The sequence below is a fragment of the Acidovorax sp. genome (genome assembly GCF_046314175.1).
Classification (GTDB): domain Bacteria; phylum Pseudomonadota; class Gammaproteobacteria; order Burkholderiales; family Burkholderiaceae_C; genus Acidovorax.
In genome coordinates this window covers 1-42,742 of the sequence record NZ_JBKBXG010000046.1, presented here as the reverse complement: position 1 = coordinate 42,742, position 42,742 = coordinate 1, and the positions used below count along the sequence as shown (strand labels likewise).

General features: G+C 63.3%; 41 protein-coding genes. 16 read left to right on the top strand and 25 right to left on the bottom strand.

Going from position 1 to position 42,742, the window contains the following annotated elements:
• The 3 genes from ACK4OE_RS14515 to kdpF form a co-directional block, all read right to left on the bottom strand.
• Positions 1-920, bottom strand: a 920-nt coding sequence (locus ACK4OE_RS14515) for an HAD-IC family P-type ATPase (RefSeq protein WP_409885516.1), incomplete at its 3' end; no start/stop codon positions are given.
• 21 nt (positions 921-941) lie between these two features.
• Positions 942-2,735: a potassium-transporting ATPase subunit KdpA gene (gene kdpA, locus ACK4OE_RS14510; RefSeq protein WP_409885515.1), complete on the bottom strand. Its 1,794-nt coding sequence runs from the start codon at positions 2,733-2,735 to the stop codon at positions 942-944.
• Positions 2,732-2,812 carry a K(+)-transporting ATPase subunit F gene (kdpF, locus tag ACK4OE_RS14505; protein WP_409885518.1) on the bottom strand — a complete coding sequence of 27 codons (81 nt, stop codon included), beginning with the start codon at positions 2,810-2,812 and terminating at the stop codon, positions 2,732-2,734. Before kdpF ends, kdpA begins: the two co-directional genes overlap by 4 nt.
• Before the next feature lie 521 nt (positions 2,813-3,333).
• On the opposite strand from kdpF, the gene ACK4OE_RS14500 reads away from it, so the two are divergent.
• Positions 3,334-4,236, top strand: a complete 903-nt coding sequence (locus ACK4OE_RS14500; protein WP_409885514.1) for a DMT family transporter — start codon at positions 3,334-3,336, stop codon at positions 4,234-4,236.
• A 21-nt stretch (positions 4,237-4,257) separates the two neighbouring features.
• Here the strand turns inward: ACK4OE_RS14500 and ACK4OE_RS14495 are convergent, their stop codons facing one another.
• The 5 genes from ACK4OE_RS14495 to lptF form a co-directional block, all read right to left on the bottom strand.
• Positions 4,258-5,430: a pyridoxal phosphate-dependent aminotransferase gene (locus ACK4OE_RS14495; RefSeq protein WP_409885513.1), complete on the bottom strand. Its 1,173-nt coding sequence runs from the start codon at positions 5,428-5,430 to the stop codon at positions 4,258-4,260.
• A 55-nt stretch (positions 5,431-5,485) separates the two neighbouring features.
• Positions 5,486-6,427: a CysB family HTH-type transcriptional regulator gene (locus ACK4OE_RS14490; RefSeq protein WP_010458783.1), complete on the bottom strand. Its 942-nt coding sequence runs from the start codon at positions 6,425-6,427 to the stop codon at positions 5,486-5,488.
• Positions 6,428-6,480: 53 nt separating this feature from the next.
• Positions 6,481-6,861 carry a sirohydrochlorin chelatase gene (locus ACK4OE_RS14485; protein ID WP_409885512.1) on the bottom strand — a complete coding sequence of 127 codons (381 nt, stop codon included), beginning with the start codon at positions 6,859-6,861 and terminating at the stop codon, positions 6,481-6,483.
• A 117-nt stretch (positions 6,862-6,978) separates the two neighbouring features.
• Entirely contained in the window at positions 6,979-8,085 is a 1,107-nt protein-coding gene (gene lptG / locus ACK4OE_RS14480; RefSeq protein ID WP_409885511.1) for an LPS export ABC transporter permease LptG, read from the bottom strand.
• Positions 8,082-9,194, bottom strand: coding sequence for an LPS export ABC transporter permease LptF (gene lptF, locus ACK4OE_RS14475; protein WP_409885510.1), 1,113 nt, complete (start codon positions 9,192-9,194; stop codon positions 8,082-8,084). The genes lptG and lptF overlap by 4 nt, the downstream gene beginning before the upstream one ends.
• A gap of 73 nt (positions 9,195-9,267) precedes the next feature.
• Here lptF and ACK4OE_RS14470 point away from each other — a divergent pair, with 73 nt between their 5' ends.
• The 4 genes from ACK4OE_RS14470 (at position 9,268) to ACK4OE_RS14455 (ending at position 13,267) form a co-directional block, all read left to right on the top strand.
• The gene (locus ACK4OE_RS14470) at positions 9,268-10,782 is read left to right on the top strand and encodes a leucyl aminopeptidase (protein WP_409885509.1); all 1,515 of its coding nucleotides are present in this window, start codon (positions 9,268-9,270) and stop codon (positions 10,780-10,782) included.
• Between the two features lie 25 nt (positions 10,783-10,807).
• Positions 10,808-11,242 (top strand): DNA polymerase III subunit chi, encoded by a 435-nt coding sequence (locus ACK4OE_RS14465; RefSeq protein WP_409885508.1) that lies wholly within the window; start codon positions 10,808-10,810, stop codon positions 11,240-11,242.
• A 542-nt stretch (positions 11,243-11,784) separates the two neighbouring features.
• Positions 11,785-12,009 (top strand): hypothetical protein, encoded by a 225-nt coding sequence (locus tag ACK4OE_RS14460; RefSeq protein ID WP_409885507.1) that lies wholly within the window; start codon positions 11,785-11,787, stop codon positions 12,007-12,009.
• A gap of 130 nt (positions 12,010-12,139) precedes the next feature.
• On the top strand, positions 12,140-13,267 hold the full coding sequence (locus ACK4OE_RS14455; RefSeq protein WP_409885506.1) for a branched-chain amino acid ABC transporter substrate-binding protein: 1,128 nt from the start codon (positions 12,140-12,142) through the stop codon (positions 13,265-13,267).
• 126 nt (positions 13,268-13,393) lie between these two features.
• On the opposite strand, the gene ACK4OE_RS14450 is transcribed toward ACK4OE_RS14455, so the two are convergent.
• The 3 genes from ACK4OE_RS14450 to lexA form a co-directional block, all read right to left on the bottom strand.
• Positions 13,394-14,401, bottom strand: a complete 1,008-nt coding sequence (locus ACK4OE_RS14450; RefSeq protein WP_409885505.1) for a D-2-hydroxyacid dehydrogenase family protein — start codon at positions 14,399-14,401, stop codon at positions 13,394-13,396.
• A 236-nt stretch (positions 14,402-14,637) separates the two neighbouring features.
• The gene (locus ACK4OE_RS14445; protein ID WP_409885504.1) at positions 14,638-15,144 is read right to left on the bottom strand and encodes a hypothetical protein; all 507 of its coding nucleotides are present in this window, start codon (positions 15,142-15,144) and stop codon (positions 14,638-14,640) included.
• Positions 15,145-15,298: 154 nt separating this feature from the next.
• Positions 15,299-15,973, bottom strand: a complete 675-nt coding sequence (gene lexA, locus ACK4OE_RS14440) for a transcriptional repressor LexA (RefSeq protein ID WP_409885503.1) — start codon at positions 15,971-15,973, stop codon at positions 15,299-15,301.
• An 89-nt stretch (positions 15,974-16,062) separates the two neighbouring features.
• On the opposite strand from lexA, the gene ACK4OE_RS14435 reads away from it, so the two are divergent.
• From ACK4OE_RS14435 to ACK4OE_RS14425, 3 genes are read left to right on the top strand one after another with little or no spacing between them, the layout of a single operon-like run.
• Positions 16,063-17,022: an asparaginase gene (locus ACK4OE_RS14435; RefSeq protein ID WP_409885502.1), complete on the top strand. Its 960-nt coding sequence runs from the start codon at positions 16,063-16,065 to the stop codon at positions 17,020-17,022.
• A gap of 9 nt (positions 17,023-17,031) precedes the next feature.
• Positions 17,032-17,451, top strand: coding sequence for a hypothetical protein (locus ACK4OE_RS14430; protein ID WP_409885501.1), 420 nt, complete (start codon positions 17,032-17,034; stop codon positions 17,449-17,451).
• 21 nt (positions 17,452-17,472) lie between these two features.
• The gene (locus tag ACK4OE_RS14425; protein WP_409885500.1) at positions 17,473-17,943 is read left to right on the top strand and encodes a DUF6152 family protein; all 471 of its coding nucleotides are present in this window, start codon (positions 17,473-17,475) and stop codon (positions 17,941-17,943) included.
• A 122-nt stretch (positions 17,944-18,065) separates the two neighbouring features.
• Here the strand turns inward: ACK4OE_RS14425 and adk are convergent, their stop codons facing one another.
• From adk to ACK4OE_RS14395, 6 genes are all read right to left on the bottom strand, one after another.
• Positions 18,066-18,722 carry an adenylate kinase gene (adk, locus tag ACK4OE_RS14420; protein WP_409885499.1) on the bottom strand — a complete coding sequence of 219 codons (657 nt, stop codon included), beginning with the start codon at positions 18,720-18,722 and terminating at the stop codon, positions 18,066-18,068.
• Positions 18,723-18,984: 262 nt separating this feature from the next.
• Positions 18,985-19,818, bottom strand: a complete 834-nt coding sequence (gene kdsB / locus ACK4OE_RS14415) for a 3-deoxy-manno-octulosonate cytidylyltransferase (RefSeq protein WP_409885498.1) — start codon at positions 19,816-19,818, stop codon at positions 18,985-18,987.
• A complete protein-coding gene (locus tag ACK4OE_RS14410) occupies positions 19,815-19,997 on the bottom strand; it encodes a Trm112 family protein (RefSeq protein ID WP_409885497.1) in 183 nt (60 codons plus the stop codon). The genes kdsB and ACK4OE_RS14410 overlap by 4 nt, the downstream gene beginning before the upstream one ends.
• Positions 19,998-20,023: 26 nt before the next feature.
• Positions 20,024-21,178: a tetraacyldisaccharide 4'-kinase gene (lpxK, locus tag ACK4OE_RS14405; RefSeq protein ID WP_409885496.1), complete on the bottom strand. Its 1,155-nt coding sequence runs from the start codon at positions 21,176-21,178 to the stop codon at positions 20,024-20,026.
• 5 nt (positions 21,179-21,183) lie between these two features.
• Positions 21,184-21,618: an ExbD/TolR family protein gene (locus ACK4OE_RS14400; RefSeq protein ID WP_409885495.1), complete on the bottom strand. Its 435-nt coding sequence runs from the start codon at positions 21,616-21,618 to the stop codon at positions 21,184-21,186.
• Positions 21,619-21,670: 52 nt separating this feature from the next.
• Complete coding sequence (locus tag ACK4OE_RS14395) at positions 21,671-22,318, bottom strand: MotA/TolQ/ExbB proton channel family protein (RefSeq protein WP_409885494.1); 648 nt, start codon at positions 22,316-22,318, stop codon at positions 21,671-21,673.
• A 352-nt stretch (positions 22,319-22,670) separates the two neighbouring features.
• Between ACK4OE_RS14395 and xseA the strand changes: the two genes are divergently transcribed.
• Both xseA and ACK4OE_RS14385 read left to right on the top strand, forming a co-directional pair.
• On the top strand, positions 22,671-23,996 hold the full coding sequence (gene xseA / locus ACK4OE_RS14390; protein WP_409885493.1) for an exodeoxyribonuclease VII large subunit: 1,326 nt from the start codon (positions 22,671-22,673) through the stop codon (positions 23,994-23,996).
• Between the two features lie 264 nt (positions 23,997-24,260).
• Positions 24,261-24,842: a superoxide dismutase gene (locus ACK4OE_RS14385; protein WP_409885492.1), complete on the top strand. Its 582-nt coding sequence runs from the start codon at positions 24,261-24,263 to the stop codon at positions 24,840-24,842.
• A 147-nt stretch (positions 24,843-24,989) separates the two neighbouring features.
• Here the strand turns inward: ACK4OE_RS14385 and ACK4OE_RS14380 are convergent, their stop codons facing one another.
• The gene (locus ACK4OE_RS14380) at positions 24,990-25,511 is read right to left on the bottom strand and encodes a DUF192 domain-containing protein (RefSeq protein WP_409885491.1); all 522 of its coding nucleotides are present in this window, start codon (positions 25,509-25,511) and stop codon (positions 24,990-24,992) included.
• Between the two features lie 245 nt (positions 25,512-25,756).
• On the opposite strand from ACK4OE_RS14380, the gene icd reads away from it, so the two are divergent.
• From icd to ACK4OE_RS14355, 5 genes are all read left to right on the top strand, one after another.
• On the top strand, positions 25,757-27,016 hold the full coding sequence (gene icd, locus ACK4OE_RS14375) for an NADP-dependent isocitrate dehydrogenase (RefSeq protein ID WP_409885490.1): 1,260 nt from the start codon (positions 25,757-25,759) through the stop codon (positions 27,014-27,016).
• A gap of 426 nt (positions 27,017-27,442) precedes the next feature.
• On the top strand, positions 27,443-29,296 hold the full coding sequence (locus ACK4OE_RS14370) for a PAS domain S-box protein (RefSeq protein WP_409885489.1): 1,854 nt from the start codon (positions 27,443-27,445) through the stop codon (positions 29,294-29,296).
• Complete coding sequence (locus ACK4OE_RS14365) at positions 29,293-29,691, top strand: response regulator (protein WP_409885488.1); 399 nt, start codon at positions 29,293-29,295, stop codon at positions 29,689-29,691. Before ACK4OE_RS14370 ends, ACK4OE_RS14365 begins: the two co-directional genes overlap by 4 nt.
• 37 nt (positions 29,692-29,728) lie before the next feature.
• Positions 29,729-33,376 (top strand): EAL domain-containing protein, encoded by a 3,648-nt coding sequence (locus ACK4OE_RS14360; RefSeq protein ID WP_409885487.1) that lies wholly within the window; start codon positions 29,729-29,731, stop codon positions 33,374-33,376.
• Between the two features lie 96 nt (positions 33,377-33,472).
• Entirely contained in the window at positions 33,473-34,012 is a 540-nt protein-coding gene (locus tag ACK4OE_RS14355; protein ID WP_409885486.1) for a TIGR02281 family clan AA aspartic protease, read from the top strand.
• A 358-nt stretch (positions 34,013-34,370) separates the two neighbouring features.
• On the opposite strand, the gene ACK4OE_RS14350 is transcribed toward ACK4OE_RS14355, so the two are convergent.
• The 5 genes from ACK4OE_RS14350 to ACK4OE_RS14330 all read right to left on the bottom strand — a co-directional run bounded on the left by ACK4OE_RS14350 (position 34,371) and on the right by ACK4OE_RS14330 (position 39,886).
• Positions 34,371-35,810, bottom strand: coding sequence for an ABC transporter ATP-binding protein (locus ACK4OE_RS14350; protein WP_409885485.1), 1,440 nt, complete (start codon positions 35,808-35,810; stop codon positions 34,371-34,373).
• Entirely contained in the window at positions 35,807-36,679 is an 873-nt protein-coding gene (locus tag ACK4OE_RS14345) for an ABC transporter permease (RefSeq protein ID WP_409885484.1), read from the bottom strand. Before ACK4OE_RS14345 ends, ACK4OE_RS14350 begins: the two co-directional genes overlap by 4 nt.
• 11 nt (positions 36,680-36,690) lie before the next feature.
• Positions 36,691-37,659 carry an ABC transporter permease gene (locus ACK4OE_RS14340; RefSeq protein ID WP_409885483.1) on the bottom strand — a complete coding sequence of 323 codons (969 nt, stop codon included), beginning with the start codon at positions 37,657-37,659 and terminating at the stop codon, positions 36,691-36,693.
• Positions 37,656-39,275 carry an ABC transporter substrate-binding protein gene (locus ACK4OE_RS14335; protein ID WP_409885482.1) on the bottom strand — a complete coding sequence of 540 codons (1,620 nt, stop codon included), beginning with the start codon at positions 39,273-39,275 and terminating at the stop codon, positions 37,656-37,658. The genes ACK4OE_RS14340 and ACK4OE_RS14335 overlap by 4 nt, the downstream gene beginning before the upstream one ends.
• 221 nt (positions 39,276-39,496) lie before the next feature.
• Complete coding sequence (locus ACK4OE_RS14330) at positions 39,497-39,886, bottom strand: hypothetical protein (RefSeq protein ID WP_409885481.1); 390 nt, start codon at positions 39,884-39,886, stop codon at positions 39,497-39,499.
• A 156-nt stretch (positions 39,887-40,042) separates the two neighbouring features.
• Here ACK4OE_RS14330 and ACK4OE_RS14325 point away from each other — a divergent pair, with 156 nt between their 5' ends.
• A complete protein-coding gene (locus tag ACK4OE_RS14325) occupies positions 40,043-40,738 on the top strand; it encodes a hypothetical protein (protein WP_409885480.1) in 696 nt (231 codons plus the stop codon).
• A 429-nt stretch (positions 40,739-41,167) separates the two neighbouring features.
• On the opposite strand, the gene mmsB is transcribed toward ACK4OE_RS14325, so the two are convergent.
• Together mmsB and ACK4OE_RS14315 are read right to left on the bottom strand one after the other, a co-directional pair.
• Entirely contained in the window at positions 41,168-42,091 is a 924-nt protein-coding gene (gene mmsB, locus ACK4OE_RS14320) for a 3-hydroxyisobutyrate dehydrogenase (protein ID WP_409885517.1), read from the bottom strand.
• A 114-nt stretch (positions 42,092-42,205) separates the two neighbouring features.
• Complete coding sequence (locus ACK4OE_RS14315; RefSeq protein ID WP_409885479.1) at positions 42,206-42,670, bottom strand: TfoX/Sxy family protein; 465 nt, start codon at positions 42,668-42,670, stop codon at positions 42,206-42,208.
• Between the last annotated feature and the right edge of the window lie 72 nt (positions 42,671-42,742).

Sequence of the window (42,742 nt, the reverse complement as noted above, 5' to 3'; positions counted from 1 at the left end):
TCCACGTCGCCCGCAGCCTCCACGGCGCGGCCTGAGGTAGCTATCACATTGGCCTGCATCATGCGGCTCATACCCGCCACGCCGATGGCGCTGAGCAGGCCCGCGATGGTGGTGGGGATCAGGCACACCAGCAGGGCCACCAGCACCACCAGGCTCACGGGCTCGCCCGCGCCGCTGGCCTGCACGCTGAACATGGAAAATGGCAGCAGCGTGACGACGACGCCCAGAAATACGATGGTCAGCGCCACCAGCAGGATGGTCAGCGCGATCTCGTTGGGCGTCTTTTGGCGCTTGGCGTTCTCGACCATGGCGATCATGCGGTCTACAAAGGTTTCGCCGGGGTTCACGGCCACGCGCACTACGATCCAGTCCGACAACACGCGGGTGCCGCCGGTCACGGCCGAGAAGTCTCCGCCCGATTCGCGGATCACCGGGGCGGATTCGCCGGTGATGGCGCTTTCGTCCACCGAGGCCACGCCGTCGATCACCTCGCCGTCGGCCGGTATGACGTCGCCCGCTTCAATCAGCACCACATCACCCTTGCGCAGGTTACTGGCTTCCAGCGGCAGCCAGGTCATGGCGGTGCGTGGGGTGTTGCGGTCGAATTGGCCGTCCAGCTTCTTGGCCCAGGTCTGCTTTTTCAGGCCACGCAGCGATGCCGCCTGGGCCTTGCTACGGCCTTCGGCCATGGCTTCGGCAAAGTTGGCAAACAGCACCGTGAACCACAGCCACAGGGCCACGGCGGCAGTGAAGGCCTCGGGTTTGCTGGCGGCCAGCGCGGTGGTGAAGGCGCTGCCTACGTACACCACAAACATCACCGGGTTGCGCCACTGCACGCGCGGGTCCAGCTTCTTGAAAGCCTCCAGCAGCGCAGGGCGTACCAGTGCGGGGTCGAACAGGGTCAATGTCTTGCGACTCATCACAATCTCCCAGCTATCTTCTTAACGTGGCCAGAGCATCAAATGCTCGACCACGGGGCCCAGCGCGAGCGCGGGCACATAGTTCAGCAAACCCACCAGCAGCACTACGCCCGCCAGCAGCACCACAAACAGCGGGCCGTGCGTGGGCAGGGTGCCATCGGTGGCGGTGGCGCGCTTCTTGGCGGCCAGGGACCCGGCCATGGCAAGCACCGGAACAATCACGCCAAAGCGCCCCAGCCACATGGCCACAGCCAGCAGCGTGTTGTAGAAAGGGGAGTTGGCCGACAGGCCTGCAAAGGCACTGCCGTTGTTGTTGGCGGCTGATGAAAGGCCGTACAGCACTTCAGAGAAGCCATGCGCTCCGGGGTTGGCCATCCCAGCGCGACCCGGCTCGCTCATCACGGCCACAGCCGTACCCAGCAGCACCAGCAGCGGGGTGACGAGGATGGCGATGGAGACGAGCTTCATCTCATGCACCTCGATCTTCTTGCCCAGGTGTTCAGGCGTGCGGCCAATCATCAGCCCCGCAATGAACACGGCCATGATGGCGAACACCAGCATGCCGTACAGGCCCGAGCCCACGCCGCCGAACACCACTTCGCCCAACTGCATGAGCACGATCGGCACCATGCCGCCCAGCGGGGTAAAGCTGTCGTGCATGGCAATCACCGCGCCGCAGCTGGCGGCCGTGGTGATGACGGCAAACAGCGCCGAGGTGACGATGCCAAAGCGTGTCTCCTTGCCTTCCATGTTGCCGCCGGCCTGCAATGTGCTGACGGCTTGGTCCACGCCCAGCGAGGCCAGCAACGGGTTGCCCTGCTGCTCAAAGGTGGTGGCCGCGACCACCGCCACCACGAACAACAAACTCATGGTGGCCAGAATGGTCCAGCCCTGGCGTTCGTCGCCCACCATGCGGCCAAACACAAGGCACAGCGCGGCGGGGATCAGGAAGATGGCCAGCATCTGCAGCAGGTTGCTGGCAGGTGAAGGGTTCTCGAACGGATGGGCCGAGTTGGCGTTGAAGAAGCCGCCCCCATTCGTGCCCAGCATCTTGATGGCCAGTTGCGACGCTACCGGCCCCATGGCCAGCGACTGCGTGGTTTGGGTGGTGGCCTCGGTCACCGCTGCGCCCTGGGCATCCAGCACCGGCTCGCCTGCGGCATCCAGCTTGGGCGCCTGGTAGCTCACGGGTTCCAGGGTCTGCACCTCGGTATAGGACGACAGGTTCTGAATGACCCCCTGGCCTGCGAACACGGTGGCAAGCACCAACGCCACCGGCAGCAGCACCCACAGGGTGGTGCGGGTCAGGTCTACCCACACATTGCCAATGCTTTGCACGGAATGCCGCGCAAACCCGCGCACCAGCGCCACTACCACCACAATGCCCGTGGCGGCAGACAGGAAGTTCTGCACCGTCAGCCCCAGCATCTGCGTGAGGTAGCTCATGCTGCTTTCGCCGCCGTAGCCCTGCCAGTTGGTGTTGGTAACAAAGCTAATGGCGGTGTTGAGCGCGGAATCCGGGGTGATTGCGGCCATGGCCTGCGGGTTGAGTGGCAACACCGCCTGCCAGCGCTGCAGCGCATACACGGCCAGCACGCCCAGGCCGTTGAACACCAGCAGGCCCAGCGCGTAGCGCAGCCAGCCGGTTTCTTCATCAGGCCGTACACCGGCCAGCTTGAACAACGGCCCTTCCAGCCGCCGCCCCAAGGCAAATCGGCCTGCCATCACGCCGTCGATATAACGCGCCAGCGGCCAGGCCAGCGCCAGCAGCAGTGCCATGAACACTGCCAATTGCAGCCAGGTACCGGTACTCACGAGAAGTCCTCCGGACGCAGCAACACTGCCACCAGGTATACGAAGAGGCCTGCAGCAAGCACGGCCGCCAGAATCATCCAGCCGCTGGTCATGACCGCCCCCCTTGCGCCTGCCGTTGCAGCAGCGCGCAGCCCTTTGCCAATCCATAGATGGTCAGCCAGAGCAGGCCTCCCACCGCCATAAAAACCAAGTCCATATCGTCCTCCTTGAGTCATGAACCGATGCTAGGAACGGCCGCATCAAGATGGGCGCAAGAGTGGGGGGCGGGGTATCAAGAACGCATCAAGAGGTGGATGCAACAGGGCCGGGTCGACCGAAAGGGGGGTTGTGATTTGCTATTAAAGTAATAGCTATAGGCGCTTGATAGTCAAGCGCTAGAGGATGTTTTTATTCATATTTTCTCTGTGGACCACCGAATTGCCGGTCTTGCACTGGCGCCTGGTGTCTTTGCGGCTGCGCGCCTTTGAGGGTGTCGCACGCACTCAGAGACTGATACCTGCCCCTTCTCATCACGGTTCTCGAGAGTGCGTACGTCGGCCTGGAGCACAGAAGCTCGCAAGCTGCGATCATCCCCACCCTGCATTCGCTTCTTTCCTCCATGACCCAGGCCACACCGCCCCGTCCCAGCGCTTCCAGTCCCATCGATTCGCTTGTCCCTCTCCTGTTTGTTGCGCTCTGGAGCACGGGCTTTATCGGCGCCAAGCTGGGGCTGCCGTATGTGGAGCCGCTGACGTTTTTGGCGCTGCGGTTTGCCATCGTCATCGTGCTCATGCTGGCCGTCGTGGCGGTAGCGCGTGCACCCTGGCCGCCGTCGGGCAAGGCCTGGTTGCACATCGGTGTGTCGGGCCTGCTGGTGCACGGCGTGTACCTGGGTGGGGTGTTCATCGCCATTGGGCATGGGCTGCCATCGGGCATCACGGCGCTGGTGGTGGGGTTGCAGCCACTGCTGACAGCCCTGGTGGCCGGGGCTTTGCTGGGCGAGAAGGTGCGGCCTGCCCAGTGGGCGGGCCTGGCCCTGGGCTTTACGGGTGTGGCGCTGGTGGTGGCCGGTAAGGTGGCTACCGTGCCTGGGGGCGCTTTGCTGGGCATGCTGCTGCCCGCTGTGGTCGCGCTGCTGGGCATCACGGCGGGCACGCTGTACCAGAAGCGGTTCTGCCCCTCGTTCGACTTGCGCACCGGCTCGGTCATCCAGTACCTGCCCTGTGCCGTGGCCATGGCCGTGGTCGCCTACGCGACCGAATCCATGGCCATATCGTGGACCGGCGAGTTTGTGTTTGCGCTGGGCTGGCTGGTGCTCGTGCTCTCACTGGGGGCCGTGAGCCTGCTGAACCTGCTCATCCGCCGGGGCGGCGCGGTGAACGTGGCCAGCCTGTTCTACCTGACCCCGCCCACCACGGCGCTGATCGCCTGGGCGATGTTTGGTGAAACGCTCAGCGGTTGGGCGCTGGCGGGGATGGCGCTGGCGGCTGCGGGCGTGTGGCTGGCGCGGCAGACCCGGTAGCGTCTTCAAAGGCCATGCGGATCACAGCTTGCGCAGCCGCTCCAGCGCGGCGCGCAGGGTGTCGTCCTTCTTGGCAAAGCAAAAGCGCACCACGCGCTGGTCAAAGCCGTCGCCGTAGAACGCCGACAACGGAATCGCCGCCACGCCCACTTCACGGGTGAGCCACTGGCAGAAGTCGGCTTCGTTTAGATCGCTGATCGCCGAAATGTCCACGCACTGGAAGTAGCTGCCTGTGCTGGGCAGCAACTTGAAGCGCGAACCCTCCAGGCCCTCGCGGAACAGGTCGCGCTTGGCTTGGTAGAACGCGGGCAGCTGCAGGTAGGGCGTGGGGTCTTGCAGGTAGGCGGCCAGGCCGTGCTGCATGGGCGTGTTGACGGTGAACACGTTGAACTGGTGCACCTTGCGAAACTCGGCCGTCAGCGCTGGGGGGGCCGCCAAGGTGCCGACCTTCCAGCCCGTGACGTGGAAGGTCTTGCCAAAGCTCGACACGATGAAGGCGCGGGCGGCCAGGCCCGCAAAGCGTGCGGCGCTTTGGTGCTCGGCACCGTCGAACACCATGTGCTCGTACACCTCGTCGCTGATGAGCAGGATGTCGGTGGGGGTGAGCAGGTCTTCGAGCTGGCGCATTTCCTCGGCCGTCCAGATGGTGGCGCTGGGGTTGTGCGGGCTGTTGATGACGATGGCGCGGGTGCGGGGCGTGATGGCCGCGCTGATCTTGGCAAAGTCAGGGCGGAAGGTGCCGGGCGTGAGCGGCACGCGCACGGCCTTGCCGCCGGCCAGATCGATGTTGGGTACATAGCTGTCGTAGCACGGGTCGAGCACGATGACCTCGTCGCCCGGGTGCACGACGGCCAGGATGGCGGTGATGATGGCCTGCGTGGCGCCGGCGGTGATGGTGATTTCGGTGTTGGGGTTGTAGGCGCGGCCATGCAGCGCTTCGATCTTGCGGGCCACGGCCTCGCGCAGCACTGGCACGCCGGGCATGGGTGGGTACTGGTTGTGGCCGGCCTGCATGGCGGCGGTGACGGCGTTCACCAGCTCAGGGGCGCATTCAAAGTCGGGGAAGCCCTGGCCCAGGTTGACGGCCTTATGTTCGTTGGCCAGGGCCGACATCACCGTGAAGATGGTGGTGCCGACGTGGGGCAGCTTGCTGGGGAAGGCTGGGGTGCGGGCGGCAGCGTTAGCTTGGGTCATGGCGCAACAACGTAAAAATCAAAGGTGTTTTGAAGACAGGCGAACTACGGCGAAGTCACAGCTCATAGTCGTTGACGTGCCCCGTCATCGCTCGGGCGATGAGGTCACGGCTCAGCCGGTCGCTGAGCAGTTCGGCAAATTTATAGACAAAGTTGCGCAGGTAGGCGCTGCGCTTGAAGGCAACGCGTGCCACGCTCTGCCCGAAAAGGTGGCCCACAGGGCGCACGGCCAGGTCGCCCACCGGGTCGTCGCGCATGGCCATCTCGGCCACGATGCCGATGCCCAGGCCCAGGCGCACGTAGGTTTTGATCACGTCCGAGTCGATGGCTTCGAGCACGATGCGCGGCTGAAGCTTGCGGGCGGCAAAGGCCTGGTCGATCTTGCCCCGGCCGGTGAACGAGGGGTGGTAGGTAATCAGCGCCTCATGCGCCAGGTCGTCCAGGCCGATGCGTTCCTTCTGCGCCAGCGGGTGGTCGTTGGGCACCACCAGCACGTGCTGCCATTCGTAGCAGGGCAGGGTGACGAGTTCGGGGTAGTCGGCCAGCGACTCGGTGGCCATGCCGATCTCGGCCACTTCGTCGATCACCATGCGCGCCACTTCGTGCGGCGTGGCCTGGTGCAGGCTGATGTTGACCTTGGGGTAGGCCTCGCGCAGACGGGCCACGGGCACGGGCAGCACGTAGCGGGCCTGGGTGTGGGTGGTGGCGATGCTGAGGGTGCCGCTGTCTTGTGCGCTGAACTGTTCGCCGATGCGCTTCAAGTTGCCCACCTCGCGCATGATGACTTCGATGCTTTTGAGCACGTGCTGGCCCGGCTCGGTAATGCGCTTGAGCCGTTTGCCGTGGCGGGCAAAGATGTCCACGCCCAGTTCTTCTTCCAGCTCGATGATGGCCTTGGATACGCCGGGCTGGGAGGTGTGCAGGGCCTTTGCGGCTTCGGTCAGGTTGAGGTTACGGCGGGCGGCCTCTTGAACGAAGCGGAACTGGTGCAGGTTCATATCTGATAACGCCTAAAGAGTTGCATCATTATGCTGCAAGCATCTAAAGGGTTTCAGGTACGAGGGGCCTCGCAGGCGATTTCTGCCATCAATGCGGTCATGCGCGGGTCTTCGCCGATGGCGGTCTGCACATGGAATTGAACGCCGGGGTGGGCTGCGCGCAGGTCCTGCACCAGCAGGGGCAGGTCTTCGCGCGCATGTTTACCCGTGCCCAGGAACATGGGCACCACGGTGACCTGCGTGGCCCCCTGTGCGGCGAGTTGCTGCGCGGCATCTGCTAGCGATGGGGTGCACAGCTCCAGGTATGCGCAAAGGACCGGCCTGCCAGGCTGTTGGTCGGCGATGCGGGCCGCAACGGCCTCCATTGGCAGGCGCCAGAGTGGATCACGTGAACCATGTGCAAATAAAATGATAGCTGCTTGCGCTTGCTGCATATGCGTTAGAGTCCAAAAAGGCTTGAAATTTTTTGCCGCCGGGCCGCCCCAAGATACAAAGCGGCGCCCTCGGGTGGCAGCGGCCACACGAAGTGGGCAAGCGTGGGGGCCATTTTCCTACCGGCGAAGCACTAGCCAGCCAAAGGCCGCCAGTGACAGCACGGAATAGATGAGGCCCGGTGCCGCAGCGGTAAGCCACGGTGACCAGTTCTGTAGATTGCCCGCGTAGCCAAACACATTGTTCAGCAGGAAGAAGCTGATGCCCGCCATCACCCCGCCAAACACATAGCCTGCAATGCCGCCCGAGCGGAAATGCAGGTAGGCAAAGGGCAGTGCCAGCACCACCATCACCAGGCAACTGAGGGGGTAAAAAACCTTACGCCAGAACTCGATTTCGTACCGCTGCGCGGCCTGGCCATTGGCGTCGAGGTGGCGAATGTACTGGAAGAGGTCAATGGTAGCCATTCGATCTGGCTTGAGTAGCGAGGCGGCGACCATGTCGGCGCTGATGCGGGTGGGCCATTGCAGGGTGGGGGCGTCCAGGTGCTCCACGCGGGCCTCGTCGCTGCCACGTTGCTCGAACCGGCTGCGCTGCACGGCTTCAAGCTCCCACGCGCCATCAGAGCCAAAGTGGCCCGATGCTGCGCGGGTCTGCGAGGCGAGGCGGCCTCTGGCGTCAAACTCGAAAATTCGCACGTCCAGCATGCCACCCTCGGTGGTCAGTGCGCGCACGTTGACGGCATAGGAGCGATCGTCCTGCCGCTCTTTGAGCCACGCTCCGGTGGCACCGGTGGTCAGGCTGCCCAGGTACCGCACCTTGACCAGTTGTGCCGCCCGGTCCGTCCAGGGGGCAACGTAGTCGCCAATGGCAAAGGTCAGCAAAACAAAGAACCCGCCGAGCGTGAGCAGGGTGCGCAACGCGCGCCAGGGGCCCATGCCGCTGGTGCGCATGATGGTGAACTCCGAGCTTTGCGCCAGCCGAGCCATCACAAAGATGGTGCCAATCAGCACCGTGATGGGGAGAAGCTCATACAAATGGCTGGGAATGCTGAGCACCACAAACAAAAGGGCGTGCGACAGCTGATAGCCGTCGGCGCCCGTGCGGCCCACCCAGCGGAGTTCATCCACCAGGTCAAAAAAGAAGAACAGTGCCAGAAAGCCTGCAGTGACAAAGCTGACGGCGAACAGTGCTTCGCGGTGAATCAGGCGTCGGATAGTTTTCATGCGGGGCTCCGGGGCGAGCGCGGCGCCTTGGTGCGCCACAGGCTGGCCAGCGTCCACTGGTTGTGCCGCGCTGCCAGGACCGCCAGCGACATCAGCAGCATGCCGCCGTGCAGCATGAGCATGAAACTGACGAGTCCCAGACGGCCAGCACCCACCCAGCTTTGCCCCAGGGTCATGAGGTTGTAGTAGACGATGAAGCCGAAAAGCGCAAACACCAACCCGGTGCTGCGTGCGGCGCGCGGGTTGACGCTGGCCACGGCCAGGCCCAGCACCACGAAGTTAAGCGCTGCAAACGCGAGCCCCAGGCGCCAGCCCAGCTCTGCACGGTAGGCGGGCAGGGGCTGCATCAGCAGCTCGTGCGTGGCGCGGGTCTTGACGGAGAGTTCTTCGGCCGAGCCTGTGGGCGCAGAGCCAATGCGCGTTCCGTATTCTTCAAATTCGCTGATCTTGACGCCGGGTTTGTCGCGGGAGGTCTCCAGCCGCTGACCATCGCTCAGCAAAGCCATGCGCTCGCCGTTCTGTGTCTCAAGCCGGGCACTGCGGGCGGAAGTGACGGACTCGCGCACGCCGTCGGTAGCGGCAATGAAGATGTTGTTGCCGGCCTGGTTGTCGGGGCTGTCCTTGTCGATGAAGAACACCCGGCTGCCGTCGGACGACTCCTGAAACTGCCCAGGCGCAATACGGTCGATGTCACTGCGCTGTTCATACTGGGTTTTGAGTTCCTGAATCTGCGAATTGGCCCAGGGCCAGACCAGCAGCGACAACACCGCAATGACCAGCATGACAGGCCATGCAAACCGCACCAGGGGCTTGAGCAGACTGATGAGGCCGCGCCCGCTGGCGAACCAGATCACCATTTCACTGTCACGGTACATGCGCGACAGCGTGGCGACCACGGCGATGAAGAGGCTGAGGCTCAAGATGGTGGGCAACTGCCCCAGGACGGTGAAGCCCATGACCAGCATCACGTCAGACGGGCTGACGCTGCCTTTGGATGCCTGACCCAAGGTGCGGATGAGCATCATGGTCATGACCACGGTCACCAGCACCACAAGCGTCGCGCCAAAGCTGCGGGCCAGCTCTTTGCGGATGGATGAATCGAATAACATTGGCTAAGAGCTTGCTATGCACTTTGACGTGCCTATTAAAGTGCATAGCACGCTCAAAAGGAAAACACCGATTATGAACTTTGATCTCAAGACCCTTGAACTGACTGCGGCAGCCTCCGAGAAATGCGATTTGCTGGTCGTGCTGATTCCAGAGGGCTTCAAGCCAGGGGCGGACGCGCTGTCTGCCCTGGCTGCGCTGGCGCTCAAGAACGGAGATCTGTCTGCGAAGGCAGGCAAACATCTGCAGCTTTACCAGGCGCCTGCCGTGGCGGCACGCCGGCTGGTCCTGGTGGGGGCGGGTGATGGTTCGGCCCGCTCAGTGCGCCAGGCTGTGCTGGCCGTGGGCGGTGCTATTAAGGCGCCGCAGACCAAGCGAGTCGTCGTGTGTTTTGCCGGGGCGGTGAAGGCAGGTGCCGTGTGCGCCGTGGTGCAGGCGGTTGCTGAAGCCAGCTATGTGTACACCACCACCAAGTCCAAGGTAGAGGCCCGCAGCCTGAACCGCTGCGTGGTGGGTGTGCCCAACGCCGCCGAGGCGCGTGAAGGTTTTGACAGCGGTGTGGCCCTGGTCGCAGGCGTCGAATTTGCCCGCGAATGGGGCAATCGCCCGGCCAACCATGCAACTCCTACGCTGTTGGCCAACGCGGCCAAGACGCTCGCGAAGTTGCCACGAATTCAATGCAAGGTGCTCGGTCCGGCCGAAGTGGCCCGGCTGAAGATGGGAGCGTTTTTGGCAGTGGCACGGGGGTCTGAAGAGCCGCTGCGGTTTATCGAACTGCGCTACAACGGTGCTACCAAGGACCAGGCACCGGTGGTGCTGGTCGGAAAGGGCATCACGTTTGATACCGGCGGTATCTCCATCAAGCCTGCGCCCGAGATGGATGAAATGAAGTTTGACATGTGCGGAGCTGCCAGCGTGCTGGGCGTGTTCCGCGCGCTCGGCGAGTTGCAGCCAGCCATCAATGTGGTGGGCTTGATACCGGCCTGCGAAAACATGCCCGACGGCCGCGCCGTGAAGCCAGGCGATGTGGTGACGAGCATGAGCGGCCAGACCATCGAAATCCTCAATACCGACGCCGAAGGGCGCCTGGTTCTGTGCGATGCACTGACGTATGCAACCCGCTTCAAGCCTGCAGCCGTGGTGGACATCGCCACGCTGACCGGTGCCTGTGTGATTGCACTCGGCGGCGTGCGCAGCGGCCTGTTTGCCAATAACGACGCGCTGGCGTCTGCCCTGCAGACTGCGGGTGACGTGGCGCAAGACCTGTGCTGGCGCATGCCGCTGGACGACGACTATGCCGATGGCCTCAAGAGCAATTTTGCGGATATGGGCAACGTGGCCGGGCGTGCGGGCGGCTCCATCACTGCGGCCAAGTTCTTGCAGAAGTTTGTGGGCGACATGCCCTGGGCCCATTTGGACATTGCTGGCACGGCCTGGAAGGGTGGCGCCGCCAAGGGATCGACCGGGCGCCCTGTCGGGCTCCTGGTGCAATACCTGCACGACCAGTCCAAGGCCAAGGCCAAGGCAGCAGCGCCCCGTGTCGCCGCCAAACCTGCGGCAAAGCGCGCGCCACGGGCCAAGGCGGTCTGACCGCTTTCACCAGGTATCGCTGAACATGACCGAGGTCGCCTTTCACTTCAACGCGCCGGACAAGCTGGCCTATGCGTGCCGCTTTGCCCGCAAGGTGCAGCGCGCTGGCGCCCGGCTGGTCATCGCAGCCCCCCCTGAGGCGCTGGCGGCCCTTGACCGGATGCTCTGGGCCATGGCGCCGCAGGATTTTGTTGCGCATTGCCGTGACGATGCCGATGAAGACATCATCCACGCATCGCCTGTTTTACTGGCTGCCGACGCACGATCGGCACCGCACCATGAAGTGCTGCTGAACTTGAACGCCGACGTGCCTGAAGGCTTCGGTCGGTTTGACCGGTTGGTCGAAGTGGTCAGCGCGCACGATGAAACGGATCGTGCCGCAGCACGTGCGCGCTGGAAGCATTACGCATCCCGCGGCTATGCCATCACGCGCCATGATCTGGTGCTGAAAGCTACCTGATGGCGCTGCCACCCCGCACTCCGCCGCGTTTCGTTCCGACACTCACCGAAGTGGTGCAAACACCGGACGCTGCGCCCGCCTTGCCTCCTGCCATGGATCCATCGCGTACGACGGTAATGCCGCCTCCACTGACTACGCGCGCACCTGCAACACCGATGGCTACATCTGCGGCGCCGAGGATGCCCAGCCCGCCGCCTGCAACGCCTGCTCCTGCTGCCAGGGCGGCTCCACCACCCACTCCGCTCGTGCCGCGGCCGAACCTGTCATCGCCTCCGCCTCTGGTCGCACGGCCTGCCATCGCAGCGGCGCCGGTTCCCTCTGCGGCGCCTGCCCCCAAGCCTTTGGCAGCCTCAGCGGCACCGCGACCGGCACCGCAAGTGACATCACCGCTGGCATCCGCAATAGCAACGCAGTCTGCGGTACATGCGGCACCTTTGTCCACGCCCCGGCCCGCACCAGCCCCTGCGGCTCAATCAGCATCAACACCTACAGCAACCGCCGGCGGTAGCGTGGCGACTGCCGCTGCATCGAAGACTCGGCCCATGCCCGAAGGCATGGAGGAGTACATGGTGCACCGCGTGATGCAGCGGGTGGACGTCGTGCTGGACCAGCGCCTGCGTGAAGCGATCGCCACAGTGGTGCAAGAACAAACCCGATCGGTGCTTCCGCGCCTGCGCGAAGAGATCGAATCCGTGGTGCGGCATGCCGTTTATGAAGCCGTAGCTGACGAGTTGGCCAGTGGCGCTCCCTCTGGGTCAAAGGGATGACAGGGTATTCCCCTGTGGTTTCCCCCGCATTTAATCGTGTTCCCTAATGATCTGGCCCGTAAATTGCGATATGTTCGCCTGCGTTGAGACACAAGAATATTCTCAGCGTTTATCTTTACTGGAGATTGATATGCAATTGAAGTTGAAACTGACCGTGGTTGCTGCTATCGCGGCTGCTGCTGGTGTGGCCTCTGCACAAGAGCAGGTGGTCAAGATCGGCCACGTGGCTCCGGTTTCCGGCGCCCAAGCCCACTACGGCAAGGACAACGAAAATGGCGCCCGCATGGCCATTGAAGAGCTGAACGCTCAAGGCATCACCATTGGTGGCAAGAAGATCAAATTTGAACTTCAAGCCGAAGATGACGCTGCCGATCCAAAGCAGGGCACGGCCGCTGCACAAAAGCTGTGCGACTCCAAAGTTGCCGGCGTTGTCGGTCACCTCAACTCCGGTACCACCATCCCCGCTTCCAAGGTCTACAACGACTGCGGTATTCCGATGGTGACGGGCGCTGCTACCAACCCCAACCTGACCAAGCCTGGCTACAAGACCACGTTCCGTATCATCGCCAACGATAACGCCCTGGGCGCTGGATTGGCTTTCTACGCTGTGGATACGCTCAAGCTCAAGACCGTTGCCATCATCGATGACCGTACTGCTTACGGCCAAGGCGTGGCAGACGTGTTCAAGAAGACGGCTATTGCCAAGGGCATGAAGGTGGTGGACGAGCAGTTCACGACCGACAAGGCCACTGACTTCATGGCCATTCTGACTGCCATCAAGTCCAAGAACCCTGACGCCGTGTTCTACGGCGGTATGGATCCACAAGCCGGTCCTATGCTGCGCCAGATGGAACAGCTGGGCATGGGCAACGTCAAGTACTTCGGTGGTGATGGCGTCTGCACATCGGAAATCGCCAAGCTGGCTGCTGGTGCCAAGACCCTGGGCAACGTGATCTGCGCTGAAGGCGGCTCTTCGCTGGCCAAGATGCCTGGCGGTACGGCCTGGAAGGCCAAGTACGATGCCAAGTACCCCAACCAGTTCCAGGTCTACAGCCCTTACACCTACGACGCCACGTTCCTGCTGGTTGACGCCATGAAGCGTGCCAACTCGGTGGACCCGAAGGTGTACGTGAACGAACTGGCCAAGTCGAACTTCAAGGGCGTGACTTCTGCCATCGCGTTTGAACCCAACGGCGAAATGAAGAACCCTTCGATCACTCTGTACGTTTACAAAGACGGTAAGAAGACTCCGCTGTAATTTCAGCGAGTTTTTGATCGTGACGAGGCACTCCGGTGCCTTGTCAAAGCAAAAAGGCTTCCCTTGGGAAGCCTTTTTTTGTATTGGTGCGGTAATGCTTCGATTAACGCCGGAATTTGTAAATCTTCAGCGCCGCACTTGCAATGAACCGGGGTTCACGATGTTCGTTGGCGTGCCCTTGATGAAGTTGATGACATTGTCGAAGGCCGCACCAAAATACAGCTCATAGCTGTCTTGCTCGACATAGCCGATGTGGGGTGTGCAGATGCAGTTCTCTAGCCGCAGAAGCGCATGGCCTTGCAATATGGGTTCACTCTCGAACACGTCCACTGCGGCCATGCCGGGGCGGCCACGGTTGAGCGCGGCAATCAATGCATCGGGTTCGATCAGCTCGGCGCGCGATGTGTTGACCAGCAGCGATGTGGGCTTCATGCACGACAGGTCTTCAAGTGAGATGGTTCCGCGGGTTTCGTCGTTGAGGCGAAGGTGCAGAGAGATCACATCGCACTGTGAAAAGAACTCTTCCCGCGTGGTGGCTGCCTGGTATCCGTCGGTGAGCGCCTGCGCCCGCGAGGCTTCACGTCCCCAGACGCGAACATTCATGCCGAACGATCGCCCATAGCCCGCCACCAGTTGGCCAATGCGGCCGTAGCCCCAGATACCGAGTGTTTTGCCACGCAGAACGCTGCCCACGCCAAAATTGGGCGGCATGGAGGCAGCTTTCAGTCCCGACTGCTGCCAGGCGCCATGTTTGAGGTTGGAAATGTATTGCGGCAATCTGCGCATCGCCGCCATGACCAAGGCCCAGGTCAGTTCAGCAGGCGCTACCGGGGATCCGACCCCTTCTGCCACGGCAATGCCGCGCTCGGTGCATGCTGCAACATCAATGTGGCTGCCGATCTTTCCGGTCTGGGCGATGAGTTTGAGCCTTGGCAACTTCTCGACCAGCTGCCGGGAAATTTGTGTGCGCTCTCTGACTAGTACGATGATGTCGGCATCCTTGAGCCTGACTGACAGCTGGCCCAGCCCCTTGACGGTGTTGGTATAGACCTTGGCGGTGTAGGCGTCGAGCCGAGAGGCGCAGTGCAGCTTGCGCACCGCATCTTGGTAGTCGTCGAGGATCACAATATTCATCCCGACATTGTGCCTTGGCAGGGAAAGCCGCAGCGCCCAGGATGGCTGTGCGGCACATCAAAACGCCAAGCTTTTAGTGACGGAGTGTTGATTGACACAGCGCAAGGCAAAGGCCACCGGAGCATTGTGAATGCGCCAATGATGCGCAGCGACGGTGCAGCGAAGTACTGGCAGGCACGTTGTTTTCAAGCGGGGCAAGCCGCCCGGCTATCCCGGTCATTCAATCAGCAGCTGACTTACCGGGTTTGCAATCCTTCCAGAGCTGCCATCCGGTCCAATTCTGCGCAGACATCAGCCATGCGACCGGCGATGACCAGCTTGCCGGTGCCCGCGTCACACACCCGCCGCAATACCCGCGCAGACTGGTTGGTTCGACTGTTGGAAGAGAGCGATGCAATAAAGGCGTCTCTGCTGCCCATGGACGACGTCGGCAGAAAAGACCGGTTGTTTCCTGTAGATGGCCCAACAGGCGTTTGCGGCGCGGTGACGGGTGGCCTGACGTTGAACGGCCAGTTGCCACGCAGTGGCCGACTGCCAGCAGAGGAGGGCGAAGCGGGGTTAGCTGTTGCGCCTGAACCCAGGGCCGCGCCCCGGTCCCGCATGTCCGCACGACCGCGTACCGGTGCTGACGGCGGTGCCGCTGGCGCATTGCATGCTGGCTCTTCCGTCTCGAGCAAAAGGTTTTGCTGCAGCCAGCGGGAGAGCGCGCGCAACGGTGCGGGCAAGGTGGAAAGGGTGGACATAGCAATTCCCATGTGAAAACTCCGAAGGTCGGGGGTTGGACATAGGCAGGATTGCAAGGCGAAGCGACACCGCAGGGCTGGGATGCTGATGGCAACAAGCCTTCAGTCCCCAAACGCCCGCCACCTGCGGTGCAGCCGAATGAAATGGGCTGACTTACATCAGCATGGTGTTGCGGATCAGCCCCACAGCGAGGCCTTCGATTTCGAAGGGCTCGCCGGGCTGCACCACGATGACGGGGTAGTCGGGGTTTTCGGGTAACAACTCGATGGCAGTGGCAGTGCGGCGCAGGCGTTTGACGGTTACGTCATCCCCCAGACGCGCCACGATGATCTGGCCGTTGCGGGCCTCGCGGGTCGATTGCACTGCGAGCAGGTCGCCATCCATGATGCCGGCATCCCGCATGGACATGCCTCGCACCTTCAGCAGGTAATCTGGCCGATGCTGGAAGAGGCTGTTTTCAACGCTGTAGGTCTGGTCGACATGTTCCTGCGCGAGAATGGGCGAGCCCGCAGCCACGCGCCCTACCAGAGGCAAGACCAACTGGGACAGGCCAGGGATGGGCAGGCTGAACTGGTTGCCGCGCGCTGCATTGATGGAGCGCACGGTCTCGCTGCGCAAGCGGATACCGCGCGATGTGCCACTGACCAGCTCGATAACCCCCTTGCGTGCCAAGGCTTGCAGGTGCTCTTCGGCAGCATTGGCCGACTTGAAACCCAGCTCGGCAGCGATTTCTGCGCGGGTAGGGGGAGCTCCGGTGCGTGCGATGGCGGTCTGAATGAGATCCAGAATCTGTTGCTGACGGGCTGTGAGTTTGGGGTTGTCGAGCATGGTGGTTTCCGGTGGAGGCAGCTACAGTAGCGGACAACTGTTTTTTAATCCAGTAACTGTATTTTTCACCAGTTTTTCGGAGTGCGCAAGTGAGTGGGCAAAAAATTGTGGTTTTGGGCACCGGTGGCACGATAGCGGGGACCTCGGAGCAGGCAGAGGACAACATCGGATACACGGCCGCTCAGGTCGGTGTGGCCCAGTTGCTGGAGGCTGTTCCTGGCCTAGAGGCTTTGGCCATGGTGCTTCATTCCGAGCAAGTGGCCCAGATTGACAGCAAGGACATGGATGGCGAGGTGTGGCTGGCTTTGGCGCGACGCTGCGCGCACCACATCGAAGACCCCGTCGTTCGGGGCATCATCATCACCCATGGCACCGACACGCTGGAAGAGACAGCCTGGTTTCTGCACCAGACATTGAACGCGCACAAGCCGGTGGTGCTGACCTGTGCCATGCGCCCGTCCACCGCATTGACGCCCGATGGACCCCAGAATCTGCTGGATGCCGTCGCTGTCGCGATGACTTCTGGCGCCAGCGGCGTGCTGGCGGTGGCTGCTGGCGAGGTACATGGTGCATTGCATGTGCAGAAGGTGCATCCCTACCGCGTCCATGCCTTCACGTCGGGTGACGTGGGTCCGCTGGGATTTGTGGAGGAGGGAACGCTCCGCTTGACACAAAATTGGCCGCTAGCGCTTGATGGTAAAGCGCGAATAGCTATTGAAAAGATAGCGAACGCTGACGCCTGGCCCCGCGTAGAGATCGTCATCAGCCATGCAGGCGCCACCGGTGCAGTGGTCGATGCCCTGGTGCGCGACGATGTGCAGGGTTTGGTTGTGGCCTGTACCGGCAACGGCACCATGCACCATGCACTGGAAGCCGCGTTGCTGCGGGCCCAGGATGCCGGTGTGAAGGTCGTTCGGTCTACCCGCTGCCCCGAGGGGCAGGTGTTGCCCAAGCGCGGTGACCTGTTTCCTGATTCGCGCGGCCTGTCGCCCGTCAAGGCGCGCATCGCCCTCATGCTTGATCTGCTCAACGCATCAGCAAGAAAGTAGCTGCCTCGCATGTTTACAGCCCTCAGAACCCATGTCTGGGCGTATCCGGCGCTGGAGGTCGTCCACATCGTGGGGATTGCGCTGCTGCTGGGCAATCTGGTGTTGCTGGAGTTGCGCGTGTTCGGCCGCGGCGCTGCGCTGCCGGTCAAGGACCTGGCCCGGCTGAGCCTTTCGGTCGCCTTGTGCGGCTTTGGGCTGGTGGCCGCATCGGGCCTGCTCATGTTTGCCTCGCAGCCTGCGGAACTGCTCAGCAACCGCATATTCACCTTGAAGATGCTGTTGTTAATACTTGCAGGCTGCAACGCTGCGTGGTTCCATGGGCGCGGGTCATTGGCGCGTCTGGACGGGCTGGCCCGTGCGCAGATGCTGGCATCTACCGTGGTCTGGCTGGCCGTGGTGGTGTGTGGCCGCTGGATTGCCTATGTTTAGCTTAGCAAGGAGAGTACCCCTATGACCCTGCAACGTCGTCACCTGCTTGCGGTCGCCGCAGCCCTGCCGCTGGGCGCCCGTGCGCACCATGGCTGGAGCAGTTTTGACCCAGAGCGCCCCATCTATCTGGAAGGCACGGTGCGCAAGGTGCGCTGGCAGAACCCCCATGCCGAGCTGGAATTGGAGCTGCCCGCTGGCCTGAAGCTGCCGCCCGATCTGGCGCAGCGTGCGGTGCCTGCACAGACGTCGCCGGTGGACGGCAAAGCGCTGCTGGCCAAAACCGTTTTGCCCACGCGCAAAGACCGCATGTGGGAGATCGAGCTGGCGCCGCTCACCCGCATGCAGGCCTGGCAGGTGCAAGAGATCAAGCCCGGCACGGTGGTGTCGGTGGTGGGTTTTACCCTGCGTGAGGAAAAAGGCGAGGCCGTGCTGCGCGCCGAATACCTGTTCGTGGATGGCAAGGCCTACGCACTCCGCTCTGGTCCCGCTTGATCTGATACCTCGACGTCGAGGGGCTTGTTCGTGCCCGCCAGACATAAAAAAAGCGACGCACCTCTGCAGGTGCGTCGCTTTTATTGAGGGGGCGGGACTGGCGGCTGGCTGCCGGCTGCAGATCAGCTGGCCAGTGCCTCAAAGGCCCGCGCGGTGATTTCGTCCACGGTGCCCGTGCCGCTGATGGCGCGGTACTTGGGTGCGGTGGCGGGTTCGGCCTTGGCCCAGTTGCTGTAGTAGTCCACCAGGGGGCGCGTCTGGTCGCTGTAGACCTGCAGGCGCTTTTGCACGGTTTCTTCCTTATCGTCTTCGCGCTGGATCAGGTCTTCGCCCGTCACATCGTCCTTGCCGTCCACCTTGGGCGGGTTGAACTTGACGTGGTAGGTGCGGCCGCTGGCGGGGTGCGAGCGGCGGCCGCTCATGCGTTCGATGATGGCGTCAAAAGGCACGTCGATTTCGAGCACGTAGTCGAGCTTGACGCCTGCGGCCTTCATGGCGTCAGCCTGCGGAATGGTGCGGGGGAACCCGTCAAACAGAAAGCCGTGAGCGCAATCTGGTTGTGTAATGCGTTCCTTCACCAGGCCGATGATGATGTCGTCGCTGACCAGAGCACCGGAATCCATCACCGCCTTGGCCTGCAGGCCCAGGGGCGTGCCCGCCTTGACGGCTGCGCGCAGCATGTCGCCGGTGGAGATTTGCGGGATGCCGTATTTCTGGCAGATGAACGTGGCTTGCGTGCCCTTTCCGGCGCCAGGCGCGCCCAACAGAATCAGTCTCATGGATGTCCTCGAAGGTTAGAAATCGGTGGCGCCGCTGACGGGGGCGTTCGAAGGGCACCTGAAGCCGTTCGGTGCGCCCGGGACGCGGTGCTCTCGTTGCGAGCGAGGATAGCATGTGACCACCTTGCGCCGACTTACATGGGCCCTGGTGAACGGGGCGGTGCGTTCGGGGTGCCGACCCTGTCACATTTCGCTAAAAACGGTGTGGCAGACAGACTGCTTCGGGGGCACCCACCCGCGCTGCAGGCAGTCGGTCAGTCCGTCAGGCCAAAAGGTTGCGCACCCGCTCCAGGTCTTGCGGAGTGTCCACGCCTGGGCCCGGTGCTTCTGCAGCGAGGTGCACCGCAATGCGATGACCGTGCCACAGCGCGCGCAGTTGCTCCAACGCTTCAACCGTTTCGGTCGGTGCGGGTGTCAGAGAAGGAAATTGCCGCAAAAAGCCCGCGCGATAGCTGTAGATGCCCACATGGCGCAGCGGCGTGAAGCCGGTCATCGATGCGATGCCGGGCGCTGCAGCCGCGGCCGCACCTTGCCACCAGGCCATGTCCGCAAAGTCGCGCCCAAATGGAATGGGCGCGCGGCTGAAGTAGTGCGCCAGCCCGCGCGCATCCAGCACTACCTTGACCACGTTGGGGTTGGTGTAGTCGGCCAGTGATGCGATGGTGTGTGCGGCGGTGCCCATGCTTGCCTCTGGACGGGCGGGTAGCAGGGTGGCCACGGCGTTGATGAGATGGGGGTCCATCAGGGGCTCGTCGCCTTGCACGTTGACGACGATATCGTCGCCGTCCAGCCCCAGGTCGGTGCACGCCTGCGCCAGGCGGTCACTGCCGCTGGCGTGGTCTGCGCGGGTCAGGATGGCCTCTATGCCGTGGTCGGCGCAGGCTTGCAGAATGCGGGTGTCGTCGGCTGCAACCACCACGCGTACTGCGGCGCTTTGGGCAGCGCGCCGAGCCACGCGGACCACCATGGGTTGGCCGGCAATGTCTGCCAACGGCTTGTTGGGCAGGCGACTGGAGGCCATGCGGGCCGGAATCAGCACGGTGAAACGGGGCGTTGCGGGATCGGCGGCGGCCCCCTCTGGCGTTGGCTCGCTCACTGCTCCAGTTCCTCGTCGGTCAGCGTGCGTGCTTCGTTCTCTAGAAGCACCGGAATCCCGTCGCGCACCGGGTAGGCCAGCCGCGCGCTGCGGGAGACAAGCTCCTGTGCGTCACGGTCAAAAGTCAGCGGGCCTTTGGTGACGGGGCAGACCAGCAATTCAAGCAGTTTGGTATCCATGGCGGCGGGCTTTCGGGAGGGGGCGTTCAGACAGGGGGGGATGATAGCGGCGGGAGCACGGCTACCTGGGTGGCCGCGATGTGAATGCCCATGCGTGCGTCCAGTGCCTCAAAGAACGCCGGGTTCACCTGCAGCTGCAGCGGCACGGCCAAAGCATCCGGATGCTGCCCCCACAGTTTGACGGCGTCTTTTTCGGTGCAAATCAGGGTGTAGCGCCTGTCTAATAAGCGGTTCCAGCTATTAAAATCATAGTGATCTGGCAAAGGCTCAGTGTGCGCCAGTGTCAGCCCTTGGGCCAGCAGCATGGAGAAAAAATCATGAGGACGGGCCACGGCCGCCACCGCATGCAACGGGTGGCCCTGTAAGTTTGCAAGCGGCATCTGGGTTCCGTCAGAGCGCAAAGCAAACGGTGCCAGCGCTCGTTGCATAGCAAACGCGGGGGCTGCGCCTCCGGGCACAGCGTGGCCAGCATGCAGCACAAAATCCACGGCGCGCGGCCAGGGCTCGCGCAGTGGGCCCGCAGGCAGAAGAAAGCCGTTGCCAACGCCCTGGTCGTTGAAGATACAGATCTCCAGATCGCGTTGCAGCGCCAGGTGCTGCAGACCGTCATCGCACACGATCACATCGGTATCCGGGTGGGCGGCCAGCAGGGCCCGGGCCGCCGTGATGCGGCGTCGGGCCACAAACACAGGGACTTGGCCTGCGCCACCGGGCCCGTTGGCAAAGCTGCGCGCCATCAGTAGGGGTTCATCGCCCACCTCGCTGGCCAGACTGTCGGGTGCAACGGCTCTGCAGTCGGTAGTGCTGCGCCCGTACCCCCGGGAAATCACCCCGGGGCGCAGGCCACGGGCCTGCAAATGACGCACGATTGCAATGACCGCAGGGGTTTTACCTGCCCCCCCGGCGATGACGTTGCCCACCACCACCACGGGGCGGCCTGGATGCTGAGCTTTCAGCCATCCGGCCCGGTACAGGCTGCGGCGAATGTGTACCAAGGCGCCGTAGATGAGTGACACTGGCCAAAGCACCCAGGCAGCGATGCCGCGCTTCTGCCATATCCGCTGCAGTCCGCGTTGGTTTGATGGTGCAGGGGCGGGTGAGTGCCCCACCGTGGGCGGGACCGAAGGCGGGGCGGGCAGTGAAGATGTGGAAGAGGGCGGCTGCGGCCCGGAGGCAGCCATGCCGGTCAGCGGCTGGCGGCGCGGCCCGCTGCCGACGACTGGGTGGCAAAGGTGATCTGCGTCAGACCCACGAGGCGCGCGGCTTCCATCACGGTGACCACCGATTGGTGCGGCGACATGGCGTCGGCGCTGATGATCACCACGCTGTCGCGACCCGCGCTGGCGGCCGTGCGCAGAGCCTGGGCGATGGCGTCCACGCTTTTGCCGTCCACACCGGTCTTGTTGACGGCGTAGCGGCCGTCAGCGGCCACCGAAACAATCACTTCCTTGGGGTGGTCGCGCTGCTGCTCGGCGTCGGCCACGGGCAGGGTCAGCTGCAATTCGGTGAACTTGCTGTAAGTGGTGGTCAGCATCAGAAAGATGAGGATCACCAGCAACACGTCGATGAACGGGATCAGGTTGATCTCGGGCTCATCCTTGGGCCGGGGGCTGAAGTTCATGGGCAAAGCTCTTGTAAGGCGGGGGGCCGGATGCGGCAGGCGAAAGACCGCCTTACTTCACCTTGCGCAGGCGCAGGATGTGGCGCACAAACTGCTCGGAGGCCAGCTCCAGCGTGAGCAGGTACGCATCCACGCGTGCGCGGAAGTAGCGCCAGAAGATCAGTGCCGGGATGGCGACGATCAGCCCGAACGCCGTGTTGTACAGCGCAATCGAGATGCCGTGCGCCAATTGGGTGGGGTTACCGCCGCCCAGCGCCTGGCCTACGCCGCCGCCGCCCGCTTGCGAGCCGAAAATCTCGATCATCCCGATCACCGTGCCCAGCAGGCCGAGCAGGGGAGCCGCCGAGGCAATGGTGGCCAGGGCCGCCAGGTATTTCTCAAGCCGGTGGGCCACGCTGCGGCCAGCGCCTTCCATGGCAGAGCGCAGGTCCGCCTCGCTGCATTGGGGGTTGCTGTTGAGGGTGCGCAGGCCGCTGGCCAGCACTTCGCCCAGCGCAGAGTTTTGGGCCAGCTGGTTGACCACGTCTGGCGTGGGCACAGACTTGGACGACACCGTGATGGCCTCGTCCAGCAGTTTGGGGGGGGCAACGCGGGCCGTTTTGAGGGCCACAAAACGTTCAAAAATCAGCGCCAGTCCCAGGATGGAACACGCGATCAGGGGCCAGATCGGCCAACCTGCGGCTTGTATGATGGACAGCAAATCTCTCTCCGCGCAGATGAAAGCAATCGGCGATTATGGCCCAGCTTCATCGCACTACTTCGTCACAAACCGTTACGTTGCTGTGCGCCCCACACGCGGGGCCGCTCACCCACAAAAACTGTGGATAACTTTGTGGGCAACCCTCTCCGACAACCTCGCAAAGTGGCGCCACGCCGTGCTTGCAACAGATTGATGAAAAATTGTGCAGTGAAAAACGTATATAAATCAACAGCTTGCACGTGCTCTGGTGTTTTGCGGCCGGTTTTGTGTGGGGCCGCAGGCCAGCTGGCCGCTCGGTCGTTTCTGTGGAGTACTCCCAATGTGAATGCCGCGCCAGTGCGCGCCGTGCCTCATGATTGACCGCCCAGGCCACGCTGCGACGCCCCGCGTGTGGGAAGTTGGCGCGCTGTGCCGCGCCATTGCTGATGCCCTGGAGGCGAGATTCAATCCTGTCGCGGTGCGCGGCGAGATAACGGGCTTCTCGCGCGCATCCAGCGGGCATTGTTATTTTTCGATCAAAGACACGAACGGGCAGTTGCGTTGCGCCATGTTCCGCCGTGCCGCCACGCTGCTTGACTTTTCGCCGCGCGATGGCGAATTGGTGGAAGTGCGGGGTCGCCTGGGGGTGTACGAGGCACGCGGCGACTTGCAGTTCATTGTCGAAAGCATGCAGCGGGCCGGGCAGGGCGCATTGTTCGAGCAGTTCTTGCGGCTCAAGGCGCAGCTAGAAACCGAAGGCCTGTTTGACACGGCCCGCAAACGCCCTTTGCCATTGCAGCCGCGGGGCATTGGCCTGGTCACGTCTTTGGGCGCAGCCGCCTTGCACGATGTGGTGACCGCACTGCGCCGCCGGGTGCCGCACATCCCCGTGGTGTTGGTGCCGGCCCAGGTACAGGGTGGGGCTGCACCGGCATCCATCATTGCGGCGCTATCAAAACTGTATCTGCTTGCGCAAGCAGGACAAGCGCTAGAGGCTGATTTGACTAAGAATCCCGCCATTGACGTCATCCTGCTCGTGCGTGGCGGTGGTTCCATCGAAGACCTCTGGGCTTTCAATGACGAGCACCTTGCCCGCACCATCGTGCAAAGCCCGGTGCCGCTGATTTGCGGTGTGGGGCATGAAACCGACTTCACCATTGCGGATTTCTGCGCCGATCTGCGCGCGCCCACGCCGACGGCGGCGGCCGAACTGGTGTCCCAACCGCGCGATGTGTGGCTGGGTGCGCTGGACCTGCTGGCCGAGCGCATCGCTGACGGCGTGCAGCGCCAGCTTGACGCCCGCCACCAGCGGCTGGACCAGGCAGCAGCACGTCTGGGTCGGCCGTCCGGGCTGGTGGCGCGCCAGCAAATGCAACTGGCCCGCCTCGCGCAGCGCATGCGCCATGGGGTGCTATTGAAATTGCAGCGGCTTGCGCAGACCCAGCAAGCGCTAGAGGCCGAAGTGCCTCAAAAAATTCAGCGCCGCCTGGTGCAGCAGGCCGACCGGCTGGACCGCGCCGCACTGCGGCTGGACCTGCTGGACCCGCGCCTGGTGCTGCAACGCGGTTATGCGCTGTTGACCGACACTACAGGGCAAGCGGTGACTAGCGTCCGGCAGGCGCAGCCCGGCGACGCCTTGCGCGCCACCCTGGCTGATGGGGCATTGGATGTGACCGTGGGACAGCCGCGCCTGCTGTGATCTCTGCCCGCTGCGCCGGATGTGTGGCTGCTGTTCCCGGAGGTTGCGCCCAGTGAGCGTGGGTTGAGTGAAGGGCCTGTGTAGGACAGCAGCGTGTTCTCGGGCTTTCTGCGGTTTTCCCCGCCCGCATCTGCCCTGATCCTGCACAGGTCACATGATCTTTCTACAATGCCCTCTCGCGCTGTGCCCGACTGCATTGATCAGGAATGCGTTGCAGAGGGGGTCCCAGCCATCCCAGAATTTCAAACCACAAGGAATCACCACATGGAACATACCCTTCCCCCACTGCCTTATGCCATCGACGCCCTGGCGCCGAACTACAGCCAGGAAACACTGGAGTACCACCACGGCAAGCATCACAACGCCTATGTGGTGAACCTCAACAACCTGCAAAAGGGCACCGAATTCGAAGCGATGACACTCGAAGAGATCATCAAGAAGTCGAGCGGCGGCATCTACAACAACGCAGCCCAGATCTGGAACCACACGTTCTTCTGGAACTGCATGGCCCCCCAAGGTGGCGGTGAGCCAACCGGCGCGCTGGCCGACGCCATTAACGCCAAGTGGGGCAGCTACGCGGCCTTCAAGGAAGCGTTTGTGAAGTCCGCCGTGGGCAACTTTGGCTCCGGCTGGACCTGGCTGGTGAAGAAGGCCGACGGCAGCGTCGACATCGTCAACACCGGCGCCGCTGGCACGCCACTGACCACCGCCGACAAGGCACTGCTGACAGTGGACGTGTGGGAACACGCGTACTACATCGACTACCGCAACCAGCGCCCCAAGTTTGTCGAAACCTTCCTGTCAAGCCTGGTGAACTGGAAGTTCGCTGAAGCCAACTTCGCCTGATCGCAGGTCAAAACTGCTGGGCACACCCGCAGAAACAAAAAACGGCCTTCGGGCCGTTTTTTTTATGGTTTTTGAAGCCTTTTAGGCCTCTAGCGCTTGTCATTAAAGCGCTGGCAGCTATTCAAATGATAGTGAACTGGCGCGCGCTCATTGGCGTTTGAACGGCGTACCGCCCAGTTTGGCGCCCGCCTTGATCCCCTTCTTGGCAAACCAGCCCTGGTTCATCTCCAGCACGTAGCGCACCGGTTTGTCTGAGCAGTGCGAATCCAGCGTCTGCGGCTTCATGTCGGCCAGGTTGACGATGGTGCCGTCGTCGTCCACAAAAGCTGCCGTGAGCGGCAGCAGCGTGTTTTTCATCCAGAAGCACTGCTGCGCGGGTTGCTCAAACACAAACAGCATGCCCTCGTGCTGGGGCATTTCCTTGCGGTGCATCAGACCGATCTGGCGCTCCTGGGGCGCCTGCGCAACCTGCGCATCGATGCGGTGCATGCCGGCGGTCAGCTCCACACGCCGCAGGTTCAGCTGCGGGCCGTCCTGCGCGGTAGCGCTGCCTGCAAACAGAAGGCCCAGCAAAGTCAGCAAGGCGGCCACTGACGAAACAGTGCGACGTGCTACGCGGTGGGTGGGCGCCAGTGCGGCAGTGGCGGGGCTGGGTGCGGTCATGGCCATGGTTTTACGGGGTAGGAGGACGAGGAACAAGAACGACTGCCGATTGCGCGACAAGTTTCACGCCGCACGCGGGTCACCGCGATTTTGAGGCATTCCGCCAAGTGTCATCTGAGCGGCCGTCGCGAGTGCGGCGCGCAGCGGTTGACAGGGCCGGAGCCGCCAATCTTTGTCATTAAAATGATCCGGCTTTGGACCGCTTGGCGCCACCTAGACCCGTTTCAGATTCCCCAGGAGACACACCACCCATGACCACCTACCAGCACATCACGGTGCCTTCCGAAGGCCAGAAGATCACCGTCAATGCCGACATGTCCCTGAATGTGCCGGACCAGCCCATCATCCCTTTCATCGAAGGCGACGGCACGGGTCTCGACATCACGCCCGTGATGATCAAGGTAGTGGATGCTGCTGTGGCCAAGGCCTACGGCGGCAAGAAGAAGATCCACTGGATGGAGGTCTACGCAGGCGAAAAATCGACCAAGGTGTATGGGCCCGATGTGTGGCTTCCGGAAGAAACGTTGCAAGTGCTGCGCGATTACGTGGTGTCGATCAAGGGGCCGCTGACCACCCCCGTGGGCGGTGGCATCCGTTCTTTGAACGTGGCCCTTCGCCAGGAACTGGACCTGTACGTTTGCCTGCGCCCGGTGCAGTATTTCAAGGGCGTGCCTTCGCCGCTGAAAGAGCCCGAAAAGACCAACATGGTGATCTTCCGTGAGAACTCGGAAGACATCTACGCAGGCATCGAATTTGAAGCCGAGTCCGACAAGGCCAAGAAGCTCATCAAGTTCCTGCAGGACGAGATGGGCGTCAAGAAGATCCGCTTCCCCAACACGTCCGGCCTGGGCGTCAAGCCGGTTTCCATAGAAGGCACCGAGCGCCTGGTGCGCAAGGCCATCCAGTACGCCATCGACAACGACAAGCCCAGCGTGACCATCGTGCACAAGGGCAACATCATGAAGTACACCGAGGGTGGCTTTCGTGACTGGGCCTACGCCCTGGCGCAAAAGGAGTTCGGTGCGCAGCTGATTGATGGCGGCCCCTGGTGCCGTCTCAAGAACCCCAAGACGGGCAAAGAGATCACCATCAAGGACAGCATCGCCGATGCGTTCCTGCAGCAGATCCTGCTGCGCCCGGCCGAGTATTCGGTGGTGGCCACGCTCAACCTCAATGGCGACTACATCTCGGACGCTCTGGCTGCCCAGGTGGGCGGCATTGGCATTGCGCCCGGCGCCAACATGTCCGATTCGGTGGCCTGCTTTGAAGCCACGCACGGCACCGCTCCCAAGTACGCGGGCAAGGACTACGTGAACCCCGGCTCGGAAATTCTGTCGGCCGAAATGATGCTGCGCCACATGGGCTGGATCGAGGCGGCGAACCTGATCATCAGCTCGCTCGAAAAGTCGATAGCCTCCAAGAAGGTCACGTATGACTTTGCGCGCTTGATGGACGGTGCGACGCAGGTGAGCTGCTCGGGCTTCGGGCAGGTGATGATCGACAACATGTGACCGCCTCGCCTGGCGTTTGCGCGGCACTTGGTGTGCGGCTCTGCAAGGTGACCACTCCATGTTGGTAAGCCCCTGTTTCTTCGGGAATCGGGGCTTTTTTCTTGTGTGCCGGGGCCGGCCGGGCCGAGCCTTGGTTTGCATCCGCAGCGCTTGACCGGACTGGAAACGGGGCGGGGTCAATCGATATGGCCATGGCGCTGGTTGACCGGCGCCATTTGGTGCTTTGTGTTTTCTGCACTTACCGCCTAAGATGGTCCGCACCAGAGCGCCGCAGGGCGCGCTCTGTTTCTCGCGCGCCACTGCTTGCGGTGGTGTTCAAGTCTCGATGCCACTCCATCGCCACCATGGCGTGCGGAGTCGGGCCTGCACAACAAGGTTGCCCCTTCCGGGGTGCGTACCGGGCAGGTCTCACACAGAGAGGGCCGAATGGCGTCTGACTTTTCTGCTGCGTACTGGGACCAAAATCCAGATGCTCTGCTGGTGTTGTCACCGCAAGGTGTCGTGCTGGAATGGAACCCTGCTGCCGAAGTGATCTTTGGCTACGTTCAGGCCGAAGCCAGGGGCCGCTCCATCCTTGACCTTATTGTTCCCCCAGACCGTGCACATGAAGAGGAAGCCATTCGAGCCGATGCGCTGAGATTGGGCACCTCGGTGCACGAGTCCGTACGCCGCCGCAAGGATGGGTCGCTGGTGCATGTCAACGTTTCCACTAAGGCCGTGCGCGATGCCGGCGGGCAGGTGCTGTACTTCCTGTCGAGCAAAAAAGATGTCACCCAGCTCAAGGTGCTGCGCGATGCCAAACTGCTGGAAGCGCGGTTTCGCGACCTGCTCGAATCCACCCCTGACGCCATCGTGCTGGTCAACGTGACCGGCCGCATCGTGATGGTGAACTCGCAGGCCGAGCGGGTATTTGGCTACCAGCGCGCGGATCTGCTGGGGCAGGCGGTCGAGGTGCTGCTACCCATGCGCTACCGCGGCGCACACCTGGGGCACCGCAGCGGTTTTTTTGAGCAGCCACGTGCCCGCACCATGGGTGCAGGGCTGGAGCTTTATGGCCTGCGCCAGGACGGCGGTGAGTTCCCTGTCGAGATCAGCCTGAGCCCCATCCAGACCGAAGAGGGCACCATGGTGATGAGCGCAATCCGCGACATCACCGATCGCAAGAAGGCCGACCAGAAGTTCAAGGACCTGCTGGAGGCCGCCCCGGATGCGATGGTCATTGTCAACCGCGAGGGGCGCATCGTGCTCGTCAATTCGCAGGCGGTGAAACTCTTTGGCTGGAGCCGTGACGAACTGCTGGGTCAGCAGATCGAATTGCTGGTGCCCGCGCGCTTCAGTGGCTCGCACCCTTCGCACCGCAACGGTTTTTTTGCCGAACCCCGCAGCCGGTCCATGGGCGCCGGGCTGGAACTGCATGGCCTGCGCAAGGATGGCAGCGAGTTTCCGGTGGAGATCAGCCTGAGCCCGCTGGAGACCGAAGAGGGGCTGTTTGTCTCCAGCGCCATCCGCGACGTGACGGAGCGCAAACGCATCGAACAAGCCCTGCGCGACAAGAACCTGGAGCTGGAGAACGCTGCCCTCGTCAAAGACCGGTTCCTGGCCAGCATGTCGCACGAACTGCGCACGCCCCTTAACGCGATCATTGGCTTTACCGGCACGTTGCTGATGAAGCTGCCTGGCCCGTTGAACACCGAGCAGGAGAAACAGTTGCGCATCGTGCAGACAGGCGCACGGCACCTCTTGTCGCTCATCAACGATCTGCTGGACGTGGCCAAACTGGGTTCGAGCAAGGTCACTCTCAATCTGGAACAAGTGGACTGTCGCACCGTGGTGGAAGAGGTGGCCGCCACCTTGGGGCCAGAGGCCGCGCGCAAGTTGCTGGCGTTTGACGTGGAGCTGCCCCCAGGCAGTGTGCCCCTCTGCACCGACCGGCGGGCGCTCAGCCAGATACTCATCAATCTGGTGGGCAACGCGATCAAGTTCACCCAGCAAGGAGGGGTGTATGTGACGCTGCTGGACGACGTGCCGCACGCTGATGGGCGCAGGGTGGCCGTGAGGGTGCGTGACACCGGGCCGGGCATACCTGTCGACGAGCAGTCCCGCCTGTTTGAAGCCTTCTCGCGCGTCGAAAGCGCCGACCGGCGTCACCACGAAGGCACGGGCCTGGGCCTGCACCTCAGCCGCAAATTGGCACAAGCGCTGGGTGGGCGGATCTACTTTGAAAGTGCCGAAGGGCAGGGCAGCACGTTCACCCTTGAAATCCCGGAGGCCAACGAATGACGGTTGCCACCATTCTTGTCATCGAAGATGACGAGGCCAGCCGCATGCTGGTCACTTACTTGCTCGAATCCGCTGGGTATTTGGTGCATGCGGCTGAAAACGGCGCGGTCGGGCTGGAGCTGGCGCTGTCCCGCCCGCACGACATCATCGTCTGCGATCTGCAGATGCCCATCCTGAACGGCTACCAGGTGGCGCAGACCCTGCGCTCTCACCCCCATTGGCGTGCAGTACCTTTGGTGGCGGTCACCGCGTTTTCGATGCCCGGCGACCGCGAAAAGGCGCTGGAGATGGGTTTTGATGACCACCTCTCCAAGCCCATCACGCCTGAGACCTTTGTCGAACAAATTGCGGCGTTCCTTCGTAATTTGCCCGCTGGCTCAAAGGGTATTGGCTGATGCGAGCCGCCAGCCTAAGCCGTAAAGTGAAGACAACATGGCGAAGATACTTGTTGTAGACGACATACCCGCCAACCGGGCGCTGGTGGTCACCCTCATCGGGCACGGGGGGCACCAGGCGCTGCAGGCGTCGGACGGCGCTGAGGCGTTGGCCCTTGTCCGTGCCGAGCGGCCGCAATTGGTGATCTCCGACATCCTCATGCCCACGATGGATGGCTATGAGTTTGTGCGCCAGCTGCGTGCCGATGCAGGCATCGCGCAGACCCAGGTCATCTTCTACAGCGCCCATTACCGCGAGAAAGAAGCGCGCAATCTGGCTTTGGCGTGCGGAGTGACGCAGGTGCTGATCAAGCCCTGCGAGCCGCAAGACATTCTGGATGCCATCGACGAGGCGCTGACCCATGGCCCTGAGCCCACCCCCTTGGTGCTCGAACACAGCTTTCAGACGCAGCACTTGCGACTGATGACAGACAAGCTCACGGGCAATGTGGCGCAGCTCGAAGCCATGAACGTGCGCCTGGCTGCGCTGACCGACCTGAACCTGCAGCTGGCTTCTGAGCGCGACCCGCACGTGCTGCTCAACAACGTGTGCCGCGGCGCGCGTGATCTGGTGGGGGCGCAGTATGCGGTGCTGTGTGTGGCCCGCAAGAACACCGCCGACCCTATCGTGTTCACCAGTGGTCTGGACGCCGAACGCCTGGCAGTGCTTGAAGCACCAGTCATGTCACATGGGCTGCTCGGCACGGTGCGCTCCGAGAGGCGCGCCGAGCGGTGGACGGATCCGGCCGGGCGTCCCGACGCCATCGGATTGCCGCATGGCTACCCGCCGCTTTTTACTGCCCTGATCGTGCCGGTCACTTCACTGTCCTTTTCCTACGGCTGGATCTGCCTGGCTAACAAGCTGGGCGCGGACGGCTTCAGTTCAGAGGACGAAAAGATCCTTGCCATTCTGGGCGCGCAGGTGGGCCGCATCTACGAAAACGGCAGCCTCTACCAGGAAGTGCAGCAACATGCCGAGCAACTGCAGGTAGAAGTGCAAGAGAGACAACGCGCGATGGATGCGCTGAGCGCGAGCAAGGCCAGTCTGCGCCGTGCCCAGGCCTTGGCCAAGATTGCCCACATCATCAGCGGCCCAAATGGGGTCTTTGAAAGCTGGCTGGACACCTTACCCACACTGCTGGGACTGTCCGACACCGAGATGCCCCAGTCTGCGCGTGAATGGATGGCAATGGTGCACCCAGATGACCAGGCGATGTTTCGCGGACACGCGCTGGAGGCTGCCCATGAGGGTGCCCGCCTGGACTTCACCTACCGTCTGCTGCGTGCCGATGGGGAACCTTTGCACCTCAGGCAAGTGATGGAGCCCCTGGAAGACGAAGCGGGCCGGGGAGAGCAGGGTCGCTGGTTCAACACCATCCAGGACATCACCAAAGAAAAGCGCGCCGAAGAAGAGCTGCACGAAAGCGACCGCCGCTTCAACGACATGCTTGACAAGGTCGAGATGCTGTCACTGATGCTTGATAACCAAGGCCGTATCACCTATTGCAACGACTACCTGCTGCGCATTACGGGGTGGCAGCGCGAGGAGGTGTTTGGACGCGACTGGTTTGCCCTGTTCGTGCCGCCTGAAGTACCCGACACGCCCAGCGTGCGGGGTATGTTTGCCGACGTGCTGGCCAACCGGCCATCGGCATTGCACTATGACAACGAAATCCTGACCCGATCGGGCGAGCGCCGGCTGGTGCACTGGAACAACACCGTGTTGCGCTCTGTGGGCGGCGAGGTGACCGGCGTGGCCAGCCTGGGCGAAGACGTTACAGAGCGCCGCGAGGCTGACCGCAAGATCAAGCGGCTCAACCGTGTGTACGCCATGCTCAGCGGCATCAATACCCTCATCGTGCGGGTGCGCGGAAGGGACGAGCTGTTTCGCGAGGCCTGCCGGGTGGCGGTGGAGCATGGGCGGTTCAAGATCGCCTGGATTGGCCGCGTGGACCGCATCCACCAGCAGGTGGTGCCTGTGTCGATGGCCGGGGCCGAGGATGACTTTTTGATGGGCATCCGCAGCCGCCTGGGGCTGTTTGCAGAGTCCACACCGGGCGAGAGCCTGAGCTCCGCGGTGGTGCGCACCCAGCGCGCCGTGGTGTGCGACAACATCCTGGATGACCCGCGCATCGTGCTGCCCGAATTAGTGTCGGAGCGTGGGGTTGCCTCCATGGCCGTGTTGCCTCTGGTGGTGGCGCATGAGGTCGTCGGGGTGCTTGCGCTGTTTGCCGACGAGATCGGTTTTTTTGACGACGCCGAGATGCGGTTGCTGACTGAACTGGCGGGCGACATTGGCTTTGCCATGGACCACCTCGACAAGGAGGACCGGCTCAGTTACCTTGCGTATTACGACGACATCACCGGCTTGCCCAATCGCACGCTGTTTGTGGAGCGCAGCAGCCAGCACCTGCGCCCGCGCGAAGGTGCCGTGGCCCTCCTTGGCATTGCACTGGTCGATATCAGCCGGTTTCGCATCGTCAACGACACCCTGGGCCGTCAGATGGGGGACGAGCTGCTGGCCCAGGTTGCGCACCGCCTGCAGCAGGCCGCTGGCGATGCCTACGACGTGGCGCGCATCGGCATCAACAGCTTTGGCATTGCCTTGCCCGACGTGCGTGACGCAGGTCCGATTGCGCTGGCGGTGGACCACCTCATGCGGGCGTGTTTTGATGCGCCCTTTGTACTGGGAGACAACGAGCTGCGCATGGCCGCTAAGGCTGGTGTGGCGCTGTACCCCATGGACGGTGCAGACGCCGAGGCGCTGCTGCGCAACGCAGAGGCCGCCGTCAACAAAGCCAAGGCGTCGGCCGACAGCTTGCTGTTCTACACCTCCGAGATGAACACCCGTGTGGCCGAGACACTGAGCCTGGAGGGCCGTCTGCGGGAGGCGCTGGAGCAAAGCCAGTTTGTGCTGCACTACCAGCCCAAGCGCCACCTGGCCAGCGGTGCGCTGGCAGGGGCCGAAGCGCTTATCCGCTGGAACGACCCCCAGCGCGGGCTGGTGCCACCTGGCCAGTTCATTCCTGTTCTCGAAGAAACCGGGCTGATCTACGACGTGGGCCGCTGGGCGTTGCGGCAGGCATTGGTCGACAACCACCAGTGGCGCAAAGCGGGCCTGGTGCCGCTGCGGGTTGCTGTCAACGTGTCTTTCTTGCAGTTGCGGCACCGGGGGTTCATCGACGAAGTGCGCGACGCCATTGCTTCAGACGCGCGGGCGGCCGCCGGGCTGGAGCTGGAGATCACCGAAAGCATGGTGATGGACGATGTGGAGCACAGCACACGCAGCCTGCACGCCCTGCGCGAAATGGGCATCACCATTGCCATTGATGACTTTGGCACTGGCTTTTCATCGCTGAGCTACCTGGCCCGCTTGCCGGTCGATACGCTCAAGATAGACCGGTCGTTCATCATGAACCTGTCGTCTGGCCCCCAGGGCCTCGCACTGGTGTCCACCATCATCAACCTGGGGCACTCGCTGGGCCTCAAGGTGGTGGCAGAAGGGGTGGAGACCGAGGACCAGTCGCGCATGCTGGCGCTGCTGGGGTGCGACGAGATACAGGGCTATCTGCTCAGTAAACCGGTGGCGGCGTCGGTGTTCGAGGCGCAGTTTCTGCGCAGTCTGGCCGCCACCGAGGGCTGGTGAAGACCACTGTGTGCTGGGGTGTTCTGGCAACGCTCCTATGATTGACGTGCAGGGATTTCGCCCCTTGTGGTTCTACCTTCCTTATTGCATTCGCCCATGGGCACCCAACCCCACCCCATCCCACCTGCCGACAACGACCAGCCCACGCGCCGCCTGATGCGCACCGGCACGCTGGGCATTCTGGCGTTCTGGCTGGTGCTGATGGCTGGTTTGTATTTTGCGATGCAGTACACCATGCAGCCCAAAGGCGTCACCGTGACGGCCGACGGCGCGGTGGTGATACCCCGCCACCACGACGGCCACTTTCGCGTGGAGGGCAGCATCAACGGCGTGCCGGTGATGTTTTTGGTGGACACCGGGGCCAGCTTGGTCGGCATTACCGACGCACTGGCCCGAAAGGCCGGGTTGCAGGGCGGCGACGCCATCACCTTCCAGACCGCCAACGGCCCCCGCGAGGGGCGGGTGATTGCGTCGGATTCAGTCACCGTGCGGTCGCTGGCCGTGTCGGGACTGCGCGTGGGCACCGGCTACACCGGCCGCAGCGACGACGACGCCCTGCTGGGCCAAAACTTTCTGCGCCACTTCGACGTGGAAATGGGCCGCGACCGCATGGTGCTGCGGCCGCGGGGCGGCTGATTTGATATGCTATATTTTTAATAGCTGCTAGCGCTTTGTGGATAAGCGCTAGAGCCACTTTTTTTCATATTTTCAGGGCTGGCCCGCCACCTGCTGCGCAAAGCGTGTGTGCGGGGTGGCAGCTTGCGGCGCGGCCTCCACCCGCTGGCGCAGTGCGTCGGCATGGACGCCTGCGCGTTGCACCGGTGGCGCACCACACAGCACACAGCACACAGCCACGCATCACGGCATCGCCGGACTTGGGGTGAAGCTGCCTGCCCCGCGCGCGGGCCTCAGAGGCTGAGAGTTTTTTAGTCGAGCCGGGGCGTTTTGGCGTACGAGGCGGGCATGGAAAAAAGACTCTCAGCCTCTCAGCCTCTCAGGCCACGGGTGCCTGAATGCCGCCCTCTGCAAAATCGATCGTGCGCGTTCCTATGGCTGCTGCGATGTGCGTGTCGTGGGTCACCAGCATCAGCGCTGCGCCAGTCTCCTGCACCGCGTCCAGCAACACTTTCAGCGCGTCTTGCTGGGTGATCGGGTCCAGCCGGGACGTGGGCTCGTCGGCAAACAACAGCGCCGGTTGCGCCACCAGCACCCGCGCCAGCGCAATGCGCTGCAGCTCGCCGCCGGATATCTGCTCGGGCTTGCGCGCCAGCATGTCCTCGGGCACGCGCAGCTGCGCCAGACGCTGCTGCACCAGCTTCCAGTCGCAGCGGTGCAGGCGGGCGGCATCGCGCAGCGACTGGGCCAAGCTGATGTGGGGGGCGAACGAGCCCACCGGGTCCTGGTACAGCTTTTGGAACGCATGCGGGCGCAGCCGGGCGCTGCGCTCCACGCGGCCCGTGTCGGGCGCCACCAGGCCCAGCAGCACATTGCCCAATGTGCTCTTGCCGGTGCCGCTGGGGCCTTGCACGGCGACGCGTTCGCCGCTGCGCAATTCCAGGTCCAGCGGCGCAAACAGCTTCTGCGCACCATAGGCTTTGGAGATGCCATGCGCCTGTACGACGGGCTCACCCAGGGTAGGCGCGGCAAACGGCAGCCAGCGGGCAGGGTCGGCATCCATCAACTGGCGGGTGAAGGGGTGCGCGGGCTGCGCGGCCACCTCGTCGATGCGGCCTTGCTCTACCGCCTGCCCGTGCCGCAGCACGATGACCTGGCCGCCCAGCGCTTGCGCCACGGCCATGTCGTGCGTAATGGCCAGCAGGCAGCCGCCCGCCTGCAGCACGCCACGGAACAGCGCCACCGTGCGGTCGCGCCAGTGGTTGTCCAGGCCCTTGGTGGGCTCGTCCACCATCAGCACCGGGGCGCCGCCCGCCAGCGTGATAGCAGCCACCGCCCGCTGCGCCATGCCGCCCGACAGTTGCCAGGGGTAGTGCGCTGTGGCCTGGCCCAGGCCAGCGCGGGCCAGCTCTTGCTGCGCGCGCTCTGCCGCATCGCCTGGCGGCTGACCGTGCAGCAGGGCATAGACCTCGGCCAGTTGCGGCGCCACACGCTGAAAGGAGTTGAGGGCCACCGATGGCTCCTGCGGCAGCAGGGCCAGCTTGCGGCCCCACAGGGCGCGGCGGCTGGCGGCGTCTTCAGCGCGGGTGGTCACGCCGTCGATGGTGATGGCGCCCGATGCCCGCAGCGCAGGCGGCAGGTTGCCCATGATGGCCTGGGCCAGCAGCGACTTGCCCGCGCCGCTTTCGCCCACCAGGCTCAGCGCCTCGCCTGCATGCAGCCTGAAAGAAATACCTTGCAGCAGGGCGCGCCCGCCCACATGGATGGCCAGGTCGTCCACCGCCAGCAGGGCCGTGGTTGAAGGGTTTGCTGGGGTCATGCGGCCTCCCGCTCGGGTTGGATCAGCATCATGGCCGCCACCAGCCACAGCAGCACGGCGGTGGGGGCGGCAATCAGCCAGGGGGCTTCTTCGTAATAAGGCATGGCCTCGGTGATCATCAGGCCCAGCTCGGCGGTGGGGGCCTGTGCGCCCACGCCCACAAAGCCCAGCGCGGCCAGCGCCAGCACGGCCTGCGCGGTGGTAAAGGCCAGCAGCGTGCCCAGCGTGGGCGCCAGCGCGGGCAGCAGGTGGCGGCGCAGCACATAGGTCCGGCCAAAGCCCAGCAGGCGCGATGCCTGCACCGCATCGCCCGCCAGCACGGGCCGCGCCATGGCCCGGCACACGCGAAAGTACTCTACCCACAGCGCCGTCGCCATGCCCACATACAGCGCCCACAACTGGCCGGGGGCCAGCGCCGCAATCAGCAGCACCAGCAGCAGGCCGGGTATGGCCATCACCGCATCTGCCAGCATGACCAGCGTGCGCTCTACACGCCCACCGCGCCATGCCGCCAACACGCCCAGCAGGGTGCCGGGCACGGCAGCACTCAAAGCCGCCAGCACCGCCATGCCCAATGACAGTTGTGTGGCATGCGCCAACCGTGCCAGCCACGAGCGGCCCAGCACATCGGTGCCCAGCCAGTGCTCGGCACCGGGCGTGGCCAGTTGGTTGCGCAGGTTTTGCTCAATGGGGCTGGTGCCCACCAGCCACGGGCCCAGCAGCGCCCACAGGGCCAGCAGGCCCATCAGCACCAGCCCCGAGCGTTGCTGCCACGACCAGCGGGAGGCAGACAGCGCCACATACGGCACGGGGGCCTGCGCAGCGCCGGGCGTTGTGGTTGGGGGTGGGGTGGTGGATGTCAAAGTCATCTCTTGCCCGCTCATGCCGCCACCTTTCTTTGCTGGCGCGGGTCCAGCGCCACGCAGGCCGCATCGAGCAGCAGGTTGAACACTACAAACATCAGTGCCATGGCCAGCGCTGCACCTTGCACCACCGGAATGTCTCGCCCAAAGATGGCATGCACCAGCGCATGGCCAATGCCGGGCCAGGCAAACACGGTTTCCACCACCAGCGCGCCTTCCACCAAAAACAGCGTTTGCACGCCCAGGTAGGCCACCACGGGCACGGCGGCGGCGCGCAGGCCGTGGCGCACCAGCGCCTGCATGTCGCTCAGCCCCTTGGTGCGGGCAAACTCAAACGCGGGCGACTGCGCCACCTCTTGCATGGCACTGCGGGTGACGCGGGCCAGCCCCGCGCCCAGGCCCAGGCCCAGCGCCAGTGCGGGTAGCACCAGGCTGGCGCTGTCGTCGTCGCCCGCCACGGGCAAAAAGCCCCAGTGCACCGCCACCAGCAGCATCAGCAGCACCGACAGCAAAAACGGCGGCGTGCCGCGCAGCACTACCGCCAGCAACCAGCTGGCGCGGTCGGCCCAGCTGCCGGGGCGCAGCCCCGCCCACAGCCCCAGTGGCAGGCCCACGGCCAGGGCGACGGCCAGCGCGGCGGCAGACAGGCGCAGCGTGGCGCCCAGGTGGTGGGCTACCTCCACCCACACGGGGCGCTGGGTGATGAGCGACTGGCCCAGATTCAGCGTCGCCATGTCGCGCCACCAGCCCAGCAGGCCCTGCCAGGCGCTCTGGTTCAGGCCCATTTCGGCACGCACGGCATCGGCCGCTGCACCGCTCACCAAGTCCAGCCCATAGCGGCTGGCCGCCACGCGCATGGCCAGGTCGCCCGGCAGTGCGCGCACCATAAAAAAGCACAGCGTGCCGATGATGAGCGCCAGCGCCACCACCTGCAGGCCACGCCGCCCCAGCATGTGCAGCCAGGGGTTGCGAAGAGAAAGGTTCATGCGTTGCTCCAGTGCATGTCGGTCAGTCGGTAGCTGCGCTCCAGCGGGTCCAGCGACACGCCTTGCAAGCGCCGGTTCACGGCCACGTGCTGGCGGTACCAGGCGATGGGGATGATGGGCAGCTCGCTCTGTAGCGTTTGCGTGACGATGGCGCGCAGCGCCTGCGCACGGCGGGCGTCGGGCGCGCTGCGCATCAGCTCGGCCAGCGCCTGCACCACGGCGTCGCTGTGCCAGCCCATCGCACCCCAGTCGCCGCCCTTGGCAGAAAAATCGCCCGCCAGCGTGCCTGCCGGGTCGGGCACATTGGCGTAGTTGCGGGCGGCCAGGGCCAGCTGCAGCGTGCCATCGCGGTGGCCCAGGGGGATGTCGCCGGAATTGCCGATGTGCACCTTCACGGCAATGCCCGCCAGGCGCCACTGCTCTTGCAGCGCCGTGGCCATCAGCGGCAGCTCGGGCCGGTCCAGAAAAGTTCGTATCACCAGCGTCAGCGGCTGCCCATCCGGCCCGCGCAGGCCATCGCCGTGGCGCTGCCAGCCCGCTTCGCGCAGCAGGCGCTGGGCGGCTTCGGGGTCGTAGCGCAACGGGGGCAGGGCGGGGTTGTGCCAGTCGACCAGGGTAGGGGGCAGCAACTGCGTGGCGGCCAGGGCTTCGTCGCCCATCAACGCATGCGCAATGCCTGCGCGGTCAATGCTCAGGCTCAGCGCTTGGCGCACCCGCACGTCTTGCAGGCTGGGCAGCATGGCGTTGAGCTTGACGATGACCGTGCGCGGCAGCGTGACCGATGTGATGCCCACCTTGGCGTGGCGGCGCAGCCGCCGCAGGCTGGCAGGGTCCAGCCCATAGGCCAGGTGGGCCTGGCCACCTTCCACCATCAGCGCCCGGGTTTCTGCGCGGCTGGCTGCCAGGTAGGCCACGTTGCGTATCGCTGGGGCAGGTGTGGCGGCGGGGCGGTCATAGCCCTCAAACGCCTCGGTTTCCACCTGCTGCGGTGGCACCAGCTTGCTAATGCGGTAGGGGCCGGTGCCAATGATGCGCTGCACCTTGCCGTCTGCGCCATAGCTCTCAGGCGCCAGCACCAGCGTGCTGTAGTGCGCCAGCTGTGCGGCCAAGGCGTTGTGCGGGCGGCTCAGGCGGATGTGCACCGTGCCACCGCCCTCAGCGCCACCCTCGGCGGTGATGGCGGTGATGGGCGCATTGCTGAGCAAGGCGGGCGCCTTTTGGGCACGCTGCAGGCTCTGCACTACAGCCTGTCCGGTGACCCTGTCGCCATTGTGAAAACGCGCCTGGGGCCGCAGTGCGAACTGCCAGGCCAGCCCATCGGCAGACACCTGCCAGCGCTCGGCCAGCGCGGGCAGCGGGCGGCCATTGTCACTGGCGCCCAGCAGGGTTTCGCACACCTGCAGGTTCAGCAGCATGTAGCCGCTGCTGGCCGGCGAAAGGCTGGTGAACTCCCACGGGCCCACGATTTGCAAGCTGCTGGGCGCCGCACCACCCTGTGCCATCGCCCAGGGGGCCGCACCTGCTGTAAGGCAAACGCTGGCTGTTTGCAGCGCGGCGCGGCGTGTGTAGCCCTGCGGCGCGGGGGCGGGCATGAAGCCGTGTTTCTTCCAAGACATCTTCTGTAGGGGCGGCAGTTGGTCAACCATTTAAAAAGGTGCCGCACGGGGGCGCGCAGCAGCGAGCACCCCTTGCAACGAACAGGCTGGCCTGCGCCCGGTGGGTGAACGTGCGGGCAAGTCTGCATGCCCGCATTCACCCGGGTGGAGTGCATGCGAGGCCGAAAACAACTATGGAGATTGCGCCATGAGGCGCATGGCTGGCTGGGGCCTGGCGCGTGTCAGGCCCGCTGGGCTGGCGGAGGATCGCGTGCGAAAAACGGCCAGCGCACCTGCTGGGCCGTGAAGGGGTCTGCGCTGTGCGGCGCGATGGCGGTGGGTTCTGGGGGGAGTTGCGGTTGGCGAGCCGGCGCATGCGCCAGCCCCGCCTCCAGCGCGTGGGTCAGGCACCAGGCGCAGGGGGTGTGTGTTTCTTCGCTGTGATCGTCGCTGGCTGCGGAGCTGCCTGCCAACGCATCCACATCGCCTGCAGCTGCCGACGCGGTGGCGCTGGCAACCAATTCCCGGATGTGCTTCGCCTCGTGCAATGGCGTGCCCGCCAGGGCGTTGAACAACGCCACCAGCAGGAGCACGATGTGGAAAGGCAGGGCGGGGATGGTGCGGCGCAGCATGAGGGATGCGAATCATACTCAACTGCTGGCAATAGCTTTGTGTCTGCTGCTGGCACAAATGCCTGCCGAGGCGCTGGCTCCGCGTTGGTCAGTTAATTTACAAGCTTTTCTGCATAATCAAGTTGGGCTCAAAAATCATCACCGGGAAATAAATCCATGACCTGCATCGAGATATTTACTAAGACAATTGAAATACTGGCGGCCTCACTAGCAACCCTGGCCGCTGCATACTTTGGCGCCAAGTACGCCTTCTCTCTTCAGAACGAGAAAGAGAAGCGAACATCCGATGCTAGTGATGTAAAAGCAGCGAATAGTGCAATATTCGAGCTGGCCAGAACCTACAACAAGTTCTTAGCAGTAAAGAATCAGTTTATTGACGAACATCGAAACAAGGCGGAGCGCCATCTGATGATCATGCCAGTAGTCGGGATGTCATGGGAGCCGCCAAAGTTCAACTACGACACCATTTCGTTCCTCTTCAGATCTTCGGATCCCAACTTGCTTGGAACTTTGTCTTTGGTGGAGCAAGAGATCGCTTCAACACTTGATGTGATACATCAGCGTTCCGCCATGCACGTGGATGTTCTTCAACCAGCTGTCGAGAAACTGTCTCAGAGAGTTGGAAGTCAAGTTAGCATGACGCAAATAGAGAATGAGCTTGGCCAGCGTTTGGCGGCTACGCTAAAGATGAGCACAGATTTCATGATTCAGGGAGTAGATAACGTCCTCGCTGGGTGCATAGAACACATGAACAAGATAAAGGCTGAAACAGACAAGATTTATCCCGGTCACGTGGTGATTAATTTGCTTCCACCAAAGAACCACACTCAAGCTGACACGCCTGCGGCCTAACAATTCATTCAAACCGACGTCGCTCTGTGGCAAGGCTTAATTCAGGCGGAAGACTGCCGTGCAACAAGCAGCCCTGTACTCGTTCTGGGCGGTGGCAGTAATCCTGCCCGCACCTCCCTGATCAACGCTCTTCATCGGCTCACCGGCGCTGAACGGTTCAATGCTGTTCCACCCTGCATCATCGCGCTTGAAGGGGCGAGTGTTGGCTGCCTAAGTTCGCTCTTCGTTGTTCCCTCCGGCGGTGCCAGCTGTGATGCTAGGAGTGAGTACGAGCCAGATGATGCAGCGGACGGTGATCTGACGTAGTTCTCTAAATTTTGCTGAGGCCGGTCGCTCTAACAGCTTCTTGGACACTGTCGCTCAGATTCTTCAATCAGACCAATAAAAATGCCAGCAGACGCTGGCATTTTTTGCTTGTTTTAAGAGCGATTACCCCTTCTGCACCATCTTAATAATGCTGGAGAAATCCAGCCCTCCATGCCCCGCCAAGCTGTGCGCCGCATACAAGTTGCGCGCCATCCCTCCCAGCGGCGTAGCAGCCTTCACCGCCATCGCGTTCTCCTGCGCCAGGCCCAGGTCCTTGAGCATCAGATCGGTGCCAAAGCCGCCCGCGTAGCCCTTGCTGGCAGGCGCGGTTTCCATCACACCGGGGAAGGGGTTGTACTTCTCTAGCGCCCAGTTGCCGCCCGAGCTGCGGCGCATGATTTCGCTCAGCACCTTGGGGTCCAGGCCGTTGGCTACGCCCAGGGCAATGGCTTCGCTGGTGCCCGCCATCAGGATGCCCAACAGCATGTTGTTGCAGATCTTGGCGGTCTGGCCCGCGCCCACGCTGCCTGCGTGGAAGATGTTGGCGCCCATTTTTTCGAGCACGGGGCGGGCGCGTTCCAGGTCGGCGGCGTCGCCACCCACCATGAAGGTCAGCGTGCCTGCAATGGCGCCGCCGGTGCCGCCGGACACGGGCGCGTCGATAAAGGCCACGCCCTTGGCTTTGGCGGCTTCGGCCACTTTGCGGGAGGTGGCGGCTGCGATGGTGGAGCAGTCGATCACCAGCGTGCCGGCAGGCAGCTGGGCCAGAAGGTCGCCTGCGCCCAAAAAGAGGCCTTCCACATGCTGGCTGGCGGGCAGCATGCTGATGACGACTTCGGCGCCCGCCACTGCTGCCTTGGCGTCGGTGGCGATGGGCACGCCGTCTGCGGCCAGCTTGTCGCGGGCGGGCTGCGAAAGGTCAAACGCGCGCACTTCGTGACCTGCCTTGTGCAGGTTGTGTGCCATGGGGCCGCCCATGTTGCCGAGGCCGATGAATGCGATTTTCATGGTGTGTTGCTCCTTGCTGTCGTTGTGATGGTGGTGAATGAGAAAACTATGAAATTGATAGCTGGTAGCGCTTATCCAATAAGCGCTAGAGGCCAAAAAGGCTTAAATTTTGGTGGGTGGCGCTGGTGAGGTCTGCTGGTTAGCTTGGGCACATCAGTCATCGGCTTCGAAGATGCTGTGTTTTTTGCTGGCCGCAGCCTTGGCTGTGGTTTTGGGCGGGGTTTTGGGCACGGGCGCCTTTTTGGCTGCCACGGGTGCCTTGGCCTTGCGGGGCGGGGTGGCCTTGGCCAGCGGGTTGTAGGCCAGCGCTTCGTCTACCCAGTAGGTCCACTGCGCGCGTGTGGCGTAGCCGTTGGGCTCCACCCAGAAGTAGCCCTTCATGCCGCCGCCGGGCGATAGCTCGCGGGTGTTCTGCATCTCCTGCAGTTCGCCATGGCGGTCGGGTGGTAGGCGCACCAGCAGCTCTTCGCCTTTGACCGCAATGCACATCTTGCCGTCCACAAAAAATGCGTGGGTGCCGAACAGCGGGCGCTCTTCCACGTCGCTGCGGTGTGCGAGCGCCGTGCGCACGGCGTCGATCAGGTGCAGCGTTTCGTCGGAGAGGGGGCGGGCGGGCATGGCTTCTGATTCACATGGGCTGATGAGGTCGCTATCTCAGATGGCTCTCACTCCCTCTCCCCTTGTGGGAGA

Coding starts and splice junctions, on each gene's coding strand:
- ACK4OE_RS14470 (WP_409885509.1), top strand. CDS start 9,268: ATGAACTTTGATCTCAAGACCCTTGAACTGACTGCGGCAGCCTCCGAG.
- ACK4OE_RS14380 (WP_409885491.1), bottom strand. CDS start 25,511: ATGGCCATGACCGCACCCAGCCCCGCCACTGCCGCACTGGCGCCCACC.
- xseA (WP_409885493.1), top strand. CDS start 22,671: ATGATTGACCGCCCAGGCCACGCTGCGACGCCCCGCGTGTGGGAAGTT.
- ACK4OE_RS14330 (WP_409885481.1), bottom strand. CDS start 39,886: ATGCTGCGCCGCACCATCCCCGCCCTGCCTTTCCACATCGTGCTCCTG.
- ACK4OE_RS14485 (WP_409885512.1), bottom strand. CDS start 6,861: ATGCAGCAAGCGCAAGCAGCTATCATTTTATTTGCACATGGTTCACGT.
- ACK4OE_RS14355 (WP_409885486.1), top strand. CDS start 33,473: ATGGGCACCCAACCCCACCCCATCCCACCTGCCGACAACGACCAGCCC.
- ACK4OE_RS14385 (WP_409885492.1), top strand. CDS start 24,261: ATGGAACATACCCTTCCCCCACTGCCTTATGCCATCGACGCCCTGGCG.
- lptG (WP_409885511.1), bottom strand. CDS start 8,085: ATGAAAACTATCCGACGCCTGATTCACCGCGAAGCACTGTTCGCCGTC.
- ACK4OE_RS14335 (WP_409885482.1), bottom strand. CDS start 39,275: ATGTCTTGGAAGAAACACGGCTTCATGCCCGCCCCCGCGCCGCAGGGC.
- ACK4OE_RS14400 (WP_409885495.1), bottom strand. CDS start 21,618: ATGAACTTCAGCCCCCGGCCCAAGGATGAGCCCGAGATCAACCTGATC.
- ACK4OE_RS14365 (WP_409885488.1), top strand. CDS start 29,293: ATGACGGTTGCCACCATTCTTGTCATCGAAGATGACGAGGCCAGCCGC.
- ACK4OE_RS14455 (WP_409885506.1), top strand. CDS start 12,140: ATGCAATTGAAGTTGAAACTGACCGTGGTTGCTGCTATCGCGGCTGCT.
- ACK4OE_RS14465 (WP_409885508.1), top strand. CDS start 10,808: ATGACCGAGGTCGCCTTTCACTTCAACGCGCCGGACAAGCTGGCCTAT.
- ACK4OE_RS14410 (WP_409885497.1), bottom strand. CDS start 19,997: ATGGATACCAAACTGCTTGAATTGCTGGTCTGCCCCGTCACCAAAGGC.
- ACK4OE_RS14340 (WP_409885483.1), bottom strand. CDS start 37,659: ATGAACCTTTCTCTTCGCAACCCCTGGCTGCACATGCTGGGGCGGCGT.
- ACK4OE_RS14430 (WP_409885501.1), top strand. CDS start 17,032: ATGTTTACAGCCCTCAGAACCCATGTCTGGGCGTATCCGGCGCTGGAG.
- icd (WP_409885490.1), top strand. CDS start 25,757: ATGACCACCTACCAGCACATCACGGTGCCTTCCGAAGGCCAGAAGATC.
- ACK4OE_RS14425 (WP_409885500.1), top strand. CDS start 17,473: ATGACCCTGCAACGTCGTCACCTGCTTGCGGTCGCCGCAGCCCTGCCG.
- lptF (WP_409885510.1), bottom strand. CDS start 9,194: ATGTTATTCGATTCATCCATCCGCAAAGAGCTGGCCCGCAGCTTTGGC.
- ACK4OE_RS14445 (WP_409885504.1), bottom strand. CDS start 15,144: ATGTCCACCCTTTCCACCTTGCCCGCACCGTTGCGCGCGCTCTCCCGC.
- ACK4OE_RS14350 (WP_409885485.1), bottom strand. CDS start 35,810: ATGACCCCAGCAAACCCTTCAACCACGGCCCTGCTGGCGGTGGACGAC.
- lexA (WP_409885503.1), bottom strand. CDS start 15,973: ATGCTCGACAACCCCAAACTCACAGCCCGTCAGCAACAGATTCTGGAT.
- ACK4OE_RS14460 (WP_409885507.1), top strand. CDS start 11,785: ATGCCCGAAGGCATGGAGGAGTACATGGTGCACCGCGTGATGCAGCGG.
- ACK4OE_RS14315 (WP_409885479.1), bottom strand. CDS start 42,670: ATGCCCGCCCGCCCCCTCTCCGACGAAACGCTGCACCTGATCGACGCC.
- ACK4OE_RS14495 (WP_409885513.1), bottom strand. CDS start 5,430: ATGACCCAAGCTAACGCTGCCGCCCGCACCCCAGCCTTCCCCAGCAAG.
- ACK4OE_RS14500 (WP_409885514.1), top strand. CDS start 3,334: ATGACCCAGGCCACACCGCCCCGTCCCAGCGCTTCCAGTCCCATCGAT.
- ACK4OE_RS14360 (WP_409885487.1), top strand. CDS start 29,729: ATGGCGAAGATACTTGTTGTAGACGACATACCCGCCAACCGGGCGCTG.
- lpxK (WP_409885496.1), bottom strand. CDS start 21,178: ATGGCTGCCTCCGGGCCGCAGCCGCCCTCTTCCACATCTTCACTGCCC.
- ACK4OE_RS14325 (WP_409885480.1), top strand. CDS start 40,043: ATGACCTGCATCGAGATATTTACTAAGACAATTGAAATACTGGCGGCC.
- ACK4OE_RS14370 (WP_409885489.1), top strand. CDS start 27,443: ATGGCGTCTGACTTTTCTGCTGCGTACTGGGACCAAAATCCAGATGCT.
- ACK4OE_RS14450 (WP_409885505.1), bottom strand. CDS start 14,401: ATGAATATTGTGATCCTCGACGACTACCAAGATGCGGTGCGCAAGCTG.
- adk (WP_409885499.1), bottom strand. CDS start 18,722: ATGAGACTGATTCTGTTGGGCGCGCCTGGCGCCGGAAAGGGCACGCAA.
- ACK4OE_RS14490 (WP_010458783.1), bottom strand. CDS start 6,427: ATGAACCTGCACCAGTTCCGCTTCGTTCAAGAGGCCGCCCGCCGTAAC.
- kdpF (WP_409885518.1), bottom strand. CDS start 2,812: ATGATTCTGGCGGCCGTGCTTGCTGCAGGCCTCTTCGTATACCTGGTG.
- ACK4OE_RS14345 (WP_409885484.1), bottom strand. CDS start 36,679: ATGACTTTGACATCCACCACCCCACCCCCAACCACAACGCCCGGCGCT.